Genomic DNA, 57671 nt, shown 5'->3' on the forward strand with positions numbered 1-57671 from the left:
CGCCGTTAAAGGCCACCGTGACCAGTTGGCTGTTCTGAGAGCTGTTAGAGGTCACCAGGAACTTGTATTTCGCGTTCTGGGTGGCGTTCACCTCGAAGCTGCGGGTGGTGCCGCTGGCTATGCTGCCCGCTGAGGTCGTTACGGTGCCGGGAATGTTGACCGTGCTGCTGCCTGCGCTGGTGGTCACACTCAGCGGCGTGGTCAGGCCTGACCCGTTGCCCGCCGCATCGACCGCCCGCACCTGAAAACTGTAGGCCGTGCTGGGGGCCAGGCCCGTCACCGTGAAACTGGTGCCTGTGGGGGTGCCCACCACGGTGCCACTGCGCAGGACCTCATAGCGGGCCACGCCGACGTTGTCGGTGGAGGCGCCCCAGGTCAGGCTGACCGACGAACTGGTCTTGGCCGGGCTGCTGAGGGTGCCAGGGGTCGTGGGCGCCGCCGTGTCTCCTCCACCACCGCCGCCGCACCGGGTGCCGAAGCCCGTGTTGGTCAGCCCTGTGCAGAACGCCGTACGGGTCTGGGTGTACTTATCCAGCTGGGCGTTGTTGTACCAGTCCTCGTCGTAGCGGAACCCGCCCTGGCTGTTGTCGGTGTCAGTCACGCTGTAGGTCTGGCCGTAATACCCGTCCCAGCCGTAGCGCAGGTCCGTGTTCATATACACGACGGCCTTCACCACACCCGACAGGTCCACGTTGCCTGCCACCCCCAGGTATTCGGGCAGTGGCCCGTTGTACGACACCAGCCGGAACAGGCGGTTGACCCAGAGGGTCATGTCGCTTTCCGACTCGGCGCCGCTGGCCTGTTGCCCGGCTGCAAAGTTCATGGGGGCTGTTTCGCTCAGAATCATGGGTTTGCCGTTGTCCTTGGCAAACTTCATCATGGCCAGCACGTTGGCGTCGAGGTCAAAGTTGGCCTTCACGGCGCTGCCGTTGCTGGCCCGCACGTAGTTGATGCACTGCTTGGCGGCCGTATCATAACTGCGGCCCACCTCGCCGTTGTAGATGGTGTTGTTCACGATGCTGGTGCCGTTGTTGGCCACGTAGCGGTTGTAGATGGGCAGGCAGAGTTCGTGGTTAAAGACGCTCAGGCCAATCCAGTCCACCCAGGCGGCGCCGGGATACATCTCGCGGAACACGCCGCGCACCGGATGGTAGATAAAGCCCACGTTGCCCCCTGTGACCTTGCCTGCCACGTAGCTGGCGATGCTGTTAAAGGCGCCCTTGTAAGCCAGGCATTTCAGGGCCGAACCGGTCGCTTGATAGTCCTCGCAGTGGTAAAAGGGGCTGACCTCGTAGTCCAGGCGCAGCAGAAATTTGGTGCCGGGCCGCGCGTTGATATAGGCAATCAAGGGGTCAAATTTGGCCAGCAGCCCTGCGTCGCGGTTGGCCAGGCTCTGCGTGACTCCGCGTGAGATGCTGGCCTTTAAGTTCTCGTCTCCACCGTTGTAGCCAGGCGGGTTGTCTTTCCAGCTTACGCCCACCTGCACGTATTTGCCGCCTCTGGTGGCCAGGAAATCGGCAAATTCGCGGTGGAGGTTCACCAGCGAGCCGCCAAGGTTGCCCTTGTTAAAGTCCGCCGAGCGCAGTTCGTAGTACACGCTGCCGCCCGCCGCTTCCTGTCCCACCTTCTGCCAGTCGGTGTAGGTGTTCTTGCTGGATTGCCCAATAAGCAGCAGGCGGCCAGACGCTGGCGCGCCCACACCCTGCCCCCGGAGCGCGGCCTGGGGTGAGGTGGACGGGGTCGGGGCTGGACCCGAGCAGGCCGCCAGCACCCCCAGCAGCCCAGCGGCCAGCCATATGTGAAGTCGCTTCATGGGTTCCCTTTGCGGCCACGCGAGTGGGGGCCTGCCCCGCCGCTGAGCAGGCCCGGTGAATGCGGAGGTTTTATACGGACTCCGATTGAATCGCTTGCAAAAGCGATTTAATCCGAGCGGAGCGAGGGGGAGAAAAACGGGTTCCGGGCGTGGAGCTGGCATATCGGCTCTTTTCCGATTTGTCGGCGGAACAGACGGAATCCGTATTAGGCTGCCTTTACCACGTCTGGGCGTCCACGCGACCGATGCTGACGGCGCCGCTGTCGGCCCGGATGCTGAGCGTCTTGTTGCCGCTGGTCACACCCTGGAAATACACCGTGTTGGTGCGCCCGGCGTCGATGGCCTGCTGCACGGTCTCGCCGTTAAAGGACACCGTTATGAGCTGGCTGTTCTGCGAACTGGTCGAGGTCACCAGGAACTTGTACTTGGCGTTCTGGGTGGCGTTCACGGCGAAACTGCGGGTGGTGCCGCTGGCAATGCTGCCTGCCGAGGTGGTTACAGTGCCGGGAATGGCCACCGAGCCGCTGGCCGCGCTGGTCGTCACGCTGATGGGCGCGTTGAAGGCCGAGGCGTTGCCAGCGGCGTCCACTGCGCGCACCTTGAAGCTGTACGCGGTGCTGGCGCTCAGGCCCGTGGCCGTAAAGCTGGTGCCCGTGCTGGTGCCGGCCAGGGCATTGTTGACGTGAATTTCGTAGCGGGCCACGCCGACGTTGTCGGTGGAGGCGCCCCAGGTCAGGTTGACCGACGAACTGGTCTTGGCTGGGCTGCTGAGGGTGCCGGGGGTCGTGGGCGCCGCCGTGTCTCCCCCACCACCTCCGCCCCCGGTGCCGCTGCCCACCACAAACTGGTACTGACCGTTGTTGATGCGGCTCAGCCAGTTGTTGCGCACAGTGGCGTTGACCCCCAGACGGCTGTTGCCCCACTCGCCCTCGGCGCAGCCGCCCTGAATAGCCCCTGACGGACTGAGGCTGCACTGCCAGTGGCTGTACGCCTCCCAGTCGTCGTTGATATAGGCCACCGCGCGGATATCGTTGCTGTTGGCCTCAATGAAGTTGAAGAAGGGAGCGTACCACTCGTTCCACACGGTCTGCCCGGTCAGCCCAGTGCGGGTGGGGCGGCCCACCTGCTCGAACTTCACCTGACCATCGGCGGCCAGGGTGTAACCGCGCGGAGTGGACTCGGCAATCATGATGGGCTTGCCTTTGCCCTTGAGGTAATTCACGACGTTCTGTACAGCGGTCAGGCCGTTGCTGCACGTCTGATTCTGGTCAAAGACAGAAATGCCCGTCCAGTCCACGTTGCTGCTGCCGGGCCACCACTGGTCGTAGTAGGCGGCCAGGTTGCCTCCCACTGGTCCCTGCCCGTTGCTGTTGCTGCCCGTGGGGCTGATGGGCTGACTGCCGGCCAGCACGCCGCCGTCGCACCACGCGGCCAGCTGCCACACCAGGGCGATGTTGCTGGCGCCCTGCCGCCCGATCTCGGCCTTGAACCAGCTCCAGACGGTCTTGTAGGCGTCGGGCCAGTACCCGTTCCAGGGGCCTTCCGCCTCGTAGCCCAGGCGCACGAAGACCGGGCGACCACTGTTTTTCAGGTCGGTGATGATGCTGCGCATGTTTTGCAGCAGCTGCGTGCCCACAGGGGCGCCGTCGATACTGTTCTGAATGTTGCCCTGCCACGGCTTGCTGGGGTCAATGGCCTTGGCAATGTCCGTGTCGTAGGCCTGCCCCATCCAGATGCCCACGGCCAGCGCCTGCTGGGCGTTCGTGTCGTTTTTGGCGACGGTCAGGTCCTGGTTGCCGTACCCGGAGGCGTACCACGCAGGCGTGTTGCCCCCCGTGAAGCCAGAGGTTTGGAGGGCCGGATTGACATACAGGGTCACCCCTGCGTATTTGCCGGGATAGGTCTGGCTGTAATTGGTGATGCCGTCGGTGGTCTGGCCAGACATCACCATGATGCCGTTGCCAGTAAATTTGCCAGTGACAGCCTGCGCCCGGAGTGCGGCGGAGGCGGACGGTTCGGGCACCTGGCCCTGAGGCGCCTGCGAGCAGGCCGAGAGGAGCAGGGTGGCGCTCAGCAGACGTAAAGCAGTAGGCAGACGGGACATAACCCTCCTGTGCAGCAGACAGAGGCTCAGGGCCGCTGGCGACACACAGGCGCGCCGCCTCTGACCCATCTAGAGACCGGAGGCACAGGCCAGCCCATGCCCAGTTAGTAATTGTTTCTAACGTTGGTCATCATGCTCAATCTCCTCTTCCCTGTCAAGCCTTGAGGCCACAGGAAAGGGCTTGTGAAATGAGTTTGTTGCAGAGGAATGAGTGGAGTGTCGGACGGACTCCCTCTTTCTAGTTAGTTACTCTGAATTACTAATAGAGTTTCTTCTTTTCAGTTAAGGTGCACCGGCTCAATCAGCGGAGCAGGCCACATCACATTCACCTGTGCCACTGATACGCCACAAGACGCCTCTGCAAATTGAGCTGGCTAGTGAGGCACACCTCTGAGCCCTATCGGGCTGGCCTCTCCCCTCTCTGCCTCAGGTTTCCTGTGGAATCAGCTCACGTCGCCCTGCCGCTCAAGTGCAACGCTCGGCTGTCAGGTGACAGCGCACACCGTCTGCTCTGATTGGCAGGCGGTGTGGTTATATCTTTTTGACAGCGCTGAACTTCCCCCCTTAAAGGAGTTTCAGTGGGGATACCCGTGTGGCCAGCACCGCCGGGGGCAGTGCGGCGGCAAGGCCAAAAGGAAGCAGCAGCAAGACCCGCGACACCAGGGGCCAGGTCAGCTGTGGCGGCGCCAGCGTGAAGCCCAGGTGGGTGCCCAGCACCTGCCCGCCCGTCAGGCTGAGGATGAGGGCCAGCCCGATGCCTAATCCCACCCCCAGCAGGACCGTTAACCCAGTTTCAAACAGCACCAGCAGGAAGACCACGCGCCGCCCCGTGCCCAGCACCCGCAGCAGCGCCACCGTGCGCTGACGTTCCACGCCAGACGTGTACACGCTGAGCCAGACGGTCAGGGCCGCAATGCCCAGCACCAGCAGGGCCAGCGCCGCGTAGGCCGCCTGCCCCTGAACCAGCATGTCGCGCGCTTGAGCAAACACCTGACCCGGAAAAACGGCCATCGCGTCCTGCCCGGCATTGATGCGCTGCGCCGCTACGTAGATGCCAGACAGCTGCTCTGCGGCATACAGCACGGCGGTGACCTCTCGTTCGCTGGAGGCCGCGCTGTGGACTTCCCAGACTGTTTCTATGGGGGTCAGCACCGCTCGGTCCACGGGCCCACCTGTGGGAGCCAGGATGCCCGTGACTGTATACGGTTCGTCATGGGCCTCGTCGTGCGCTTCTTCCTCCTCGGGCCCGGTCAGACCGTGTGTGCCGGTGAACGTGTCACCGACGCGCAGACCCGCCTCGCGCGCGGCGCGGGCGCCCAGCACGGCGTCATGTTCTTTCGCAAACAGGGTGCCCTGAGTCAACCTGAAATAGGGTGGGTCGGCCGGCCGCTTCCGTTGGTCAAAAAAGGCGGCGGAGGTGCCCACGATGGGAAAGCCCTGATAAGTGTCCCCCAGGGCAATCGGCACCGCGCGCCGGGTGCCAGGGGCGTCGCGCAGGGCCGTGTAGACCCGCTCTGGCATGTTGCCGGTCGGGGCATCCAGGTAAAAGAGGCTGCTCATCACCGCCTGGGTGCTGCTGCCGGGCGCCGCCACCAGGAGGTCGAAGACCTGGGCCGCGTCCTGCGCCCCGCGTTCGACCTGGCGGGTGACTAAGGGCACCACCAGCGCGGTGGCGGTGGCCAGCGCCACGGCCAGAACGGTGATGACCAGCGCCCCCCAGCGGGCGCGCACACTGCGCAGCACCGTCCACAGGGCCAGGTTCATGCGCCGCCCACCTGGGTCAGGTCAAGGCGCCCCGGCAGCAGCGCCGCCACCTGGGGGTCGTGGGTGACCAGAATCAAAGTGGCGCCCAGCTCTGCCGCTGTGCCCAGGAGCAGTGAGGCGGCGCTGGCGGCCCGGTCCCGGTCAAGGTGGGCGGTGGGTTCATCGGCCAGCAGTAGGCCCGGCCGGTGCGCCACGGCGCGCGCCAGGGCCACCCGTTGCCGCTCGCCCGTCGAGAGCTGATGGGGGCGGTGGTGCCGCCTGTGGCCCAGCCCCAGCTGAGTCAGCGCCTGTTCGGCCAGTGCCCCTGGCCGCTTCAGGCCGGTAACTCGCACCCCAAGTTCCACATTTTCCTGGGCGGTCAGGCCAGGCATCAGGTGAAAATCCTGAAAGACGTAGCCTACGGCGCGCCGCCGAAACTGGTCGCGGCGCGGCGCAGACGCGCGCGTCAGGTCAAAGTCGCCGTGCTGGACCTGCCCCGACAGGGGCGTCAGCAGACCGGCCAGCACATGCAGGAGGGTGGTCTTCCCTGTTCCACTGGGGCCGGTGACGGCCAACTGGGTGCCAGCCGGCAGGTGCAGGTCGGGGTAACGCAGCGTCACCTCGCGGCCGTGCTGAACGCAGAGCTCACTGACTGTCAGGGCCTGGGGCTGGTCCATCACGGCGCCGTCATCCGCTGGTGGTGACGCCATCGGCGTACAGGCGCACGAGGCTGACGAAACCGGTGTCCTCGTCTTTCTTGACCCCGATGTCCAGCCGGCCCGTGATCTGGAGTCCCCTGGTCGTCGGCTCCAGTTCGCGCCCCCTGGGCATGATGACCAGCACGATATCGGCGGGCCAGTCGGCGGCGGTGGTGCAAAACGGGCAGGTACTCATGGGCTGTTTGGTCAGCACGAAAAAATCGAGTCTGGGCTTGAGGGGCGGCGCCATATAGCCGCTCATCTGCACCTTCTGGCCCTGGAGGCCCTTGAGTTTGTCGCTGTATTCCGCGCCTCGCACGGTCACGCGGCCATACAGTTCACTGAATTTCAGCAGCGGGACACCCGAGCGCGCCCCAGCGCCGGGGGCCCACAGCAGCACAGGCACGGCCCCCAGCAGGCGGACAAAAGTACGGCGGTTCAAAGGTCACCTCGAATCAGAAGGAATGGACGTTGCCCCTCAATTCAGCACGGCTGAATCAGGGGCACGTCAGATGCGTGTGGGGCGCGGCCAGGTGTAGGCTGCGCCACCTGGGTCAGCGGGTGCGGGTGGCGTCCAGGCCCAGGGCGCGGGCCATGGAGAAAAAGAGGTCCGTCTGGTCCATCATCCCAAAGAAGTTCTCCGAGCCGGGGCCGAAGGCAAAGAGAGGCAGGGGGTCGGCCGTGTGGACGCCCTGGTTGGCGCTGGGTGGCAGGTTGCCGGTGCGGGTGACGGCGCCTTCCTGGCACAGTTTGGGGTTGGGCAGGAAACCGGCCGCCGCGCCGGTCTGGCCGTTGCTAACCGTGGGGTCCAGAAACACCCGGCGGCCCAGGTAGGTTTCACAGTAGTCGGGCACCGCCGCAAAGCCCACCGCGTAGGTGCGGCTGGTTTCGGGCAGGGGCAGTCCATTGGCATCCCGCTTGTCGCCGTAGGTGGGAAAGCCAGCTGCCTCGTAGACCCCGACGGCCTCGCGCTTGCCGGGTCCCTTGGCGGCGTCGTAGGTGCCGTAGACGCTGAGGGAATGGGCGTGGTCAGCCGTGACCAGCACCAGGGTATCGGGGTGGCTCTTGGCGTACGTCTTGGCCCACTCGACGGCCTTGTCCAGCTCCAGCACGTCCCAGATGGCCCGCTGCCAGTCCAGAGGATGCTCGTACTTGTCCACCATGCCGGCCTCGACCATCAGGAAAAAGCCGTTCGGGTTCTTTTCCAGGGTCTCGACGGCTTTCTTTGTGCTGTCCCACAGGTACGGCATGTCTTTAAAGTCACCCAGCGCCTCAGGCGTCTGGTACTGCGCGCGGTCCAGATAGCTGGGAATATTGTCGATGTTAAAGAGGCCAAACAGCTTGTTGCCGCCAGCGGCGTTCAGCTCGGTGCGGCTGCTGACAAAGGTGTAGCCCTGTTTCTGGCTGTCGGTAATCCAGTCGGTGGCGTCCTTGCGGCGGCTGCCGGGCGCTGTGCTGGGAATGAAGTCGCGGCTGCCGCCAATCAGCAGCACGTCGGGCTGCACGTCACCCTTAAAATACTGATCGGCAATGGCCTGGTAGTCCCCGCGGCGGCGGGTGTAAGAGGCGAAGGCGGCGGGCGTGGCGTCCACCCCGAATGCGCTCGACACGATGCCGATGCTCTTGCCCATGCTGCGCTTGACCATGGCGGTAATGGTCTCCACGCGGGGGTTGTCCAGCGAATCAGCGGTGTTGTCGGGGTAGACGTTCAGGGCGTTGACCTGAATCTTCTGGCCGGTGGCGATGCTGCTGGCCGTGTTGGCGCTGTCGGCCATCGCGCTGTCATAGGAACTGGTGGTGACGGTGGCCATACCGCTCAGGTCACTCATCATGGCGAGCTGGCCTGTGGCGTTGCCATTGGCCGGGTTGTAGGGATGGGCGACCAGGCGCGCCGCGTTCACGGTGTTCCAGCCCAGGCCATCCCCGATGAACAGGATGACGTTCTTGGCACGGGGGGCCACAACCGGCACTACGTACCAACGGGCGGTTTTGGTGACCTCACCGTTGGCATCGGTGTAGCGCACCTTCAGTTCGTGCAGGCCGGTCGGCAGACTCTGGCTGCGCAGCGTCCATTCGGCGCTGGTGGGCTTGCTGGTGGTGCGCACCAGGCCCTCGACGGGGCGGCCATCCAGGGTGACCGCCGCGTCCTTAAGCTCCTGCACATTCTCTGCTTCAATGCGCAGGTCAAAGCGCTGGCCGGGAACGAATTTGGCGCCGTCATACGGATAGATGCTGAGGCTAGCGGCCGAAGCCACAGTGCTGGCCAGAAGGGCAAGACCCAAAAGATATTTCATGACCTGTATTCGGACTCATGATTGTCATCCAGGTATCAGTCCAGATGACCTGAGCTCAAGGTCGGCTGATTCCTTTTCTCCCACCGTGAACGGTCTGCGTGTCACCGCGAGAGGCCAGCTGCTTCTTGGTCCTGCTTCGACCGGGCCTTTTATGCTGTGCGTGGCATGTCCACTTCTCCCCTGCCCCAGACCGATCTGCTGTGCGAGACGTATCACGCCGCGCTGGCCGCCACGGCGCCGGGCTTGCTACTGGCCCCATACCTGTCTGGCCGGTCACCTGACTTCATCCTCGCGGTGGGCAAGGCGGCGGCCCCGATGATGCGCGCCGCGCAGGAGGCTTTTCCCGCCGTTCCAGGGCTGCTCGTACTGCCAGATGGCGCGCCTTTGCCCCCACTCCCAGCGCAGGTAGAGGTGCGCCGGGCCGCGCATCCCCTCCCAGACGCACGCAGTGTCGCGGCGGCGCGGCTGGCCCAGGTCCGGCTGGGGGCGCTGACTGCTGACCAGGAAGTGCTGGCCCTCTTCTCTGGGGGTGCCAGCGCCCTGCTGTGCGCGCCGCGAGGGGTGACCCTGGCCCAGAAGGCCGCAGTCTGCACCGAGTTGATGCGGGCCGGCGCCGATATTCAGGCCCTGAACACGGTGCGGCGGCACCTATCCGACGTGAAGGGGGGCCGATTAGCAGCTGGCACCCGCGCCCGCGTGCGCGCGCTGCTGCTCAGTGATGTGGTGGGCGACGATCCCGCAATCATTGCCAGCGGGCCGGCAGTCCCTGACCCCACGACATATGCGGACGCCCTGGCCGTGCTGGACCGGTTTGCAGTGCCCGCCCCAGAGGTCAGAACCTATCTGCGGGCGGGCGCGCAGGGGCTGCATGAAGAGACGCCAAGTGTTTTGCCCAATGCCCACAGCACGGTGATTGGTAGGAACGGGACCCTCCTGCGGGCCGCGCAGGCTGCCCTGGAGTCGAAAGGGATACGGGCCATCATCCTGGGTGAGACCTTCACGGGTGAAGCGCGTGACCTGGCGGTCTGGCACGCCGCCGAAGTGCGCCGCGCCCAAGCCGAAGGAGTACCAGTGGCCCTCATCTCTGGTGGCGAGGCCACCGTGACCGTCCGGGGTGCTGGCCGCGGCGGCCGCAACACCGAATTTGCGTTGGCGCTGGCCCTGGCGCTGGGCGACGATCATGGCATATATGGCGTCTCAGCGGGCTCGGACGGGGTGGACGGCACTAGCGGTGGGGCGGGGGCCCTGCTGAGCCCGGACACCCTGCGCCGTGCCGCCACGCTGGGCCTGGACGCGCCGGGTGCCTTGGCGGCCAATGACTCAGGCAGTTTCTTTGCCGCCCTGGACGACCTGCTGGTCCCTGGCCCGACTGGGCAGAATCTCAACGACTTGCGCGTTTTGCTGGTGGAACCGGTCTAAAGTCGTCCCATTGCGGTGGGTAGGTAAAGGAGTGAGAGGCCAGCAGGTTGAAGAGCCGGGCTCAGTCTGGTCACCATCGGCCCATCATCCTGCCTTTCTTACATTGCTTCCAGACGGTGTTGCTGCCCCGGTCTCCTCCGGGTTGATGAAGGCAATTGCCGCACGTTGGGCTCCCTTCTGTCCGTCCATCCGTTTCGTGTCACAGCCTCACCTTTAGGAGACCCCTATGTCCTCTCTGCGCCCCTTCGTTCTGTCTCTCGCCGTGCTGACCACTGGCCTCATATCGGCCCAGACCTCTTCCGCTCCTCGCACCACCTCAGCACCGTCGCTCGCCACTCAACCCAGCACTCTAAGTGGCGACTGGACGGGCAAGCTGGACTGGATTGATATAGCGGCCACGTTCAAAGTGACGGGGGGGCAAGTGTCAGGAACATTCGTGATTGGTGGGCAAACTTATCCTGTGCAGGGCCGCTGGGACGCGGTTAAGGGCAGCCTCCTGTTTAGTGTGCAGCGAGCAGCGGGCAAAGCCAATGTGGCCCTGACGCTCAAGAATGGGCAACTGGTGGGCACATCGGTGCTGGGTGGGCAGTCTGACCCTGTGAAGTTGCAGCGGGTCGCCGCTGCGGTCAGCGCTCGGCCTACCCCTTATGTCCTGACAGGTGTCGTAAAGAACAGTGCGGGGCAGCCACTGGCCGGGGTCAAGGTTTTCGCCGACAACACGCTATACCACAACATGAATGCGCTGGCCACGACCGACGCGCAGGGCCACTACCGTCTTGAGCTGCCGCGCGAAGTCGGCACCTGGCGAGCAGGGGCCTATGTCCAGCGCCCCTACGGCGGCGGAATCTGGGAAAGCCGCCTGTATGCCGACAACGCTGCCGCCTTTTCTGGGGACCAGGGAGCTATTCGCAATTTCACCTGGCGTCTGACGGGTACGTCGGAAGAAGGACCTCTGGGCGGCACCGTCTGGGTTCATCCGGATTGGGCCGGTGTGGACTACGACACCAACGATGTCGAGCTGACACTGACACCAGTTGGACCGCTGCTGGACGGCAGTGTCGGTAAGGCAGTAACCTGGCGCCTGGGAGACGATTACACGCGTAAGGATGTCCCGGTGGGGACATATACCCTGACGGCCCGGCAGATCAGCTCCACCGGGCAGAAGCGGCCCATGCTTGTGAAATCGACCTACGACAGCAACAAAGGGCACTACGCGCCCTCAGTGACCGCTACTTTTCAGAACTCTGCTAAATACGGCATCCTGATGGAACTCGACATTGTGCTCAAATAAGCCAATGAGGTGAAGTGAAGCTGGAATGCACCTTGACCTTGCCTATTTTGGCCAGACAGCCCGAGGGAAGTCCATGCTTGTGGGTGGTGATGTTCAGAGCAGTGCGTTCAGAAGCCAAATTGCTTCAGGGCGTGTCATAGCCGATATTTCCTGGGACTCTGCGAAGAGTATCAGCGTTTTCATAGAAACACTCAGGTACGTCGAATGCGTTTCACCTCCGAACCCATGACAGTGGAAGGGGAGACCGATGCGGAAATCGGTCTGCCCTTTCATTGAGCGTATTTTGTGAGGCGTAGAGGTGATATAGCTGTCGCTATACGGAAATTTAAATTAGGGGCAACGCAGTCCTGCACGTTCTTTTGGCATCCTTTTGAAGTTGCTCGTCACGTGACGAGCAACTTTTTTTCAGCTCTTAAAACGCGCTGCAAGTGCAGTTGTGGCTCGGGACAGCAGGGTGACATCGGTGCCTACAGCCACGAACGAATAGCCCCATTCCAGGTAGGTGCGGGCCACCGCCTCATCAGTGGACAGGATGCCGGCTGCCTTGCCCGCAGCGCGAATCCGGCTTGCCGCATCACGAATGGCCCCTTGAACCTCTGGGTGGCCTGGCTGGCCCAATACCCCCATGCTGGCGGCCAGATCGGCGGGGCCGATAAAGACCCCGTCTACGCCGTCTACCGCCGCGATCTCGTCCAGAGCGGCCAATCCCGCGACTGATTCCACCTGTAGCAGCAGGCACACCTGCTCGTCTGCCGCCTGCAAATACGCTGCGTCACGGCCAAAGCCACTGGCGCGCGCCAGTGCGGCACCTACCCCCCGCACACCCTGCGGGGCATAGCGGGTGGCGGCCACCAGATCACGCGCCTGCTCGGCGGTCTCGACCATCGGAATCAGCAGGGTATGCGCGCCGATGTCCAGCAACTGCTTCATCAGGACAGCGCTGCCGACGGGCGGGCGCACCAGCGCCTGAACAGGGTAGGGGGCTATAGCCTGCAGCGCGGCCAGAGTGGACCGCACGTCATTGGGCGCGTGTTCGCCGTCTATCAGCAGCCAGTCGAACCCTGCGCCCGCGCATAACTCGGCGCTGTAAGGATCAGCCAGCGCCAGCCACAGGCCGATCAGGGGCTCGCCGCGTTTCAGGGCCGCTTTGAAGAGATTCTCAGCCACGGGCCACTCCACGCGCCTCGCCCGCAAAGCGGCAGGAGAAGGTGCCCAGCGGCCCATAATCGAAGGTGAAGACGTCCCCACTGGCAATGTCCACCGGACGGGTAAAGGAACCGGCCAGCACCAGTTCTCCGGCTTTCAGGCCCTCGCCGTGGGGGGCCAGGCGGCTGGCCAGCCAGGCGATGCCCGCCGCTGGATGACCCAGCACGCCTGCGGCCACCCCCGTCTCTTCAATCACCCCGTTGCGGATACACAGCGCCGCCGCCCAGCGCAGGTCCAGGTCGTCTGGTTTTATGGCGCGGCCCCCCACAATCACCCCCGCGTTGGCGGCGTTGTCACTGATGGTGTCGGTCACCCGGCGCGGCTTACCGGTGGCCCGGCTGATCCGCTCAATGCGGGCGTCAATAATCTCGGCGGCGGGGGTCACGTACTCGGTGGCCCGCAGGACATCAAACACGGTGACTTGCGGGCCTTGCAGGTCGGCTTTGAGAAGGAAAGCCAGTTCGACCTCCACCTTCGGGGCCACAAACCGCGACAGGGGAATGTCGCCATTGGGTTCAAAAAACATGTCGTCCAGCAGCGCGCCGTAATCCGGCTCGGTAATCTGCGAGGCCATCTGCATGGCGCGTGAGGTCAGGCCAATCTTATGGCCGGTCACGCACCGCCCGCCCGCTACCTTCTGCGCGACCCAGGCCCGCTGTACGGCGTAGGCGTCGGCAATGGTCATGCCGGGAAAACGCTCACTGAAAGGCGAGAGGGGCGTGCCGCTGGCCTCCGCCTCTTCAAGCTGGGCGGCGAGGGTCGTCAACTGATCGTCGGGAATACTACGGTGATCCTGGGTCATGGATATCCTTGTGGTGAGAAGGGAAGAGGGGCCGAGGAACTGTCCTGCCAAGTGTCCTGGCCCCTTTCTAAGCTGGTGGTATGCCTTCTGAACTGCGCCGAATCCGTCCTGGGTCGCCCGCCCGTCTCCTGCTGGCCGTGGTCAGTGCTGCCCTGCTGGGTGGAGCAGTAGGCGTTGGGCAGGCCCAGAGTGCCCCGGCGCCCACCCCGCGCGCCCAGAGTGTCAAGGCGACCACCACGCCAGGGACGGGGGCGACCTTTAGCGTGCAGGTGGTGCCGCTGCCGGCCGGGTTTCAGCACGCTTTTGCCCTGGCTTTGAACAACAAAGGGCACGTGCTGTTCGTGGCGCACAAGGGGACCGAGGCCCGCGCCAATGACAGCGACGTACTGCACCTGTGGACGGGCGGAACGCCAAAAGCGCTGGCACTGCCCAGAGGCTTCAAAACGGGCGAACTGGCTTCTTCGGTGGGCCGCTCCTGCCTGGCCGACGATGGGCGCATCGTCATGAATACCTTTTCGGAGCAGGCGGCGCTGCTCTACAGCGGTGGCCGCTTTACGCCCATCACCTTTCCTAACACTGACATTTTCATTCAGAACTGCGCGCCAGACCTGAGCGCTGTGGCCAGCGACCTGAACACGGGCCAGAGTTACCTGTGGCAGCCGGCAACGGGCGAGGTGCTGGAAGGCAACTTTGAAGGCGTGAACGACATCAACCGTGCCGGGCAATTTGTGGCTGACACCCATCTTCAGCGACCTGAAGTCACCTATAGTGTCAATCAGCAGCAGTGGCAGCCCAAATTCATCAATGACGCGGGCCTGATTCTGGGCGAAGACGTGGCCGGCGATGGCGCCAGCCTGTACCTCTGGCCCAAAGCCGATAAGCAGCCCAGCCAGGTGGCGCGCCCGGCCGGCACCGACGCGGTGTTTCCGCAGGACCTGAACGAGACGGGGCAAGCGCTCGTGGGCTACCTGAACGACCAGTTCATTTACACCCACGCCACCCGCACCTACCGGCCCATTCGCGTGGACGGCTGGACCCTTCAGGTGGTGCTGGCCCTGAACGAGCAGGGCTGGGTGCTGGCCCAGGCCACCCAGACAGGCCAGAAGGCCGTCAGAACCGTCCTCCTGAAGCCGAAATAACAGGCAGCGGGCGAGACGGACACCAGGGGCAAGCTTGCCCCTGGTGTCCGTCTCGCCGCGCCCAGTCCACATCCTCAGATAACGTGAACCGGGATTCCTGTCAGGTCGCCGTCTTTGGCGGGCACCACGCCGCCGTCAAAGGCTTCCAGGTCAGACGCTTCCTCGAACCAGCTGCGGGGGGTCTTGGCGCCCCACAGGGTCTGGCGGCGGGGATCGTCGCGTAGCCAGCGGATGGGTTCAAAGTCTGGGTCCACGGTGATGTAGTCACTCGTATACAGCTCGATGCGGTGGCCATCGGGGTCGCGGATGTACAGGAAAAAGGCGTTAGAGACGCCGTGCCGGCCGGGCCCCCGTTCAATGCGCTCGGGCTGACGCGCCCCGGCCAGAATGTCGCAGGTGCGGATGATGGCCGTGATGTCGGGCATCCAGTAGGCCCAGTGGTGTAGCCTCGGCCCGGCGCCGTTGGTCAGGGCCAGGTCGTGCACCCCGCCCCGGCGCTGAATCCAGGCGGCCCAGTAGCGTTCCTGCTCGTCCACGGTGTATTCGGAGAGACGGAAGCCCAGGGTGTCCATGTACCAGCGCATGGTGCGCTCGACATCGGGCACCATCACGTTCACGTGGTCCACGCGTTGCAGGCCCGGCCCCCGGTGCAGGTGGTAGTCCTGTAGCCGCCACGGGTGCTTGGTGCTCTGGTGGTAAAAGGCCACCGGGATGCCAAAGGGGTCTTGCATCCGCAGGAGGCGCGGGCGGTCCAACTCCTCTTCCCAGCGCCACTGCAGGCCTTCTCGCTCGGCCAGGGCCACCAGCGCGTCCAGGTCGGCCTCGCCGCCCACACGGTAGGCCAGGTGCCGCACGCGGGCGTGATCTTCCTGGACCAGCTTCAGGGTCCACTCGCGGTCCTCTACCCCCCGCAGGTAGAGGGCGCCGGCTTCCTCATGCAGTACGTGCATGCCGAGAAGATCCACGTAGAATTCGCGGCTGGCCTCCAGGTTTTTCACGGTCAGGACGGCGTGGGCAATCCGGATCACGTTTGGACGGATAGGGGAGAGGTCAGTCATCAGCGGCCACCCCCTCGGGCTGCGCGGCCTGATTCAGGAACGCCTGAATCCGCTCGACATAGGGCTGCTTGTTGTACACCTCGTACAGGGCCGAGTGCATCCGCACGGGGTCACCGAAGAAGAACTTCTCGTACAGGCTCTGGCGTCCGCCGAAGGAACTCATGGACATGTCCCAGGCAAGGCGGAAGAGCTTCAGGCGCTCGTCGGCGCTGGCAGCCCCGGCTTGCAGGTACTTCTGGATTTGCGGGCCCAGTGGCCCCTCGCGGTCGGCCTTGCTGGGCATCATGATGATGCCGCTGGCGCCCAGCAGTTGCAGCAGTTCGGGTAGGCGGGCGTACACGGCCGGGTAGTAGTTGCGCGCGGCGTCCAGTGGACCGCGGGCCGGGGTCATTACGCCGTTGGCGTTGGGCTGGGCACCCGCCACAGCGGCGACCTCCAGGGCCTTCATAATTTCCAGCATCACGATGATTTCTGCGACCTTGCTCTGCACGTGCTGAAATTGCCCGGAGCCAATCGCGTTCACGATGGCCTGCGCGGTCCCCAGGAAAGCTTCCGTCTTGGCCACTTTCAGATTCACGACCTGATAGGCCATGTGCAGCACGGCCTCGGTGCCGGCGTAGGCCTTGTTGGCCAGTTCCACGTCGTACAGCAGGAACACCCGCTCCCAGGGCACCAGCACATCGTCGAAAATCACGAAGGCGTCCTGCTCGTCAAAGCGGCTGCCCAGCGGGTGGTCTTCGGGGTCACGGCCGATATCGAACGGCTCGCGGCACTGGAACGACAGGCCCGGCGCGTTGCAGGGCAGCGCGAAGCCCATCGCGTAGCGGCTCTTGTCGGCGTTTTCCTTCAGCACGGTGGAGGGAAACACCAGAATCTCGTCGGCAATCGGCAGGGTGGCCATCATGCGGGCGCCGCGCACGATAACGCCTTCCTCGGTTTCTTCCACCACGCCCAGCGCGATGTAGGGGTCGGGCATCTCGCTGGCCTGCTTGGCGCGGTTGACCTGCGGATTGGTCAGCGCGTGCGTGAGGCACAGGTCGTTGTCACGCACAAACTCAAAGTAGCGGCGCATGTTGGCGGCAAAGTCCCGCTTCTCATCGCCTGCCACGCTGGCGCTGCACGCACTGAAATACTCAGCGCCCGTGCCGGCGGCCATGACGTTGGCATTCATGTAGTCCGGCGCGCGGCCCAGGAAGCCCAGGGCGTAATTGGCACGGACGCGGTGCGCCTCACCAATCCTGGCCAGGTCCTCTTTGGTGCGCGGCACCATAAAGGAGGTCGCATAGCGCTGGCCGTTCTCCTCAAAGGTGAGCAGGTCGCGCCACTGCGGCTGGTGTTGCAGGTCGTACAGGCCAGCCAGGCTGTGGGCCATGTTGCGGGTGGCGGGGTGGGTGGTGGGGTCGGTAACCCGTTCCCCGTCAATGTAAAGGGTCGGCGGATTGTCGCGCAGACGGTCCAGAAACTGCTGGCCAGTGATGGCGCCCATACGTGTTAGCCTTCCTTTCCGGCCAGGCCGGTGTAGTGTGAATCCACGAAAATGCCGCCCTGGCGCTGCTCGGTGATGTCGCTGTGGTCGTCGTGAAGGTGTTCAACTTCTGCCGCGTAGGCTTCGGCGTCGTCCTGCGGTGCGTAGCCCAGCACGTCCCAGCCTTCGGGGGTCATCCAGCGCCGCGTATTGCCGCTGATGCCCGCCACCACCAGGAAACCTACGTCCGGCGCGGTCACGGCGCGGGCAAACAGCTGCGCGGCGTCACGCGGCGAGAGCCAGGTGGACAGGTGCCGGGCATCTTTCGGCTGCGCCTGAAACGAGCAGATGCGCACACTCACAAATTCCAGGTTGTAACGGTCGAAATACATGCGGCCCAGCGCTTCACCAAACACTTTGCTGACGCCGTAGAAGGTGTCGGGCCGCACGGGCACCTCTGGCCCAATCGGCTCGCGGGGGTAAAAGCCCACCGTATGAATGCTGGAGGCAAAGGCCACCCGCCGCACGCCGGCCTGCCGCGCCGCTTCCAGCACATGGTAGGTGCCGTCCACGTTCACGTCGCGGATACGCTCGTAAGAGTGTTCGTTGGCAATGCCGCCCAGATGAATCACGGCGTCCACGCCCTGCATGGCCTTCAGCACCGCGTCAAAGTCAGTCAGGTCGGCGGGGGCCAGCTCCTCGCCTGCCCCAGCTTCACCGAGGTCGCGGTGATCCGAGAGGCGCAGGGTGTAGTCGCCCGCCGGCAGGAAGTCGCGCAGCTGCTCACGCAGGGCCGTGCCGACCTCTCCCGCCGCGCCAGTGATCAGGATGGTGGTCAAGCGTCCGCCTCCTCCTTGGTGATGGTCGGCGCCTTGCCGACGCCCAGCCGCGCCGTCTTGTGCGTGCCCAGCGAGACGGCAATATTTTTCGTTTCCATGTAGAACTCGAAGGAATAGTCGCCGCCGTCCCGACCGATGCCGCTGTTCTTGACGCCGCCAAACGGCGTGGGCAGGTGACGCACGTTTTCACTGTTCACCCAGACCATGCCCGCCTGCAGGCCCTGAGCAAAGCGGTGGGCGCGGGTCAGGTCATTGGTCCACAGGTAACCGGCCAGGCCATAGCGTACGTCGTTCGCCAGCGCCAGGGCTTCGGCCTCGTCGCTAAAAGGAATGGCGGTCAGGACCGGCCCAAAAATCTCTTCCTGGGCGATTTTCATCTCGTTGCGCGCACCCGTAAAGAGGGTGGGGGAGACGTAGTTTCCGGCCTCACCCAGGCGCTTTCCGCCCGCCGCAATAGTCGCGCCTTCCTGCTGAGCCGTGTCAAAGTACGACAGCACCTTGTCAAAGTGACGCGGGTGAACCAGCGGGCCTATCTCGGTTTCGGGGTCCAGGGGGTCGCCCACGCGAATGTTGCGCGCCCGCTCGGCAATGCGGGCGGTGAACTCGTCGTAAATCCCCTCCTGAATCAGGACGCGGCTGGAGCTTGTGCAGCGCTCGCCATTCAGGCTGTAGATCATGAACACCACAGCGTCCAGGGCCTTGTCGAGGTCGGCATCGTCGAACACCACGACCGGATTCTTGCCGCCCAGCTCAAAATGCACGCGCTTCAGGGTGTCCGCGCCCTGCCGCATGATGTGGCTGCCGGTGGTCGTCTCCCCCACAAAGGCAATCGCCTGAATCAGTGGATGTTCGGTCAGGGCCTTGCCTGCCCCTTCCCCGAAGCCGTGGACAAGGTTATGCACGCCCTTAGGCAGCCCCGCCTCGTCCATGATTTCGGCCAGCAGGGTCGCCGTCACCGGGCTCCACTCGGCTGGCTTGTGGACTACGGTGCAGCCGGCGGCCAGCGCCGGGGCGATTTTCCAGGTGGACAGCATGAACGGGGTGTTCCACGGGGTAATCACGCCCACTGGGCCAATCGGCTGGCGCAGGGTGTAATTGATAAAGCCAGGTGCAGGGAGGCTCTGGCCGTCTTGCGCCGACGGGGCGCGGTCGGCGTAGAAGCGGAAGTTCTCGGCGCCGCGCGTGGCCGCCGACTTCATGAAGCGGATGGCCTGCCCAGTGTCCATGCTTTCCAGCACAGCAATTTCCTGGGCACGCTGCTCGATCAGGTCTGCAATGCGGTGCAGGATTTTGCGGCGCTCGGCCCCACTCACTTCCTTCCAGGTCTGAAAGGCGTCGTGGGCGGCGCGGGCGGCGCGGTCAATGTCGGCGGCGTCTCCTTCAGCCACCGTGACCAGGCGCGTGTTGTCGGTCGGCGAGTGAGCGTCGAAGGTGCGCCCGCTCTGGGCCTCCACCCACTGCCCACCGATAAAGTGCCGCAGCCCGCCCGAGAGGCGCGAGTCCCGCAGCTGTCGGGCCAAGTCGTGGTTGGGATGGGTGGCTTCGGAAAGGGTCATCTGGACTCCTTAGAGGCTCTGCGCTGAAATCGTTTGAACAAACGGGTTCATCCAAGCAGAGCGAGAGGGAGAAAGCGGGTTCAGGGCGCGGAGTTGACCTGTCGGTTCTGTGCCGTTTGAGGAAACGAAGCAGACAGCGTCCGTCCGTCTCAGGGTTGGGGAAGGCTGAGGGAATAGGCGTGGAACAGCTCGGTCTGCACGACCTTGTCACCCTGGCGCACCGTCAGGCGCATCAGGGGCCGGGGGGAGAAGTCGCCGCGCGCCACGGTGTAGGTGTACCCGCCGGCCGTGAACTCGTAGCCCCAGCCGGTTTCGGTGCCAAAATCCACCGGGCGGCCCCCCGTGACGTAGACGCCCGGTGTGCCGTCGAAATTGCGGGTAGCGTAGGTCACGCGGTCGCCCTGCTGCCAGATGATGACGGCGCGGCGGTCGGTGGCGCCCAGAAACGCCGCCTGCGGCACATAGCGGCAGCGGTGAGTCACGTCCCCCAGCTTGAATTCATTGACGTGGGTCATGCGGTAAGCAGGGTCGCGCACGTTCTCGACGTTGCTGGTATGGAGGAAGCCCTCAACGGTCGTCCCACCACTTTTCCAGGACAGAGGGGTGTAGACCTGCCCAGCGCCGGGGTCGGGGTCGCCCACCGTCACCGGGAAGGCGCGCACAGGGCCCAGGCTTTTGGCCTGCTTGTCACGCACGGTCAGGGTGGCCTGTCCGCTCTGGAGGGTGGTCAGCGTGATCACCGCGTTCGGGGCTTCACACCACGCCAGCAGCGGCTGGGCAGCCTGGTCCCCGAGTTGCAGGGTGGACTTCATGTCGTAACCGGCCGCCGAGGCCAGGGCAAAGACGCTCAGGAGGGCAGTGCAGAAAATAGTCTTCATGCCCTGAGGCTGCGCCCCCCACATGAGGAGGCGTGCAGGAGGCGCTGACGCCCCGCACATGTTCAGCGCCCGTCCCACTCGCCTTCCTTGCTCTCCTGGCCCGTGATGGGGTCGGCGCCCTCATCCTCTTCCTGAATGTCGTTCTGCAAGATGCCCAGACCCTCAACTTCCAGTGTCATCACGTCGCTGGGGCGCACATGCGAAATGCCCTTGGGCGTGCCTGTCAGAATCACATCGTCTTTTTGCAGGGTCATGAAGCGGCTGATGTGCTCGATCAGTTCGGGAATCGAGAAAATCATGTCGCTGGTGCTGCCTTCCTGCCGCAGCTCGCCGTTCACGTGGGCGGTCAGGCGCAGGTTGTGGGGGTCGGCAATCTCGTCGGCGGTGACGTAATACGGCCCCAGCGGCCCGAAGGTGTCCCAGCCCTTGCCGCGCATGGGCGGCCGGAAGGTGTTGGTCACGTAGTCGCGCACCACCAGGTCGTTGCCGATGGTGTAGCCGCCCACGTAGTCCATCGCGTCTTTGGCTTTGACGCGGCGGACGTCGCGGCCGATGATCACGCCCAATTCCACCTCGTAGTGCATGAACTGGGCGCCACGCGGGTAGATCACGGTGCCGCCGTGGGGCAGCAAGGTGGTGTTGGGCTTCCAGAACAGTGCGGGTTCCTTGGGCTGGGTCAGTCCCAGTTCTCCGGCGTGGTCGTTGTAGTTCAGGGCCAGGGCAATGACCTTGGGCGGGTCCACAGGCAGACGAAACTGCACCTGTGCGGGGTCATGGGCCACGCCAGCGGCATCAATGAGCTGGCCTTCGTGCAGGTGACCGTTCAGGGCGCGGCCTCCGGCGATAAAACGGGCGTATTTCACGGGGAACTCCTGTGGGGAAAAGCGAGAGGATTCTTCCGTCAGCATAGGCGCGGCCTGGACGGCGGCAGGTGTCGGCTTCCACAGCGGCTCGGCGCCGGGGTGTAGATTGGCACAATGGCCCAGGAGCGAGACGACCCGGCCTCAGCCCTGCCAGGGTTGCTGGCGCATCCGGCCTTGGGTGCGGCCCTGACGGCGTTACAGGCGGCGGCGGTCTCTGCGCTTCCAGAGACAGCCTTGGTGGACCAGGCCGTCCACTGGACCGGCGGCTACGCCGAGATTCGTGCCAGCTGGGGCGATGTGGTGGCCAGTGCTGGGCGGGCCGCTGGACCCCTGACCACGCAGCGCCTCGAACACGCTGGGCGTCATGTGGGCACCCTGGTGACTGGCTTTCCGACCGACTGGGTGGGCCTACAGACGGTGCTGGCGGGCTACGCCCTGCTGGCCCGCTTACAGGCGGCCGCCGCGGGGGCGGCGCGTCGGCGGGTGGGCGAACGGGCGCTGGACGCCCTGCTGAGTGGCCAGGACGCTCGCCTCCCCGGTGATGGTCCCTTTGCTCTGGCCGCCGCTGTTTTTGCCGGGCCAGAGACAGCGGCGCTGAGCGCCCAGAAACGAGAACAGGCGCTGGACGTGCTGGCGGGGGCCGGCGAGGGATACTTTCAGGAGCGGCGTTTGCTGGGGCACTCGACCGTGCGTGGTGACCTGGCCGTGTGGCTGTGGCGCAGCCTGGACCTGAACCGCGAGACCCAGGAATTGCGCCTGGCCCTGGTGGCCTCTGCCGGCCGGAGTGTGCGTCTGGGGGTGAGTGCCCGCAGCGCCGAGGACGCGCGCAGCGCCGCTGTGGGCCGCGCGTTCAGGCAGGCTCGGCAGGCCCTGCGCTCGGTGGCGACTGGGGGCGGCGCCGCCCTGTTTCAGCAGATGGACCCCCTCTCGCACCTGCTAGACAGCGGCGCTCTGAGCACGGTGCGCGAGCAGGTGCAGCTTCAGCTGTCGGCCCTGGGTGACGGCGGCCGGGTTGAGGGCACCCTCCGGCGTTATTTGGCCTGCGGCGGTACCCTGACCACCCTGGCCCAGGAAACGGGCTTACACGTAAACACCGTCCGGGCTCGCCTCAAGCGTGCCGAGGAAGCCCTGGGGGCACCGCTGCATGACCCGGCCCTGCTGGCCCGCTTATACCTGGCTTTTGCCAGCACGGAAACGTCAGGGGATGAGCTGGAGTTGGGGTCGGGATAGAGTGCTGTACGCATAAAATCGGGTCCGTGTTAAGTTGCTCGTCACGTGACGAGCAACCCAGGAGATGGGACAATCCACCGGGCTTCGCGGCAGGTCGGGTCATAAAGCTGGTTCCGATGCCTAACCTGATCGGTTCTGGCAACTTAACCTCGGTGAGGCCAGCGAAGCAGGGCGGTGGATTGATGGCTTCGTCTGAGAGCGGCCGGGATGGTAGTCCGGGTGTGGCGGTGGATGTTCGAGACTCAGGCGTGTAGGGCGAGGAATTCTGCGTCGGTTTTCGTCGTTTGCAGCCGAGCTGAGCACGTTCCTGCTGCCGAGTCGGTCGATGGGCGTGCAGGGTCAGGTTGTTGCAGCGGGTGGTAGAGACAACCTGAACGTGCTCCACACCGTGGTGCACGGGCAGCTGACGCAGCGCCGCCCCGTCGCTCCACAGCTTGTCGGTGTGAATGGCCTCTGGAACGCGATACTCACCGAGCAGACGCATGAGAAATAACCTGGCTGCCTCGATATCTCGATGTTCCTGAATGAGGGAGTCGAGTATGGCCCCGTCTTCGTCGACCGCGCGCCACAACCACTGCTTGACCCCACCGACCTTGACTTAGACCTCGTCGAGATGCCAGCGGGGTTCCCGGTGACGCAGTGCTTCGGTGAGGAGCGGCGCGCACTTGATGGTCCACTGCCGGAGGGTTTCGTGACTGACCTGGATACCGCGCTCGTGGAGCAGTTCCTGCACGTCATGCTGGCTTAGGGGGAAACGGTGGTAGAGCCGCAGGGCGTAGCCGATGACGCTCAGAGGACAACAGTGGTGGGAGGGCTTTCGGTCACAGCTCACCAGCCTCCCGAGCTTAAGTTGCCAGAACCCTAAATACTCAATTTGCCAGAACTATCGGGACTGATCGGTCTTGTGAGGCCCGGCAGTCAAAGGAGCGCAAAGTGAGTCATTTTTGGACATGACGGTTCGTTCGCGGCAGGGTGTAAGGCACGACCTGGAATAGATCATGAGGCCTTTGCTGCTTGTGTCCCGAACATCGGCCCATCACCACCACTTAAGGGAAGCTTTAGCCTCGCCTCAACCTCGCAGACTTGCGGCATCAGACTGTTTTGTTGGTCGTTAGGCTCCTCAAGGTCTGCCTGAGACATGCATCGACGTTTTGACTGTCGGTGGCTGCCACTTTTGAAAGGTGGATTCATTTCTGTTGAGGTGCACTTATGAATGTAAAAAGTCACGCATCTGTTTTTCTTGCCGTTTCTCTTCTCGTCTCCTCGTGTGGACAACAGGTCTCGCCGGAGTCGAGCTCAGATCTCACTGCACAGAAGAACGACAAAGGCCCATCAAACACCAGCTGGCTTTCTTCTCAAATGACGGCTGCAGAGCGTCAAGCCCAGGATTTCGATAGTGCCCTTGCAAAACTTGCAGAGCAGTATCCAAACTTTGCAGGATATACGATGGACGAACAGGGTGCCGTCATCATGCGTCTGGTCAAACACAGTGGCGACCTGCCTGGCCAACGTGTCGGGCAAATTGCCAAGGCCCTCAAAGAACTGCTGGACTCACACAAACTTACGCCGACATTTTACACCGAAGACGGACGCGCGGTGAAGGTCAAGCGGGTTAAACCCGAATTCATTGAGGCGAAATACAATTTCCTTGGACTCTACAAGGGGAAGATCAAGGCAAGGAGCCAGTTGCTGGCCAAAGGATACGCCGTCTCCTCCTATATTCGCGACAGCGATGGCGTCTTGGTATTTACCGCAAGCGGGCCAGAGAAACTCGAAGCCTTGAAGCAGACGGTGGCCTCACTCGGCTATCCTAACGATATGGTTGAGTTTCAGGTCAGCGATCTGAAGCCGCAACTGGATGTCGAGAGTCGCTTCGATCCTCCCCTGGGCGGAGTGAGAATTAGAGATATCAACAATACGGTGTCGTCCGGCTGTACCCTCGGTACGAACGTCCGTTACACGGGTACGGCGAACGGGATCACCAATCCCCAGGGCTTCCTCACGAACAGGCACTGCACTCCCTTCCCAGGTCAGTACGACAACTATGCGTTTACTCAGGGGGGTGTTCGGATTGGCAAAGAGGCCGTCGATCCTCGTCTCATTCAGGCCGACACGCCCGGGTGCTCGGACGATGAGACGGGCGATACCGTCTCTTGCGTGCGATCTGACGTCATTTTCGCCACCTATGAAGTGGCCTCCAACATCGGCCGGATCGTTCGGCCGTTCGAGTCCAACGGTCAAAAGACCGTCGGGGGAACGTTTACAGCCCCAGACGCCTACACGGTCACAGCCGTGACCGGTATCCCGGCCGTTGGGTCGTTCTTGACCAAGGTGGGTGCAACGACGGGCTGGACCAAAGGAAGAGTGGTCGACACGTCCATTGACGTTACCATCACGTCTTTGGGAGGCCAGCGGTATACCGTGTTGGATGGTGTAGAGGTCAACAGCACCAGCGCGTATGTTATTTCTGCCGGTGGCGACAGTGGTTCTCCATGGTTCGTTCGGGATGGGCAGAACCCGTCCAACTACAATGTGCAACTGGCGGGGATTCACTTCGCCGGTGATGGTCAGTCTCGCGCCGTTTTCTCGCCCATTGAAAATATTCGCCAAGACTTCGTCGGTCTCGGAAGCCTCACCTTCTGCAATACCGTGGGACAACCTTGTAGCTAATCTTTAGAGATTTCAACGGTACGTGGTCAGTCATGACGACATCATGACTTCAGGGAGATTGATCAGGTGGCGGGGGCAGCGGCAAGCATCTCCAGAGCATCTTCCCCTAGCAGAGCAAGACCGAAGCGCCTGTTACTTTGAAGGAGTTTCAGATGACCCATAGACCTAGCGTGGCCTTCGCTCTTTCCAGCATGCTGGCTGTACAGATGGTGAGTGCTGGTGCAGCAACAGCCCAGGGCCCGGTGCAATTGTTTATTCCTGGCCGAATCGTCGTTCAAGGAACGTCTGCCCCTGTGTTGACGATCAAGGTCAAAGGACTGGAGAACTCCAGTCGAATCATTTACGTTGAGCCATGCCAGGTGCGCTTCACTGTCTTTGACCGAACCGGAACTGCACTGCTGATGTACCCGAATGCGAAGACTCTGTGCGCGCAGCGACAGATCGGGTTCAATACGGCGCGCGGCGTCTGGAGTGAACTTCCCCTGCCTCTTGCGGAGATCAGCAAGGCGAACCTCCAGCAGGGTCGATACATCATTCACGTTCACATGCGTGCGACGACGGAGCAAGGAAGCAAGCAGCGAGCGTTGCCCCTCCTGGTTTCGAACACAGCCACTTTGGAAGTCAAGTGACCACGAACGGTTCTGGCAACTTAACCTCGGTAAGGCCAGCGAAGCAGGGCTGCGGATTGACTGCTTCGTGTGAGAGCGGCAGAGATGGTAGTCCGGGTGTGGCGGTGGATGTTCGAGACTCGGGTGTGTAGGGCGAGGAATTCTTGCGTCGGTTTTCGTCGTTTGCAGCCGAGCTGAGCACGTTCCTGCTGCCGAGTCGGTCGATGGGCGTGCATGGTCAGGTTGTTGCAGCGGGCGGTGGAGACAGCCTGAACGTGCTCCACACCGTGGTGCACGAGCCGCAGGGCGTAGCCGATGACGCTCAGGGGAAAACGGTGGCGGGAGGGCTTTCGGTCAGTCACAGCTCACCAGCCTCCCGAGCTTAAGTTGCCACAACCGTTCGTCCTACAGCCTCTAGTGGAAGCTCAGGGCAGCGAGAGGGGAAAGGGACGGATGTTGCGATCTGGAAACGCAGCCAGTGCCTGCTCGGCTACGCTCTACTAAAGCGGAATGGGAGCGCCTATGGATAGCCAAAAAAGAACGGTGAATCGCTCTGGCGACCTGTTCCTCTCTCTTGAGTCTGCGCTGTGAAGGGTTGGTGCTGAGACGAGATGAAGTCCCCCGCCAGGGGTAAGCCCCTTCCCCCTCACCCAAATGTCATCATGGCCCTCAGGCATGACCGCCCCGCCATCCCCCTCTACGGCTTCTCTGGTCATGCTCCTGCTGACGTTGCGGCGTGCCCTGGGGCAGGCGGCCACCCCACAGGAGCGGCGGGGCGCCCTGAATGCCTTCTGTCAGGCGGCCGCTGACCTGGGCTATCAGGTTAGTGTGAGTGAAACGTCTTCCAGCGCCCAGGCCAGCGCCCCCATCCCTGATCTGCCGGGCAAGTGGCTGATGTTAAGTGACCCCACTGCCGCCACCAGTCCAGACACCATTGATGCACTGCTGCGCCTCACCCTCTGGCAGGCACCCGGACCACAACTTTGGCTGGAACAGCTTCAGCTGTACGCCGATGTGGCGGGCCTTCTGGAATCCATCAGCGACCCGGCCGAGCTGCTGGCGCAGGCGGCAGACGCCCTGGTGCAGCAATTTGCCGATTACTGCGTGATCTACCGCGCCGAGAACGGCGCGCCACTGCCGCTCTCGGTGGCGCACCCTGACCCAGAGCAGGCCGCCCGCCTGCACGCCTATTTGCTGCGGCGTCCGCTGGTCAGCACAGCGCCTGGTTCGGTGCGCGCCGTGATTCAGGACCGCTCGGACCACCGCCTGACGGACCTGACCTCAGAGCAGTTGCGTCTGGCGGCCCGCGATGACGAAGAATACGAATTTGTCCGCAGCCTCCACTTCCGCAGTGCCCTGCAGTTTGCGCTGGTCTACGGCGACGAGGTGTACGGTGCGCTCACCCTGGCACGCACAGAGCGCAACTTCACAGCGGCTGACCAGGCCCTGGGGCGCGAGGTGGCTGCCCGGCTGGCGGCGGCGCTGACGCAGGCCGAGCTGCACGCGCGGCTGCGGCGCAGTGAGGCCGAGCACCGCCTGATTTTCGAGAGCCTGAACGACGGCGTGCTGCTGACGACTAGCAGCGGCGAGATCAGCACCCTGAACGCCCGCGCCGCGCAGCTGCTGGGCCTGCCTGAAGACGCCGTTGGGTTCAAGTTGACCGAGGTGCCTGGGACTCTGCAGGGCGCCCACGGGCAGCCCATCCATCCGGCCCTGGTGCTTCAGGTGCTTAGTCAGCAGACGCCGGAGGCCACGCCCCTGTCGGGTCTGGCCCGATTGACCACGCCTGACGGTCAGGTGCGCTGGCTGCAGGTCAGGTTACGTGGCCTGCCCAGAGAGGGCGGCGCGGCACGGACGCTGATGACCCTGACCGACGTAACTGGGACCTATCAGCTTCAGGCCCAGCTGGAGCACCTCTCGCTGCATGACGCGGCCACCGGGCTGCCCAATCGCGCCCATTTTCTGAAACTGGCTGACCAGTGGGCGCAGTCGCCGGGGCGCACCCTCTGCGCGCTGCGGGTGCTCGATATGGCGCCGGTGCTGGCGCTCCACGGCGAGCAGGGGCTGCGGCAGTATCTGTATGCCCTGGCCAGCCGCCTGCTCACGGCCCTCCCGGAAGGCAGCGTGCTGGGCCGGGTCAGCGAGCATGTGCTGGCCTTCGTGACAGAACGGGGTGCGGGCTTGACTGAGTTGCTGGGCCAGCTTACGCAGACGCTGCCGGCTGGCGAGGTGGCGCTGCGCCCCCATCTGGCCGCTGGGCAGCGCCTCTGGAGTGACGACGCGCCAGTGGCCCTGGCCCTGGCCGACGCCGAGGCGGCCGCAGAGCAGGCGCAGCAGGTGGGTGGGCCGGCCGTCATCGTGGACCGGGGTCAGGCTGACCGCTACCAGGCCAGGGTGCGCCTGGGGCGGCGGCTGCGGGACGCTCTGGAGCGCCGCCAGCTGTCCGTGCATTACCAGCCGGTGCTGGACCTGAAGAGCGGCCTGCTGGTGGGCGCCGAGGCCCTGGCGCGCTGGACCGACGAGGAGCGCGGCCCCGTGTCGCCCGCCGAGTTCATTCCGCTGGCCGAGGCGCTGGGCTTAATGCCGTCGTTGACGCGGCTGGTGCTGCTGCGTGCCAATCGCCTGGCCAGCTGGGCCAGCGAGCAGCTGGGGCGGCCGCTGCGGGTGGCCGTCAATATCAGTGCTGGTGAACTGCACGCCCCGGAGTTTACCGTCCGCGCCGAGCGCTTTTTGGCGGCCTATCCCGTTGCCGCCTCCCAGCTGGAAATTGAGGTCACCGAGCAGACGCTGATTCAGGCCCTCCCGCGTGTGGGGGCCATGCTGCGCGCCCTTCAGGCTGGCGGCCTGAGCGTGGCGCTGGACGATTTTGGCACCGGGTTTTCCTCGCTGGCTGTGTTGCAGCAGCTGCCGGTCAATAAGCTCAAGCTGGACCGCAGCTTTGTGCAGGGGCTGGAAGACGACCCCCGGCAGCGTGTGCTGACCCAGGCCGTGATTGACCTGGCCGGGCAGCTGGACATCACCGTGGTGGCTGAAGGAGTGGAAACTGCCGGGCAACTGCAGCTGCTGCGCACCATGCGCTGCGATCAGGTGCAGGGGTTTTATCTGAGTCGGCCGCTGGACACCCAGACGTTTCAGGCGCGGCTGCACACCTGGCCGCAGACCATGCAGGCGCTGCTGGACCAGTCCTGAGGGCAGAGGCACCCTGGCGGCGTGCAGAGGAGGAGCAGGGCTGCGCAGCGAAACACTTCGCTGTTCAGAGACTGCTCCTGGCGTGGCTGCTGAGCTTTGCCCAGTCTCAGCAAGACGGGAGATCGCACTCCTCTTTCCACCCCGGCTTGAGGGCCCCAGCCGCAGCCCGTATGGTGCCTTATGCACAACCAACAGGAGAGCCGCTCCAGCGGCCGCCGTGGACATCTTTAATCCGGCCATCTTTCCCGTGCTGGCGGCCGACGGCCTGACCAACGGCGCGGTGTACGCGCTGCTGGCGCTGGCGCTGGTCCTGGTTTTCGCGGTCACGCGGGTCATCTTCATTCCGCAGGGCGAGTTCGTGGTGTTCGGCACCCTGACGCTGGCCGCCCTGCAACTGGGGCAGGTGCCGGGCACCCTCTGGCTCTTGCTGGTGCTGCTGGGGCTGGCGGCCCTGCTGGAAGCGGCCGGCCAGCTGCGCCGCCGCGAGACCGGGCGCGCTGGCCTGACCCTGCTGGGCGCGGTGGTCCTGGGTGGCCTGGTGTGGGCGGTCACCGGCTGGGCTGCACCCCTCAAATTGCCGCTGTGGGCGCAAGTGATGCTGAGTCTGGCACTGGTGGTGCCCCTGGGGCCGCTGCTTTACCGGGTGGTGTACCAGCCCCTCCAGAATGCCGCCGTGCTGGTGCTGCTGATCGCCTCGGTGGCGCTGCACCTACTGCTGACCGGCCTGGCGCTGCTGTTTTTTGGTCCCGAAGGGTCGCGTACCCCCGCTTTCATAGAGGGGCAGGCGGCGTTGGGGCAGGTCACGCTGTCACGTCAGAGCCTGCTGGTCATTCTGGTGTCGGCCGGCCTGATGCTGGGCCTGAGGGCCTTTTTCGGCACCATGCCGGGCAAGGCGCTGCGGGCCACAGCCGTCAACCGTCTGGGCGCGCGCCTGGTGGGCATCAGTCCGGCGGCGGCGGGCCGCCTGACCTTTACCCTGGCGGCCGCCATAGGTGCGCTGGGCGGCATGCTCATCGGCCCTTCGGTGGCCGTGACCTATGACAGCGGCTTCCTCATCGGGCTGAAAGGGTTTGTGGGCGCCATCATCGGCGGGCTGGTCAGCTACCCGCTGGCGGCGGCGGGCGCAGTTCTAGTGGGCCTGATTGAGAGCTTTGCCAGCTTCAGCCTGTCGGCCTGGAAGGAAGTGATCGTGTTTACGCTCATTCTGCCGGTCCTGCTGTGGCGCTCGCTGACTACTCGCCATCTTCCCGAGGACGAGGAATGACCGCCCGCACCGCTCTGCCTCTGCGAACCCTCCTGACGGCCCTGGCGGTGCTGGTGGCGCTCGTCCTGCCGCTGGTGCTGCCTGAATTTCAGGTCACGCTGCTCGTCAATATCCTGATTGCAGGCACCCTGGTCACTGGGCTGGTGCTGCTGACGGGCGTGGTGGGCCTGACCAGTTTCGGGCACGCGGCCTTTATGGGCGTCGGCGCCTACACCACTGCCCTGCTGACCACCCAGGCCGGCTGGAGTCCCTGGCTCTCTCTGCCCGCCGCCCTGGTGGTGACGGCCCTGACGGCGCTGGTACTGGGTCTGGTGACCCTGAGGATGCAGGGCCACTACCTGCCGCTGGCCACGATTGCCTGGGGCATCAGTCTGTATTTCGTCTTTGGGAATACACCGGCCCTGGGCGGTAACACCGGCCTGACCGACATTCCCGCCCTGAGCGTGCTGGGGACCCGGCTGACCTCGCCGCGCGCCTTTGCCTATCTGGCGCTGCTGTGCCTAGGCCTGAGTGCGCTGGGCGCGCAGTTTTTGCTGTCTAGTCGCACCGGGCGCGCGCTGCGGGCGCTGCGCACCGGCCCGCTGGTGGCCGAGGCGTTTGGCGCGAGTCCTTTTGCCCTGCGGGTGCAGGTGTTCGTGCTGTCGGCGGGGCTGGCGGGGCTGGCCGGCTGGCTGTATGCCCACAACCAGCGTTTTCTGAACCCCACGCCGTTCGGGCTGCAAGCCGGCATCGAATACCTGTTTATGGCGGTGGTGGGCGGCGTGGGGCACGTCTGGGGCGGCGTGCTGGGCGCCGGCCTGATTACGTCCCTGCGCGAGTGGCTGCGCGGCACGTTACCGGCGCTGCTGGGGCAGCAGGGCAGCTTTGAAATCGTGGTGTTTGGGGCCCTGGTGATTCTGACCCTGCAATTCGCGCGCCGGGGCCTGTGGCCGCTGGCGGAACGGCTGTTGTCCCCGGCCGCGCCGGCCCGTCTGCCGTCCCCCACGCCGCTGCCCCGGCGCGCGGTGCCAACCCCCGGCGCCCCGCTGCTGGAAGTTCAGGCAGTCTCCAAGCATTTCGGTGGGTTGCGGGCGGTGCAGGAGGTGAGTTTTCAGCTGCACGCCGGCGAGATTCTGGGTCTGATTGGCCCCAACGGCGCCGGCAAAAGCACCCTCTTTAACGTCATCACAGGGGTGAATCCGGCCAGCAGCGGGCGGGTGCAGTATGCCGGGAATGACATTACGCGGCTGGGTGCAGCCCAGGTTCACCGCCGGGGCCTGGGGCGTACCTTTCAGCATGTCAAACTGCTGCCCGAGCTGAGTCTGCTGGACAACGCCATGATGGGCGGCTACGCGCGTGGGCGCGCCGGCCTCCTGCGCAGTCTGCTGCACCTGGAGCGCCACGAGGAGGCCGCCCTGCGCGCCGAGGCCCAGGCGCAGCTGGACCGGGTGGGGCTGGGGGCCCAGGCCCTGACTCTGGCCGGCAGCCTGCCGCTGGGCCAGCAGCGCATTCTGGAGGTGGCGCGCGCCCTGGTGGCCGACCCCACCTTGCTGCTGCTGGATGAGCCGGCAGCGGGGCTGCGCTACGGCGAGAAGGCGGACCTTGCCGCGCTGCTGCGCCGCCTGCGCGGTGAGGGCCTGACGGTGCTGATCGTGGAGCACGACATGGAACTGGTGATGGGTCTCGTGGACCGCCTGGTGGTCATGGCCGGCGGCGAGAAACTGGCGGAGGGCACCCCAGAGGAGGTCAGGCGCGACCCCCAGGTGCGTGAAGCCTACCTGGGCGCCGACCCCGTGGCCCCCACCGGCGGCGCGGCGTGAGTGCTTCTGAGGTGCTGCTGGACGTACGTGATCTGCGGGCGCGCTACGGCCGGGTCGAGGCGCTGTCGGGGGTCAGCCTGCAGGTGCGGCCAGGCCAGATTGTCAGCGTCATTGGGGCCAACGGGGCGGGCAAGACGACCCTGCTCAATCGCCTGATGGGCGTCCTGCCGGGCAGCGGCCAGGTGACTTACGCGGGCGCGGCCCTGAACGACATGCCGCTGGAGGCGCGGGTGGCGCGCGGCATCAGCCTGGTGCCTGAGCGGCGAGACCTGTTTGCCAGCATGAGCGTGGCCGACAATCTGCAATTGGGCGCCTACACCCGGCGGCGCCAGACCTGGCGGCCTGATCTGGACCGGGTGTATACCCGTTTTCCCCGACTGGCCGAGCGCCGCGCCCAGCTGGCCGGCACCCTGTCGGGCGGCGAACAGCAGATGCTGGCCATTGGCCGCGCCCTGATGGCCCGGCCCCGCCTCCTGCTGCTGGACGAGCCGAGCCTGGGGCTGGCCCCGCTGATTGTGCGCGACATCCTGACCATCGTGACCGAGCTGCGAGCTGAGGGCGTTACCATCCTGCTGGTCGAGCAAAACGCCCGCGCTAGCCTGGCCATCAGTGACCACGGGTACGTGCTGGAAACTGGCCAGGTGACCCTGAGCGGCCCCGCCGCTGACCTGGCCCAGAACCCCGCTCTGACCGCCAGTTATCTGGGTGGGGCGTGATTGGGCTGATGGTGGGCGTGTCGCAGGAGGGCTGCAATAGGGTCAAGGAGACGGCGCTTGTTTCAAAGACCAGCCCAGCCGCCTGTGATGCTGTTCCAGAGGATGAACAGGGAAATGAGGCTGTCGCCCTGTACATATTCTCGGAGGGCCAGGAGCAGGATTACTCCGGCACTGGCCTACAACGTAGGTTCACTGCGGCGGCTTGACAGCGAAACTCAGCATGGTGGAGGAGCATACCCCTCCACTAGCTGAGGCGAACAAAGTGAGTGTCTGTCAGAAACAGCAGCGGAAGTAGAGCTGAAGGGCGTGATTGGCCCCTCAATGGAACTGGCAGCCGCCATCATACCGATCTCCAGTGGCTTTGAGGTCGTCCCCAAACTGCAACAAACGGACTCGCGGAGCAGAGCGAGGCAGCGTCACAGACAGCAGCAGAAGTGGACCTGCGGGCTGTGCGTTCTCCTTAGGACGCAACTGGCAGCCGCTGTCAGCTTCCTCCCCTCACGCCTGAAAAGACCCTCCTGCCGCCCTGCACTCTGCGGGGCGGCAGGAGTTGAATGTTTTCTGTCAGTGGTGGACTTCGTCTGACTTTGGTGGCAGGACCATCACCCACGCCTGGCGGTGCCCGAGCGGGCCGTGGCCCGCGCCCAGTCCCGGCGCGTCCCGCAGCGCCGCCTGAAGGTAGGCGTGCGCCTGAGCTGCCGCGTCCGGCAGAGGCAGTCCCAGTGCCAGCCCGGCCGTGATGGCGGCCGACAGGGTGCAGCCGGTGCCGTGGGTGTGCCGGGTGTGCCGGCGCCGCGTCCGGAAGGTCAGGTGCTGGCCGTCCACATGCAGGGTGTCCACCACGGTCTCGCCCGGCGCGTGCCCGCCCTTGAGCAGCAGGGGCAGGGTCTCGGAGGCACCCGCTTCCCGCAGCGCCGTCCATTCCGGCGCGTTGGGTGTCACCAGGGTCGCCAGAGGCAGCAGATCGCGCAGCAGGGCCTCCAGTGCGCCCGGCGCCAGCAGTGGGTCGCCGCCTTTGGCCAGCATCACCGGGTCCACGATCAGGGGCAAGTCCCGCTCCCTCAGGACACCAGCAACCGCGCTGACGGTGGCGGCGCTGCCCAGTGCGCCTGTCTTGACCGCCGCCACCGGAAAGTCATCCAGCACCGCTTCCAGCTGGGCCACCACCTGCTCGGGCGGCAGCGGCCACGCGCCGCGCACCCCGCAGGTGTTCTGGGCAGTGATCAGGGTCAGCACGCTGGTGCCGTACACCCCGTAGGCCTCGAAGGTCTTCAGGTCAGCCTGAATCCCGGCGCCGCCCCCCGAATCGGACCCGGCGATGGTCAGGGCCACCGGCACCGTCATGCGTAGGCCCCCGCCTGCACCAACGTCAGCACCTGCTGGGCGGTGACCGGGGCCAGCAGGGCGCCGTGCCGCCCGTGGCCTGTGGCCACCACCACGCCCGGCAACGTTGGATGCGGCCCGACCAGGGGTTGCCCGCTGGCAGTGACAGGCCGCAGGCCCACCAGGGGCGCCGCGCGGCCCATCGCGGCGCCCGGCACCAGCTGGCGGGCCACCCCGCGCAGCCAGCGGGCGGCGCGCTCATCTGGGGTGACGCGCCACGAGGCGCGCGAGGTTGCGCCCACGTAAACCCCATCCGGGCGGGTCAGGGCGTAGCGGGCAAACCCGCGTGCGGGCGGGCCGTACACCGCCCCGCAGTTCAGCGCAGAAGCCAGCCGTAGCGCCTGTCCCTGCACCGCGCGCACCCTCACCCCGAAGGCGGCGCTCCAGACTCCGGCGGCCAGCACCACGGTCGGCGCGGTCCAGTCGCCCTGGTCGGTCACGACTCTCACTCCACGTGGCCCTGGCGTCAGCGCCAGCACGCGCGCCGGAAGCACCGGCACGTGGCGGCGGGCCGCGCCGACCACCGACGGCGGGTGCAGGGAGCCTTCGCCAGGGGTGACCTGGGCCGGTCCTTCTGCCTGAAGGCGGCGTACCCCCTCACGGAAAAAGACCGGCTGGCCACTGACCGCTTCGAGGCGCTGCGCCAGGCGGGGCCAGCGTCGCAGACTTTCCTGGGCGCTGGCCCAGAGAGGACTCTGCCGCAGACCCTCACCGTCTGGCGTCAGCAGCCCGGCCGCCGCGCGCCACGCCGCCCCCGGTCGCCCGGCATCCAGCACCAGCACGTCGGCCCCGGCCTGACGCAGCGTAAAGGCGACCAGCGCGCCTATCAGCCCGCCGCCCACCACGATGACCTCAGGCGGCCCTGTTCGCGTGCCGGATGCAGAAGAAGCTGCGGGCATCAGAGCGGCACCTCCGGGTCAGGCAGGCGGGGCACGCCCTGCACCGGACTGCTGGGGCTGGCGTGGGTACGCGGCGCCATGCGTCCGGCCAGAAACGCCGCGCGCCCGGCCTGCACCCCCAGCGCAAAGGCGTGAGCCATGGCCACCGGGTCGCGGGCTTCGGCGATGGCGGTATTGACCAGCACCGCATCGGCCCCCAGTTCCAGCGCCTGTGCGGCGTCGCTGGGCACGCCCAGGCCGGCGTCCACCACCACGGGCACGCCGGCGCCGTCCAACACAGTCATCAGCAGGTCCGGGGTGCGCAGGCCCCGTCCCGTGCCAATCGGACTGGCCAGAGGCATCACCGCCGCGCAGCCCGCCGCTTCCAGGGCGCGCGCCAGGACAGCGTCAGGCTGCACGTAAGGCAGCACCACGAACCCGTCAGCCGCCAGTTCCTCGGCGGCGCGCAGGGTGCCCACCGGGTCCGGCAGCAGCCAGCGGGCATCAGGGATAACCTCCAACTTCACCCAGGGTGTCCCGGTGGCGGCGCGGGCCAGGCGGGCCACCCGCACGGCCTCGGCGGCGGTGCGGCAGCCCGCCGTGTTGGGCAGCAGTTGCAGGTGGTCCCAGTCCAGCGCGTCCAGCAGGCCGTCGTGGCCGGGGGCCCGCAATTCAACCCGCCGGATGGCCACCGTGACAATCTGGGTGCCGCTGGCCTCCAGGGCGCCGCGCATCACCTCAAAGTCTGTGAATTTTCCGGTGCCCAGCATCAGGCGCGAGGTGAAGGTGCGGCCGCCCAGCCTTAAGAGGTCCGGTGGCATCAGCCGCCACCCAGGATACGGACAATCTCGACGACATCCCCTTCGTGCAGGGCGCGGTCTGGAATCCGGGCACCGGGGTAAAAGTCGTCGTTGACGGCCACCGCCACGCGCGCCGGGTCAATGTTCAGGGCCCGCAGCAGCGCGGGCAGGTTCAGGCCAAGGGTCAGGGGATAGGGGTCGCCGTTTACCCGCATGGGGTCACCGCCGGGCGCCGCAGGGCCGCACGCAGGTCAGCCGCCGCCTGGGCGGGGTCGGGGGCGTCCAGCACCGCGCGCACCACCGCCACCCGGCGGGCCCCAGCCGTCAGCACGCCGGGCAGAGTACAGGCGTCAATGCCCCCGATGGCGTACCAGGGCACCTGGGGCCGCAGCGCCGCCACCTGCCGCAGGTACGCCAGGCCGGCCGCCGCGCGCCCTGGCTTGGTGGGTGTGGCGTACACCGGCCCGGCCGCGATGTAAGCGGGCGCCTGGGTCAGGGCGCGCCCGGCCTGCGCGGCCGTGTGGGTGCTCAGGCCGACCAGCAGCCCCGGCGCCAGCCCATGTGCCCAGGCGGGGGGCAAGTCGCCCTGGCCCAGATGCACGCCGTCGGCGCCGCAGGCCACCGCCACATCCACCCGGTCATTGATAAACAGCGGCACGCCGCGTGCCTGCGCCTGGTCGGCCAGCCGGGCGCCTAGGGCCATGTAGGGCCGGGCCTCCCAGTCCTTGCAGCGCAGTTGCAAGACCTCCACCCCGCCGTCCAGCGCGGCGGCCACCCGCGCCAGAAACTCGGCCTCGGGCTGGTCGGGGCGCGGCGTGGCCACCAGATAGAGGCGGCCCAGAGGACCGGTCCAGGGTTCGGGGGGCCGAAGGTTTGAGCCCGTGCCGGCCGCCAATTCTTCCGGTTCCTGCTGCCCCAGTGCCTCTGCGTTCCGGTCTCTCCTCTGTGGTTCAGTCATCGGCGCCCACCTCCACGTACAACTCGCTGCCGCGCGCCCGGAATTCCTGGGCTTTGGCTTCCAGGCCTGCCAGCACCTCCGGGGCGCGCAGGTCGTGACTGAGCTTCATAGAGCAGAACTGTGGCCCGCACATGGAGCAGAAGTGGGCCGTTTTGGCCGCGTCGGCGGGCAACGTTTCGTCGTGCAGTGCGCGGGCTTTTTGCGGGTCCAGGCCCAGGGCAAACTGGTCTTCCCAGCGGAACTCGAAGCGCGCCTTGCTCAGGGCGTTGTCGCGGGCCTGGGCGCCAGGGTGGCCTTTGGCAAGGTCGGCGGCGTGCGCGGCAATGCGGTAGGCGATGACCCCGTCGCGCACGTCCTGGCGGTCTGGCAGCCCCAGATGTTCTTTCGGGGTGACGTAACACAGCATGGCGGTGCCGTACCACGCGATCTGCGCCGCGCCGATGGCCGAGGTGATGTGGTCGTAGCCCGGCGCGATGTCGGTGGTCAGCGGCCCCAGGGTATAGAAGGGGGCCTCGTGGCAGACCTCCAACTGGCGGGTCATGTTCTCCCGAATCAGCTGCATGGGGACGTGGCCCGGCCCCTCAATCATGGTCTGCACACCACGTTTCCAGGCCACCTGTGTCAGCTCGCCCAGCGTGTCCAGTTCGGCAAACTGCGCGGCGTCGTTGGCGTCTTCCACACTGCCGGGGCGCAGGCCGTCGCCCAGACTGAAGGTGATGTCGTAGGCGGCCAGCAGCTCGCACATCTCGGCAAAATGGGTGTACAGGAAGTTTTCCTGATGATGGGCCAGACACCACTTGGCCAGGATGCTGCCCCCGCGCGAGACAATCCCGGTGCGGCGGCGCGCAGTTAGCGGCAGGTGTGCCAGCCGCACGCCTGCATGAACAGTCATGTAATCCACGCCCTGCTCGGCCTGCTCTATTAGGGTGTCGCGGTAAAGGTCCCAGGTCAGTTCCTCGGCTACGCCGCCCACCTTTTCAAGCGCCTGATAGATGGGCACGGTGCCCACTGGTACGGCGCTGCCGCGCAAAATCCACTCGCGGGTGGGGTGGATGTGGCGGCCAGTCGAGAGGTCCATCACCGTGTCGGCGCCCCAGCGGGTGGCCCAGATCATCTTGCCCACCTCTTCCTCTATGGAGCTGGTGACGATGCTGGTGCCCAGGTTGGCGTTCACCTTGACCCGGAAGTTGCGGCCGATGATGGTGGGTTCCAGTTCGGGGTGGTTGATGTTGGCGGGAATCACCGCCCGGCCCCGCGCCACCTCCGAGCGCACGAATTCCGGGGTGATCTCGCGCGGAATCCCGGCTCCAAACGCTTCTCCGGGGTGCTGGTGGGTCAGGTCAAAGCCTTCGTCTTGCCGCAGGCTCTCGCGCAGGGCCACAAATTCCATTTCCGGGGTAATTTCGCCCCGGCGCGCCGCCTGAAGCTGGGTGATGGCTGCGCCTGGCCGCGCCCGCCGGGGGGCCGGCACTGCCGGGAAGGGGAGGGGACCGCTGCGGTCCAGGTCGGGATGAGAGCGGCCAGGTTGTGCTGCCAGACGCGGGTCACGGGCCAGCCAGGGGCGCGCGTGGGTCAGGCCAGTGCGCAGGTCCACTGTGGCAGCGGCGTCAGTGTAGGGCCCGCTGGTGTCGGGCACCAGCAGCGGCGGATTGGGTCGCGTGCGGGTCAGTGCGCCGACCCGTTCCAGGGTAGGTGACTGGTGAATTCGCCGCGCTGGCACGCGCACGTCGGGGTGCAAACGGCCGCGCAGATATACCTTTTCGCTGCTGGGAAAGGGCGTGGTCAGGTCGGGGTCCAGGGCCAGGGGAGGTGGGGTGAGGTCGGGCCGCAGGGTGGTTGTCATTGGGGACTCCGGGGAAGGCGGCAATAAGAAAGTGCCGCCGGGCGCCTGTGGGCGAACGGTTAGGGATGAGGCTGGCATCAAGCCGCCTGCGTTAACCCGCTGACGCGGGTGACATGAAGTGCTTTAGGTCTACAAAACGACAACGCCCCCCTCACGCGTTCGGAGGGGGGCAAAACCACAACTGCGGCCTGGCACCCGTCACGCTCCCTCCGCTGGTGTGAACCAGATCAGGTTCCTAGGGTTAGGCCGCTGTGGCCCTCTCAGCCGTTCTGATGAGAACGGCACCCCTGGTGACTGCGGCGAGTCTACACGGTTTGGCAGGTGGTGGCGTGGGAACCAGCGTGCAGAGAGGGGCTGTCCTCTCGACTGGGTCCACAACGGGTGATGTTACAGCCGGCCTGCAAGCGTCCCTTGATGGCAACGCACATGGGCACTCAGCAGCGTGATTGTTCTGTGGTGGCCGTCCTGTTTGTCCTGCACGCCAGCATAGGCCGCTGAGTCGGCGCCTGGATTCGGGGGCTTGAGTTGCTCTGCCTAACTCCAGCCACAGTGTCGTCCAGGCGTTCTCTGGCGGCACTCGGGCGCGGCGTCTCGTAAGCACCAGAATCGCTGGCCGCTCTATCTCGACACTGGGCTGAGCGGATGGCGGTTCATGTCCTTATACAGCAGGTATTTGGTCCAGTCGCGGCCCAGCGCCCCGTACCACTGCGGGCAGTGGGCGCCCATCCAGATCACGTCACCTGTGACCACCGGGTAGTAGGTGTCCTGCAACTTGTACAGGCCTTCACCAGCCAGCATCAGCAGGCCGTGTTCCATGTAATGAATCTCGGTATAGGGCAGCGTGGCGCCGGGCGCAAAGCTCATGGTGCTGACCATGAAGTCAAAGCGCGGGTCGTCCGGCAGCAGTTTGCGGGCCAGCAGGCGCTCGTCGCCTTCAAAGGGCGTGCCGGGGGTGTCGCGCTCGTTGCCCCACCAGACCCCAGGCCCAGGGGGACTGGCCGCCGCCTCATACGGTTTTTCGTAGACGGCCACGCGGGCCGCCTCCAGGGCTGTCAGGGTGTGAGGCGTACCTGCTGGCACAAACAAGTAGTCAGCTTCGCGCAGGGTCCGGGTTTCGCCGTCCACCGTCGCGTCCACCGTCCCACTCAGGACAAAGGCGAAGCGCTGATGGCCGTGTGCCGACGCCTGTGCGGTCGCCCCGGCCGGCATCTCGGCTGTGAACTGCACGAAGCGCGCCCCCAGGCCTATGACCGGCGCGATGTGCAGCACCACCGCGCTGCCGGGCCACTCGGCCAGGGCGGTGCGCACAAAGGTCTCGGGGGTCAGGACCGCGTGAGAGGGCTGCAAAGCGGAACGGGTGACGCCCAGGTGCTTCATACGGTCTCCACGAGAATCAGTTCAGAGCAGCCGTGACGCCAGAGGGCCACAGCTGTTGGGCGTGAGGCGGATTGCCCCCTAGATGTCTGGGCTCTCCACGCACCAGATAAATGTCGTGTCATACCGACTCCGATTGAATCGTTGGCAAAAACGATGAAATCCGACCACGGGGAGGAAGGAGCAAAGCGGGTTCCGGGCGTGGAGTTGGCCAATCGGTTCTCTCCCGATTTGTGAACGAAACAGACGGAATCCGTGTCATACGTCTCCAGTGGGGGTGAGCAGGCGCCCGCGCACCTCACCATCAAAGTGCGCGCCGCCTGCCGTCCAGCGGTACACCGGCTGCCCACGCAGATAGGTGGCGTGAACGCGCCCCCGGAAGGGCTCTCCCCGGTACGGGTTGGCCTGGTGGCGGTCGTGCAGTTCGGTCAGTGCAAATGCCTCGTCCAGCTGCACCAGGGCAAAGTCGGCGTCGGCGCCCACGGTTAGCGCGCCCTTGCCCCGCAGGCCAAAACGCCGCGCCGGATTCAGGGCCGTCACCGCCGCAATCAGTTCCAGCGGCACGCCACGCGCCCAGTGACCGTTCAGGAGCACATTCAGCGTGGACTGCGCGCCGCTAATGCCGCCCCACAGCGCAAAAAAATCATCCCCGGTCTTCAGCTCGGGTGGGGCGGGCGAGTGGTCTGAGCCCACCGTGTCTAGCTGCCCGGCTTTGAGCGCCGTCCACAGCGCTTCGCGGGTGGCCGCGTCACGCAGGGGCGGGGCACACTTGAGCAGCGGCCCCGCGCGCTCGGCGTCCTCGGCTGTGAAGTGCAGGTAGTGGGGACAGGTCTCGGCGGTCACGTCCACGCCGCGCGCGCGCGCCTCGGCGGCCAGCACCACGGCCCGCGCGGTCGACAGATGAACGAGGTGCAGCGCCGCTCCCGTGTCCTCGGCGTACAGCAGCGCGCGCGACACGGCCTCGGCCTCCGTGATGGGGGGGCGAGAGGCGAGGTAGTCGCGCACCCCCTGCCCGCCAGCCTGCCGCGCGGCCTGGGTCAGCGAACGGGTAAAGGCGTCGCTCTCGGCGTGGGTGGCCACCACGCGGCCCAGCCGCCGCGCGGCCTGCATGCCGGCGTACAGGGTGGCGTCGTCGGCCGCCGGGAACTCGTCCAGGCCGCTGTGACTCATAAACGCCTTGAACCCGACCACGCCGCAGGCCGCCAGCTCATCCAGGTCGTCCAGATTCAGCGGGGTCAGGCCGCCCCACAGCCCAAAATCCAGACGCGAGTGGGCCTGTCCTGCCGCCCGCTTGGCCTCAAAGGCGGCGCGGTTCAGAACAGGCGGACTGGAATTAAGGGGCATGTCCAGCAGACTGGTCGCGCCGCCAGCGGCCAGCGCCCTGGTGCCTGTGTCGAAGCCCTCCCAGTGGGTGCGGCCCGGCTCGTTCAGATGAACGTGGGCGTCCACCACGCCAGGAAAGATGTGGAGCCCCGCCGCATCGATCTCCTGATGGGCGGGGGCGTAAATCTCCAGCGCCAGGGTGACAATCTGGCCGCCCTCCACGCCCAGGTCGGCGCGCAGCGGGCCAGCGGGCGTGACCAGCGTGCCGCCGCGCAGCAGCAGGTCCAGCGTCATGGCTGGCCCCCAGTGTGGGCGGCCAGCCCCTGCACAAAGCGCACGCCCACCCGCAGGGCGGCTTCTATGTCCTCTGGCATCACGGTTTCGTCGGGGTGGTGGCTCAGGGCGTTCGGTGAGCGCAGAAACAGCATGGCGGCCGGCATTCGTCCTGCCAGGATCATGGCGTCGTGGCCCGCGCCGCTGGGCAGATCAGGAACGCTCAGCCCTTCCTCGGCCGCCGCGCGGCGCAGCCGGGTCTGAAGCCCCCCGTCCATGGGCACCGCCGGCTGGGTCATCTTCTCGGTGACGGTCAGACTCACGCCGCGTTCCCTGGCCAAGCGGTGGGCGTCGGTCAGCAGGGCCGCCAGGGCTGCTTGGCGCACCTCGTCGCGTTCGTGGCGGATGTCGAGGGTGGCCTGCGCCGTCCCCGGAATCACGTTGATGGCTCCAGGCTGGGCGCTCAGCATCCCCACCGTGGCCACCAATCCCGGCGTGGTGCGCGCCCGGTCCTCGGCGGCGACCACAAACCGCGCGGCGGCGGCCAGCGCGTCGCGGCGGTGCGGCATGGGGGTGGTGCCGGCATGGGCCGCCTGCCCGGTCCACTCCAGCAGCAGGCGACTCTGCCCCGCAATGGCCGTGACAATGCCCAGGCTGGCCCCGGCTGCCTGCAGCACCGGCCCCTGCTCGATATGGAATTCTAGAAACCCCAGACTCTGGCCCGTGACGGCGGCCTCAGGCAACTCGGTGGGGTCCAGGCCGTAGATGCTCAGGGCTTCGGCCACGCTGATCCCCTGGGCGTCCGCGAGGGGCAGCAACTCGTCCAGGGTGCCCACCAGCGCCCGGCTGCCAATGAACGGCACGCCGTAGCGCACCCCTTCTTCCTCGCTGAAGGCCAGCAGTTCGAGTGCAAAGGGCAGCGGCGCGTCCCGCAGCGCCTCGGCGACAGCGAAGGCCAGCGTCACGCCCAGCACGCCGTCGTAAGCCCCTGCGTTGGGCACTGTGTCCACATGCGAGCCCAGGTAGAGGGTGGGGGCGTCAGGGCCTGGCCCCTCACGCCGGGCGCGCAGGTTGCCAGCGGCGTCGCCGCGCACATTCAGGCCCAAGGCCTGCGCCCAGGCGGTCAGGTACGCGGTCACGTCGCGGCTTGGGGGGCACAGGAAGGTGCGCGTAATCTCACCCGGCGTCTCGGTAAAGCGCGCCAGGTCGGCGCAGGCCAGGAGGGCGCGGCGGGCCAGGGCAGTCAGGTCAGCGGTCAAGGGCTTCCTCCGGTGGGTGGGGCGTCAATCCCAGGCGCTGCGCCTCCTGCGGAAAGTACGCGGGCGCGGTGGGGGAGAGAACGAGGTGGTCCAGCAGCCGGGCTTCTGGCGCGGTGTCTGGGCAGAGGCGGCGGCGTAGGGCCAGATAGGTCTCGGGCCTGAGGCGAGAGCCGTCTGCTAGCGGCGCCTGGGCCCCCACCCACTGCCACAGCAGGGCGCGGGCCAGTTCGGCGGTGGCGGTGTCTTCCAGGCGCCCGTGCCGGAGCACCACCCCGCGCCCCTCAAACCAGGCCCGGAACACGTCCAGCGCCAGGCCAGCGGTGTCCTGCACCTCGCTCAGCGGCAGGGGGCCAGGGTCGGGGAGAGCCAACAGGCGCTCAGGGGTCACCGACACGGCAGAAGCCGGGTCGGCGGGCTGAGCCAGTCCCTCACGCACGGCGCTCAGAAGTTCGGGCAGGCCCGCCCAGGCGGCCACGAACCCCTGTCGGGCTTCACGTGCTTTGTCCGCGCGTACCGAGCTCAGGGCCGGTGCCGGGTCGGCTGGGTCAGGCGCCAGCGCAGCGGTGCCGCCCACCGCCTGCGCCCCGCGCCGCCGACAGACCTCGGCCAACCCCTGCGCATAAGCCTCCAGGGCGTCGGCGTCCATGCCCAGCCGGGCGCGCGCGGGCAAAGGGCCCGCGCGGCCTGCCCCGACATGCTTGACCAGGCTGAACACATAGTCCCAGCGCCCCGCGTTTAGCCCATAGGCCCAGGTGCGCAGGGTGTGCAGCAGGGCGTCGGCATTCAGCAGCCCTGGCCAGGTTTCAATTTGCAGGCAGACCCGCAGGGTGCCGGACTTCAGGGCCAGGTGCGTTTCGCAGAGGCGCAGGGCGTCGGCCCAGACTTCGGCCTGGGCGACTGTTTCCAGCTTCGGCAGGTACAGGTGTGGCGCCCGGCCGGGCCGTGCGGTCAGCAGAGCGGCCAGGTCACACAGCGCTGCCCGCGCTGGCTGGCCGTTCCAGGTGAGCGCCGGTTCGCAGGCGTACAGGGGGCGGGGCCGCGCCAGCAGCGGCACGGGAGCCGCCAGTGCTGCTGGCAGGGCGCCATACGCCGCCGCCACGTTCGCGCGGGTAGGCGAGAAGGTGTCGTCGAAGTCCAGCACCACGGCGTCGGCTCCGGCCACTAGGGCCGCGTGCAGCGCGCCGAGGTCACTGGCCTCCACGATGAGTTCGGCGCGGCCAGGGCGCAGGTCGGGTGGTACGGGGGCCGCGCGGTAGTCGGGCGGGGCGGGTGCCAGGGCTTCTCCTTCGTCCAGCCCCGCCCAGCGGCCCGCCAGTTCAGCGTGCAGCCGCGCGGCCAGCGTTCGCGCCGCCCCCGGCAGCAGGCCGCTCAGGGCCGCCTCCTTCTGTTCATGCGCCGCAGCATACAGCGGCCTTCTGCCGCACTGTGGGGCGACAGCAAATCCTTCAACTGAATATGTGGCCGCCCAGCTCCGCCTACCCCGCGCCGCCCAGCTGCGCCGAGATGCGCCCGGCCGCCGCCTGCGCCGCTGCCAGAAAGCGCGGCACCTCGCCCGGCGTCAGGCGCGAGGTCGGGGCCGAGACACTCAGGGCCGCCGTCACCTGGGTCCCAGCGCTGCGTACCGGCACCGCCACGCAGCGCACGCCCAGTTCACGTTCTTGGTCGTCCAGGGCGTAGCCGTCGGCTCGCACCGCCGTCAGGGCCGCCAGCACCGCGTCCGGGCTGGTGAGTGTATGGGGTGTAAAAGCGGTCAGCTGGGTCTCGGCCAGGGCCAGGCGCGCTTCCTCGTCGGGGCGGCTGGCTAGGAGCACCTTCCCGACTCCGGACGCATGGAGCGGCGCCCCCGCGCCGGGCTGTGTGAACATCCGGACCAGTTGCGGTCCCTCCACTTGGTGCACGTAAGCGGCCGTCCAGCCGCCCCCCCCGGAAGGGCGCAGCACCGCTAGATTGGCGCTCTCGCCCAGCTCGGCCACCAGGGCGCGCATCTCGGGGTCGGCGGCGGCAATCAGGGCCTGCGCGGCGTCAAAGGCTGCCCCCACCTGAAAGGCCCGCAGGCCAATGCGGAACAGTCCCGAAGCCTCATCCCAGTCCACAAAGCCCTGCTGCCGTAAGGTTTCAAGGAGGCGGTACGCCGTGCTGACCGACAGGCCAGCGGCGCGCGCCACTGCGCTGAGGGGTGCCTGGCGCAGGCCAGCCAGCGCCCACAACACGCCCAGGCCCCGTTCCAGGGTACGGACGCTGCCCGGCGCCTCGGCGCCGCGTGTCCGCCCACTGCGGGGGCGCGCGGCCCCGTCGCCTGCCCCGCTCAGGCCAGCGCCTCGTAGCCGGGCAGGGTCAGAAAGTCCATCAGCGGCGACTGGGTGGCCGTGGTGCGGAACAGCCGCGCGGCGTCCTCAAAGGCGGCGCCCAGCTTCGCCACCTCGTCGTCGTACAGGGCGTCAAACAGCTCGGGCGTCAGGGGGCGGCCGTCGTCCAGCGTTACGCCGTGGTGGCGCCACTGCCACAGCTGCGCCCGCGAAATCTCGGCGGTGGCGGCGTCTTCCATCAGGTTGTGCAGCGGCACCGCCCCCGCTCCGCGCAGCCACGCGGCCAGGTACTGCACGCCCACATTCACGTTCAGACGCACACCTGCCTCGGTGACGGTGCCGTCCGGCGGTGTCAGGAGGTCGGCGGCCGTGACCGTCAGCTCCTGCTGCTTGCCGCTGTCAATCTGGTTGGGCGCCGGCATCAGGCGGTCAAAGACCTCGGTGGCCAGTTCCACCATGCCGGGGTGGGCCACCCAGGTGCCGTCGTGGCCGTTCAGGGCCTCGCGCTCCTTGTCCACGCGCACCTGCTCGAAGGCCGCGCGGTTTTTCTCCTCGTCGCCCTTGACCGGAATAAAGGCGCTCATCCCGCCAATAGCCGGGGCGCCGCGTTTGTGGCAGGTCTGAATGGCCAGCTTGGAGTAGGCCGTCATCATCGGCACTGCCATCGTGACCTTGGCGCGGTCGGGCAGCAGGCGGCCCCCATGCGCGCGCAGCTTCTTGATGTAGCTAAAGATGTAATCCCAGCGCCCACAGTTCAGGCCGGCCGAATGCTCGCGCAGCTCATACAGGATCTCGTCCATCTCGAAGGCCGCCAGAATGGTCTCAATCAGGACAGTGGCCTTGATGGTGCCGCGCGGTAGCCCCAGCGCCTCCTGCGCGTACAGGAACACGTCGTTCCACAGCCGCGCCTCGTGGTGAGATTCCAGCTTGGGCAGGTAGAAGTACGGTCCACTGCCGCGCGCCAGCAGTTCCCGCGCGTTGTGCCAGAAATACAGCCCGAAATCGAAGAAGGCCCCGTATACGGTCTCTTCGTCCACCTGCACATGCCTTTCCGGTAGATGCCAGCCGCGCGGGCGCACGAGCAGAACGGCCGTGCGGTCCTTCAGGCGGTAGCTTTTGCCGCCGGTGTCCAGGCTGATGGTGCGCCGCACGGCGTCGCGCAGGTTGACCTGCCCGCTAACCACGTTGTCCCAGGTGGGACTGCTGGCGTCCTCGAAATCGGCCATGAACATGCGCGCGCCGCTGTTCAGCGCATTGATAATCATCTTGCGGTCCACTGGCCCCGTGATTTCCACGCGGCGGTCATGCAGGTCAGCAGGCAGCGGCGCAATGCGCCAGTCGCCTGCCCGGATGGATGCCGTCTCGGGCAGAAAGTCAGGCAGTTCGCCGGCATCCAGTCGTGCCTGCCGCGCCTCGCGCTCGGCCATCAGGGCACGCCGCCGTCCCTCAAAGCGGCGGTGCAACTCGGCCACAAAAGCCAGCGCTTCAGGGGTCAACAGGTCACGCTGGGCGTCCGTCACAGGGGCGGTCATGGTCAGGCCGGGCGGCAGGGTCTGGGTCATCGGGCACTCCTGAAGGGCTGGAAGAAGGACTAGAATTTTCAACTGACGAACTTGATTTCTATTGTACGGAAAACTCAGGATGAGGAAATCCTGCCCCGTTCCTGTCTGGGGAACAGGTGGCAAGTCTTACTTGCAGGGCCGGAATCGGCAGCAGTAATGGCCCACAGAATTAAATGAGCAAAAAAGGAAAATCTAGTGAGCTAAATTTAAGTGATGAAATTTCATCTTCTCGCTTCCTGTTGTGTGGCTGCGGCATTCCTTGTGGGCTGCGATTCCACTACAACTCCGCAGCCTCCATCTGAGCCGACCTTGCCCACTCCTCCGTTGCCAGCGCCTCCCCTCACGGGCGACCTAATAGAAGGCCGTGTCAGCGGCGCTGCTTACCCATTGGCATCTGCCTATCTGTCCAATGCGGATAGACCCAGCAAGACGAATACGGGTAAGCTCACCAACCAGACCCAGCTGGAGATGAAGTTAGCCCTTGCGCCAGAAACTGCGGCTTTGTTTTCCCTAGTTCCACCTTCAGGAAACGCATGTGCTTTTACAGGCTCTGCGTCTGCCGTCCCCGATATCGCGTTTTATAGCCGTCTGGACGTAATGTCCCCCCATGGGGAGGGCTTGGGAAGCATCCAACAGAAGGTTCTCAAAGGCGGTACTTTGAAAGGCAGTTTGGTGGCCCGCGTCTATAGCACGGGGCCAGTAGAGGTCAAGGGCACCATTGCCTGCACGAACTCGCCTTTTGTCCTGAACTATGACTTGACACTGCAGCGCGGCTGGAACGCCGTGGAGTATACAAAGGTAGGAGACACCAATACTCTGGTCAAGCTGGACCCACAGGCTGCCACCGAACTCATCGCGTTGCCCGAGCCAGGATATCTGGGGATGATGCTCTCGCCAGAGCACATTCAGCTATCGCCAGACGGAACCGCAACGGTCCTGGCGACCATTCGGCAGCATGGTGGATATCACGGACCAGTCAGCCTCAGGACCAGTCGGGCCGATTTGACGGTGACACCAGCCACGCTGACTTTGCCGGCCCTGACCTCACTGCGCGCGCCAGCTGGCGTGCCTATTGCCACCGCTATGGGCCTTCAGCCGCAGCAAGTGGTGACCCGTCTGACATTCAAATACATGGGACCAGGTGCACAGAACCTCCCCTTTTTCCTGAATGCCACCGACGTTCGTGGTGAGTTTATCGGCGGCGGGCGAGGGACACTTACCTCCGTTCAGCCCGCTGTCAATCTGTCCCTGGAGCAGACGCATCTGGCGCATATGGGCGTTTACGTTTGTCAGGGCGAAACCCTGAATTTGAAGGTACAAGTTACGGGTCTGAACGGCTTTACTGGCGAGACGACAGTAGGGCTCACAGGTCTGCCTGCAGGGGTAACTGCGCCGGCTGTGCCTGTCACAGTCGTAGCCGGCCGAGCCGCCACAGCCAGTCTTGATCTCACTGTTGAATCTGGTGCAGCGCTGGTCGCCAGTCGGATACAGCTCATCTCGCCCGATCTAGCGGCGACTGACACGGACCTGCAACTGCCGTTCAGCACGTGTCCAGCCCGCACGCCCATCAGGGTGATTTCTACGTCTGGAATGACCCCCGCACTTGTGGTCGGCGGCGATGGCGTATGGATTCATGTTGGACATTCAGCTCAGCCCAACCCTCTGACCAATGTGCACGATCAGATTTACAAGTGGCACACGCCTGCAGGCGAAGGCATCACGGTGCTTGGCCCAGATATGTATAGGGCTATTCCGATGCCCGGTGGTGATGTCATTTTTGGCGGAGGCAATGCCGATGGTACGCGGTATCGGCTCACGTTAGCCGGTCAATACACGACGCTTCGGCCGCCCTATAGCTTCGCTGGGACTGGGGCAGCCGACGATAAGGGGCGCATTTGGTACGCTGCCCGGAGCGGCGAGCTGCGCCGCTGGGATCCTATATCTGGTCAGGACATAGTTATGGACACGAACCAGACGTACAACCGGGAATATGATTGGTTTTATGCCAGCCCAGACCACAAAACCATCTTGTATAAGAGAAGTAGTGCGTCAGCCAGCGGGGTGTATTTTTATACCATTCACACGGACACGGGGACGATTACCCCGAGGCCCCTCAGTGGACACCAGATACTGAGTGAGAAAGCTGCTATCAGCGACACAGGTACCATCTGGTTTGAAGGCTTTGGGGGCGGTGTTGCTCGTGTAGACCAAGACGCCACGGTGACTACCTATGAAAATCAGAGGTTCCTGGCTCTGAACCAGTCTGAGACAAATGGCGCCTGGATGTCTGACGGGAAGACAGTGACCTTGAGGGATGAGGCTGGACAGGTTGTGCAGTCCATACCTGTAGGCAGCGTATTTGACGCCGCCCCGCTCAAGAGCGGTGGGGTGGCTCTTCTGACTGCTGACCATATGGAAAAGCGGCAGTATTACATTTCGTTCCTAAGATGAGTATGCCAACTGCGCACCTGTCCTAAGGTGGGCTTTGGCTGTCACACTCACAGATCAGAACGCGACTGATTGGCTCATTCCATCCCAGAACCCGACTTTCTCTTATCCGTTCCACTCGGCTTGAACTGCTTGCAGAAGCGGTTCAAGCCGAATTCGTATAGATCGTTGCATAGTGTAGCCATCGGGGTGGGCTCAGAGGTGCCCAGTCTGCTGTCTATGCCTGCGGTTGCGGCATATAGTAGCGTCCAGTACGCATATATTCTGCCAACACACAGATTGAGACGACTGCTGCTGGTGGGAAGGACTGATCCCCCAGCCCTAAACGCTACCTGCCGAAGGCAGAAGGAGTGCAGAGGACTGCCCTCTCTCAGACCGGTGCCGGCTCTGCACTGCCCTGAAGAAAGGGCCGCAAGTAAAGGGCGGTGCGGCGGCCTTTGTGGGTCACGGTCTGCGTGAAGAGACTGTGCATGGCGGGCGTCGGCAGGTGCTGGTCTGGCCAGGTGCTGAGCAGCGCCCGGACCAGCGCCAGGTACGCGGCGGGGTCATCCCCCTGCGACCTGAGCCATGTTTCCACCCGCCGGACCGTTTCATGAAGCGGCAGCAGTGGAGTGGGAAACGCGCAGGCCACCATCAGTTCACGCACATCTCCGGTGACTGGGTCTATGCGCAGCCCGATGCCAGAGCGGCTCTTCCGGGCCAGCCCCGCCCGGATCAGCCCCGGAATTTCTGGTTTCAAGACCTCTGGTCTGGCGGGCAGGTCCGTCAGAGACAAAATGGTCTCGATCAGGGCGGGCCGCCAGCCGTGCAGTTCGTAATACAGCTTGCAAGCCACCTGATCTTGCCCGCCCAGGGCAAACCCTACCTCCTGGGGAAAGCCAGCCTGGTCGAGCAGGTCCAGCATGCGCCGTAGGCGGTTAGAGACTGCAAAGCCCGCAGCGTCCAGCGCGGCGTCAATTCTTGCTCGGCCCCCGCCCAGGGTCCGGTGCAGGGTATTCAGGTAGATTTTGAGGGCCGGCGCCTGCACAGTCTCGGCCGACGACAGTACCTGATTCACGCCGCCCCAGACGGTGAAGCGCGTTCCATCCGGCGCGGCATTCATAGGGTCAGTCAGGACCCGTAAGGCTGGCCAGAGGCGCGCCCAGCCTGCCTGAAAGCCGAGGTGCGCAGCCACGTCTTCCAGAATGCGCAGCCCGCTCTGGGTCCGGGCGGGCGGCGGCAGAAAGGGGTCACCGACCTCTGCGGCGTACCGCAGCGCCGCTGGCACCTGAGGGCCGGTGACGCAGGAGAACTCCAGCGGCAACCCTCCAGACAGCGCCGTGAGCTGCCGCGAGGGCCATAGGCCCGGAGGGTGCAGGCTCAGCCGGGTCAGGTGGGCAAAGAGGGTCTGGGCGTCCTGGGCCTGCGGCTGCGTCAGGCCGGCGGCCAGCGCCGCGCGGGTCACCACGTCGTGCAGGGGATGGGGTGGCGCCGCCGACGTTGTGGGGCTGCGGCGTGGGCGACTGCTCTCCATGCTGTCTGGGTCACCCAGCGCCAGCGCCCGCAAGACGCTCGCGGTGGTAAAGACGCGCCGGTCGTCGCGCGCTGTCAGCGTGAAGCCGACGCTGGCCGGGTGCGCGGGCGGCACACGCAGGATGGGGGCCCCCGGCCAGGCGCCGTCATCGGCTTGCCGGCTCAGCAGCTGCGCAGTGGTGGCTGCGGCCTGCGGCTGGCCCAGCGCCTGCTGGGCACGCAGCTGCCAGGCCAGGTCGAAGGCGTGCCCCGTTTGGGAAAGGGTGGGCGGCTCTGGCCGAGTGGGTCGCCCGGAGGCCGCCCAGACCTCCAGCGTTAGACCAGTGGGGTAGGCGGGGCCTGTCCACCAGAAGCCGGTCCACAGCCCTTCTGAGGTTTGCTGGGGCGCTAGCATAACGGTCCAGGCTCCGTGCAGCCCGGCGGTGGACAGGTCGCCCAGGTCATGCAGCGCGCGCAGGGCGGCGGCGGTGACATCTGGTGACGGCCGCGTCCAGGCGTGCGCTGGGTTTGGCCAGAGGTAGGTGCGGAACCCCTCCCCGTCCACCTCATGGGCGCGCAGAATGGCCAGGGCTCCTGCTGGAATGGGTTGACCCAGCCGCGCCAGCAGCGATAGGGCGTGCGCGGTGCTGTCTGCATCGGCACTCACAGCGGCGTTGTAACCCCAACCGCCGCGCGGGTGTTCGTGGGTCAGCAGCCACTGGGCGGCGTGCTGCGCCGCAGTCCGGGCCCTGTATCTCGGCTCTTTGGGCAGCCAGGGGCAGACCGACACCGCGTGAAGCGCCAGGCCCACATACGCCGTGACCCAGGCGTCCGAGGTGCCTACGGGCAGCCAGAAATCCGTCCAGCTGCCCGCCGGGTGCTGGGCACGCAGTAGGGAGGTTAGGCCCCGTTCCAGCGCTTGAACGCGCAGATTCACCCCTAAGCTAATCATTGGTGGTCGCGTTCGGAAATACGAAGAGGTTGGAGCCCTCGCCATCTTTGGGCTCGCTCCACTGGCCCTGATGATCGAAGTAGATGTTGCGCACCCGGTACTGAAAGCGGTTGACGCTTCCGCCTGCGTTTCCCACGATGTCGCGCAGGGTCTGGTTCATGTTTAGCGTCGCCTGTGCCGCCGCCGGGCTCAGCACCACCTGCTGGTCGGCAAACCCGGCGCTGTGAATCTGCACCTCCACGCGGTAGAGGGTCTGGTAGGCGTCGGGCAGCGGCGTGCGGGTCAGCAGGGGGCATTCCACCTGGAGCCGCCAGCTGATCGAGCCGCTGGGCGCGACCTCGTGAATGTGTTCCAGCACCTGCGCGGCGGGGGTCAGCAGTTCGTGCCCGGTCAATTCGACCTGAATGGCGTTCCAGAGTTCGCCCCCCAGGTCGGCCGTGGGTTTCACGTTCAGCGTCACGCCGCCGGTGGCGGGCAGGGTCAGCGGAAAGGTGGTGCCGTCCACCTGGGCCGCAAAGACTTCCAGGGGCGTCACCGAGTTCTCGTCGTATTGCAGCAGCCGCGCGGCGCAACCGCCCACGCGGGTGTCCACGCCCGCGCCGCTGCTGATTACGACCTGTCCCGGCGACAGCAGGTCGGTCGTGTTGCCTTCCGGCAGCGTCACGGTCAGGGGGAGGCTCGCCACGTCGGCCAGATTCAGGCGCAGCGGCACGTGAAAGACCTGCGGCTGCGGGGTCGGGTCGCCCGGCGCGGCCATGTTCAGGGTCACGTCCACCTGCCCGGTCAGGCCGATGGGCCCCACCAGCAGCTGCGCCAGCAGGCGGTAGAACTCTAGCGACAGGTCCACCACGATCTCGAAGCTGCCTTCCAGTCCGATCTCGATGTCCTGCGCGCCACCCAGCGCCCGCACCTGATCGGGAAAGGCGCCGCCCAGTTTCAGCACGGCTTTCTCGTAGCCGCCCATGACCACCGTGGCGAACGAGATGGCCCCGCCGCTGGTTTTGCGGAGGGTGTCGCGCAGCTTGACCAGACTGGCCGGGTCGTACCAGGGGGCGGCCCGCAGCAGCACCCGCACGCGAATTTCGTCTTCGGCATCGCGGTACAGTGCGGGAATGACGTGGGGGGCAGCCAGGTCCGGGTTGTAGGCCAGCCGGATCTCGTCGGGCAGGCGGTAAACCGTGTTGGGAAAACTGGCGGCCCGCACCAGCCCGAAGCCGATGTTCTGCCACGCCGCGCCCAACGAGGCGTCGCCCACCACCGCGCTGAAGACCGGGCGGTTGTGTTCCAGCGCCGGGTCGAAGAAAAAGGGCACTGTGCGGGTCAGGGTCACCTGCCGGAAGTTGCTCTGCGTCTGCCGCTGGCGCTGCCTGTCCAGCACGCCACTGATCAGGTCGGGATTGAAGCGGACATCAGCGATCAAGCCGTCCAGTTTCAGGCGCGGAGCATGGGCCACGGTGGTCAGGTGGATCAGCGGGGCGGTCAGGGCCACAGGGTCAGGGGAAGGCGGCGTCGGTGGCCCCTCAGGGCGCACCTGCATGGGCCGAATCAGGGCGGCGCTCCGCAGCAGGGACGCCCTCACGCCCAGCGACCCGACCCCGTCCGCCACAATCCGGTGGTCGCGGATGATGGGCGGCGGGCGGCGGGGCGGGTCGTCCACCACGATGGTTTCGTCCAGCCAGTAGCCATACGAGAAGTTCACGGTGACCGCCGCACCCGCACCCAGCTGACTCAGGGCGCGGTACATCGGGTCCACTTCCTCTGGGGTCAGTTCTACGCCCACGCGCAGGCGGAAATTGGGCGTGGCCGGGTTCTGCGGGTCGTCGGTGCCGACCAGTGTGGGACCGTCCAGCGGTCGGGTGCGCGCCTGCCCGCCTTCCTGCCAGGTCAGGGCCACGCTCTCCACCTTCACGGCCAGCGGTTCCGCCCCTGCCGGGAGCCCAGGCCGCGGCGCTTCTTCCAGTTCGAACTGAAGCCGCACGTGCCCGGCCGGGTCTTTCAGGAAGCGCACCTCTGGCCCCATCGGTTCCATGCTGCGCTGCGCCACCCGCAACTCTGGACGGTAGAGCCACTGGCCGCCGGTCGCCTGGGCGGCCACGCCATCGTTGACAGGCGCCTGCGCCGGGACAAAATGGGGGGCCTGCTCGTCTCCGGCCACCTGCATGAGGTACTGCATGCGGGCCATCGGCAGGCCTATGGCGATCTGCGGGCGCACCGACAGGCTGAGGGGCTGGAGGCTGCGGACGTCAATGGTGTTTTTGTCGGGCATAGGGCCTCACCTCCTTCAGGGCACGACGAGAATCGGGTCTTCGGTGGGCGTCCAGGTGACTTCATGGTTGTCGGCAGGGTTCACGCCCACGTAGCGCAGGCGGTAGCTGTAGGTGCGAAGTTGGGCGTTGCGCAGCAGCACCTTCCAGGTCTGGTCGGCCTGCATTTCGGGCCGGAAGGTGTAGTTGATCTGCTCGTCAATCTGGTTGGCGGCGTCCTGATAGCGCAGGTAGGCCAGCACCAGCTTGTATTTCGTCCAGTCGGTGGTGCTGGGGATCACACTCACTTCCAGGGCGTCCACTGCACCTTCGCCGCAGGCCAGCGAAGTGCCCAGTTCACCCTTCTTGCCGTTCTGGTCGCTGCGCGCGCCGTTCTTGTACAGAATGAGCACGTCGTACACGAAGTCGCGTTTGTTCGGGTCGCGCAGGCCCAGCGCCCAGGCACTCGGCTCGCCGTTTTTCGTAAATTCGGCGTGGTGCTCGGCGGAGAAGTCGTGCGCGGCGTCGCGGTAGCGGGCGTTGACCTCGATCTTTTCCACCACGCTGAAATCCGCCTGAGCCATGAAGCGGGTGGTCATGGTCTGCTCAAAGGGGTCGGTGATGCTCAGGTTCTCGGCCTGTCCACTCTGCTCCGGCAGGTCCATGCGCTGGCCGTCGGCCAGGATGAAACTCGCCTGATAGCGGTACGGGCCGGGGTCGCTGGCCGCCGCGCCACCCGGTTTGCCGGTGTAGGTAAAGAAGGTGGCCGCCGGCTTGTCCGGGCTGAGTTCAAAGGTCTGCTGGGCGCTGGGGCCGCTGTAGCCGGGGTATTTCATGGCGACCTGTACGGCCTTGACGTTGTCGGGCATGCGGCCCAGCAGCAGGTTGACTTTCACGAAGCCCAGGCGGCGGTACGAGATCACCAGTTGCCGCTCGTTGGTGTCGGTGGCGCCTGTGGCCGGGACGCGAATGGTTTCGCCCGTGTCCTTGTAACTGATCTCGCTCCAGTAGCGGTAGCGGTCTTTGGGCGCGCCGTCAGCGGCTTTCGCCATCACCTGCCGGAAACGTCCCGGCTGATCGGCAGTCTTGAACAGGAATTCCTTGGCCTTTTTGACGTGGATGCCGCGCACCTCGTCCTGCTGGTCGTAGTCCATAAAGACTTTCAGGGCGTACACAGGGTCGGCGGCAAAGTTCACGTTGGCGCTGACCGTCACGTCCAGTTCCTGAAAAAAGGTGTTGCTCAGGTCCAGGTAACTGGTCAGGGCCTTGACCTCATCGGGCGTGATGGCCTGCGAGAACTGCACGCTGGGGTTGGCGGCCTTTTCCACCAGTTGCGAGCGCGTGATTTCCATGTGAATGCGCCCGGTGTTCTCGGTGTTGACTGGAATGGCTGCCGCCGGGTTCTCGACCTCTTTGGCCACCTCCTGCAGGGCGGGCTGAAAAAAGGTGGGCAGCACGTTAGTCTGGAAAATCTCGAAAGCCATCTTTTCGAGGTCGTCTTTCTGGGCGTTCTGCTCGGCGCCCGGCAGGCTGGAATCATCCACCGTAATCGTGAGGTTGTGAAAGGTGTCGCGGAATTTGGTGATGCTGCTCAGCTCGTCCCACTCGTGAACATACGAGCGCGAGTAGTAGGTGATGCCGAAGATGCTCCGCGAGTGGTGGCTCTCGTAGCGCTTGTGGATGTAATTCTTGACCTCCTTGTAGAACTCGCCCCGGTCACCGTCAATTACGATCTTGATGGCTGGAATGCGCGCCGCGAACTTCAACTGGTATTGCACGCCCGCCAGCACATTCCCTTTTTCCAGCGCCTGCCGGAAGAGTTCGGCGCCGTCCTGGTTCAGATCGGCTGAGAAGCTGGCGAGGTTGCTGTCAATCAGCGACGGCTCTTTCGAGCCTGCCGTGTAAATGACCATGCTGGGCGTGACGGCCGTGAACTGCACGGTGCCGGACAGCCAGATCGGTGGGTAGCCCAGTTCTGGCTCAGTCTGCGCGAACGGCAGATTCAGGAACCACCAGCCCCGGCGCTGCTCGTCGGCCAGTTTGTCTTTCAGGTGGGCGCGAATCTTGTCTTCCTGCTCTTGGCTGACCCCGGCGCGGGTGGTGACTTGCAGGTAACCGCGCTCCACCTCCAGATCGCCGGAGGCCACGCGGTCCAGGTCGCGGGCGTACAGGATGAAGGTAAAAATGGGCCGATTCTCGTCGTCGCGGGCAATCGAGGCGCGCTCGGACACCATATAGAACTTATGGCGCTTCTCGTCGTCACGGTAAATCTGCACGTTGGGCACGTCGGGGACGGTAAAGGAGTTGAACAGGGTCAGCATGTGGGGCTCCTTGGGGTGAAAGAGGGTGTAAGTGCCAGGGAAAGGCTGGACAATGGAAGGGATGAACGCCCGAATAAAAATGGTTGATTGCGCCGGGGTGAGGGATGAACGGGAGTTCTGGGTGGCCTACGCGCGCGGTGTCCAGGTGGATCAACCGGGGTTCGGGCGAAATCTGGATGCCTTTCGAGACGCCCTATGGGGCGGCCCCGGCTGGCCTGAGGCGGATGAGGTCCGCTTTATTCACTCCTGCGGTGTCGCGTCCCTTCAGAACGGGACATTCATAGCAATGCTCAGGAAGATCGCTCTGGAAGTCGGCACGGTGCGGCTCACTTTTGATTCGGATTCCGAACCGCCTGTGACCTCTTAAAACGACGTGACCTGAAGGGCGCCTTGAAGTTCAGATGGGGATACGCTCAGCGGCCCTTCCAGGCAGAGGGAAGTGGAAAGCGTGCGGGTGGTCCGGGCGGTGAAGGAGACAGAGAAGGTACGGAGCGGCTCTGCGGACGTGCTGGCCTTGTGGCTCACCTCGGTCTGGGCGGCGGGAGTGGTCACTTCGTAGCGCAGACGGGCGTCCGGCAGGCCCTTTGCCCACGCGCGTTGCAAGTCGGTGGCCTGCTGCGGCGTCAGGGTGGCGCTCAGCACGCATTCGTTGGCGGCCATCAGTGAGGGGTGTCCAGTCAAAGTCAGGCCTGGCAGCAGATCGGCATGAACCTGCCCGGTCAGCCACTCGGGGCTGAGGAGGGTTACGCGCACCGGTGGAGCCTCTCTGGGCTGATGGCGGTTGAGAGATTCTTCCAGCGCAGCGGTGAGGGTCTGGCGTTCGCTGCCCGTCAAGGCGAGGGTGAGGGTCAGCTGAACCTGGCCGCCCAGCAACTGGAGGTCCGGGCCGCTGCCCCGCCCGTAGGCCAGCAGGCTCAGGGCCGGGGTGCCGTTGTCGTTCCGGGCGACACGCGGCGCGTCTGGAATGGCGTAGAAGCGCGTGGGGTCGGCGTGGTCGGCATAGACCTGCACACCGGGGACATCTGGCACGCGCAAAAGGTTGTTCTGATCCAGCATGACGGCCTCCCTCTTACGGCGCGAAGGAACCAGCCCCGGCCTGCTGCATGAACAGCCGCAGCAGCTGGGTGCCCCATTCCTGGCGGGAATCGGCGTCCATGACCTCGTCGTAGATGATCTGTTCCTGGGCGCTGAGGGTCGTGGCGGGCAGCGGCAGGCGCAGGCGCACGATGCCCAGCGGCGGAGGCGGCCCTGGCGCCTGGAACGGCAGGCTGAACCAGGCGGTCAGCCCCGCCTGTACGTCGGGCGCGGACTGCTGGAGATGCACGCCCCACAGGGCCTCGCGGTAACGGGCGATGGCCCCGGCGCCGTCCATATACGCCACCGAATGTTCCAGATCGGTGTACAGGCTGCGGCGCATGGCGTTGGCCGACCCGATGATGGCCCAGGCGTCGTCCACGATGGTGGATTTGGTGTGGATGGTCTTGGTGAGGTGGCTGAAGACCCCCACGCGGGCCGACTGCGCGGCACTGAGCCCGGCCAGAAGGTGGGTGTTCACCGCCACGCGAAAGAACTTGGCCGTGTCGTTGTTGGGGTCGTCGTTGGGGTCGAACAGC

General features: G+C 65.6%; 44 protein-coding genes, 2 pseudogenes and 1 riboswitch (2 of these 47 cut by a window edge). Of the genes and pseudogenes, 13 read left to right on the plus strand and 33 right to left on the minus strand.

The features are described 5' to 3' along the window. From GO986_RS22560 to GO986_RS06530, 6 genes are all read right to left on the minus strand, one after another. On the minus strand, positions 1-1813 hold the 5' portion of the coding sequence (locus tag GO986_RS22560) for a fibronectin type III domain-containing protein (RefSeq protein ID WP_198170449.1). Its footprint begins 140 nt before the window's first position; 1813 of the gene's 1953 nt are visible here — the first part of the coding sequence; its start codon is at positions 1811-1813; its stop codon lies beyond the left edge, outside the window. 217 nt (positions 1814-2030) lie between these two features. Then, positions 2031-3917, minus strand: coding sequence for a fibronectin type III domain-containing protein (locus tag GO986_RS06510; RefSeq protein ID WP_157458471.1), 1887 nt, complete (start codon positions 3915-3917; stop codon positions 2031-2033). A gap of 564 nt (positions 3918-4481) precedes the next feature. Continuing rightward, entirely contained in the window at positions 4482-5681 is a 1200-nt protein-coding gene (locus GO986_RS06515) for an FtsX-like permease family protein (RefSeq protein ID WP_157458472.1), read from the minus strand. Continuing rightward, positions 5678-6337 carry an ABC transporter ATP-binding protein gene (locus GO986_RS06520; protein ID WP_157458531.1) on the minus strand — a complete coding sequence of 220 codons (660 nt, stop codon included), beginning with the start codon at positions 6335-6337 and terminating at the stop codon, positions 5678-5680. The genes GO986_RS06515 and GO986_RS06520 overlap by 4 nt, the downstream gene beginning before the upstream one ends. A gap of 10 nt (positions 6338-6347) precedes the next feature. Beyond that, a complete protein-coding gene (locus tag GO986_RS06525) occupies positions 6348-6800 on the minus strand; it encodes a hypothetical protein (RefSeq protein ID WP_157458473.1) in 453 nt (150 codons plus the stop codon). A 112-nt stretch (positions 6801-6912) separates the two neighbouring features. After that, complete coding sequence (locus GO986_RS06530) at positions 6913-8652, minus strand: alkaline phosphatase (RefSeq protein WP_157458474.1); 1740 nt, start codon at positions 8650-8652, stop codon at positions 6913-6915. Between the two features lie 165 nt (positions 8653-8817). Between GO986_RS06530 and GO986_RS06535 the strand changes: the two genes are divergently transcribed. Both GO986_RS06535 and GO986_RS06540 read left to right on the plus strand, forming a co-directional pair. Then, positions 8818-10071 (plus strand): glycerate kinase type-2 family protein, encoded by a 1254-nt coding sequence (locus tag GO986_RS06535; protein WP_157458475.1) that lies wholly within the window; start codon positions 8818-8820, stop codon positions 10069-10071. 226 nt (positions 10072-10297) lie between these two features. Then, on the plus strand, positions 10298-11362 hold the full coding sequence (locus GO986_RS06540; RefSeq protein WP_157458476.1) for a carboxypeptidase-like regulatory domain-containing protein: 1065 nt from the start codon (positions 10298-10300) through the stop codon (positions 11360-11362). Positions 11363-11767: 405 nt separating this feature from the next. Here GO986_RS06540 and hpaI read toward each other — a convergent pair whose 3' ends face one another. Beyond that, positions 11768-12529, minus strand: coding sequence for a 4-hydroxy-2-oxoheptanedioate aldolase (hpaI, locus tag GO986_RS06545; RefSeq protein WP_369409202.1), 762 nt, complete (start codon positions 12527-12529; stop codon positions 11768-11770). Beyond that, positions 12522-13370: a 2-oxo-hept-4-ene-1,7-dioate hydratase gene (gene hpaH, locus GO986_RS06550; RefSeq protein WP_157458478.1), complete on the minus strand. Its 849-nt coding sequence runs from the start codon at positions 13368-13370 to the stop codon at positions 12522-12524. The genes hpaI and hpaH overlap by 8 nt, the downstream gene beginning before the upstream one ends. An 80-nt stretch (positions 13371-13450) precedes the next feature. On the opposite strand from hpaH, the gene GO986_RS06555 reads away from it, so the two are divergent. Continuing rightward, positions 13451-14509: a hypothetical protein gene (locus tag GO986_RS06555; protein WP_157458479.1), complete on the plus strand. Its 1059-nt coding sequence runs from the start codon at positions 13451-13453 to the stop codon at positions 14507-14509. A 74-nt stretch (positions 14510-14583) separates the two neighbouring features. On the opposite strand, the gene hpaD is transcribed toward GO986_RS06555, so the two are convergent. The 6 genes from hpaD to GO986_RS06585 all read right to left on the minus strand — a co-directional run bounded on the left by hpaD (position 14584) and on the right by GO986_RS06585 (position 21168). Beyond that, the gene (gene hpaD, locus GO986_RS06560; protein ID WP_157458480.1) at positions 14584-15567 is read right to left on the minus strand and encodes a 3,4-dihydroxyphenylacetate 2,3-dioxygenase; all 984 of its coding nucleotides are present in this window, start codon (positions 15565-15567) and stop codon (positions 14584-14586) included. After that, positions 15560-17053, minus strand: coding sequence for a 4-hydroxyphenylacetate 3-monooxygenase, oxygenase component (gene hpaB, locus GO986_RS06565; protein WP_157458481.1), 1494 nt, complete (start codon positions 17051-17053; stop codon positions 15560-15562). Before hpaB ends, hpaD begins: the two co-directional genes overlap by 8 nt. Before the next feature lie 5 nt (positions 17054-17058). Beyond that, complete coding sequence (locus GO986_RS06570) at positions 17059-17871, minus strand: NAD-dependent epimerase/dehydratase family protein (RefSeq protein ID WP_157458482.1); 813 nt, start codon at positions 17869-17871, stop codon at positions 17059-17061. Further along, the gene (gene hpaE, locus GO986_RS06575; protein WP_157458483.1) at positions 17868-19427 is read right to left on the minus strand and encodes a 5-carboxymethyl-2-hydroxymuconate semialdehyde dehydrogenase; all 1560 of its coding nucleotides are present in this window, start codon (positions 19425-19427) and stop codon (positions 17868-17870) included. Before hpaE ends, GO986_RS06570 begins: the two co-directional genes overlap by 4 nt. Before the next feature lie 149 nt (positions 19428-19576). Further along, on the minus strand, positions 19577-20305 hold the full coding sequence (locus GO986_RS06580) for a hypothetical protein (RefSeq protein ID WP_157458484.1): 729 nt from the start codon (positions 20303-20305) through the stop codon (positions 19577-19579). A gap of 62 nt (positions 20306-20367) precedes the next feature. Continuing rightward, positions 20368-21168 (minus strand): fumarylacetoacetate hydrolase family protein, encoded by an 801-nt coding sequence (locus GO986_RS06585; protein ID WP_369409203.1) that lies wholly within the window; start codon positions 21166-21168, stop codon positions 20368-20370. A 114-nt stretch (positions 21169-21282) separates the two neighbouring features. On the opposite strand from GO986_RS06585, the gene GO986_RS23360 reads away from it, so the two are divergent. After that, positions 21283-22398, plus strand: coding sequence for a helix-turn-helix domain-containing protein (locus tag GO986_RS23360; protein WP_157458486.1), 1116 nt, complete (start codon positions 21283-21285; stop codon positions 22396-22398). A gap of 143 nt (positions 22399-22541) precedes the next feature. Here the strand turns inward: GO986_RS23360 and GO986_RS06595 are convergent. Beyond that, positions 22542-23230 (minus strand): annotated as a pseudogene (locus tag GO986_RS06595) (IS6 family transposase). 377 nt (positions 23231-23607) lie between these two features. On the opposite strand from GO986_RS06595, the gene GO986_RS06600 reads away from it, so the two are divergent. Next, positions 23608-25068, plus strand: coding sequence for a chymotrypsin family serine protease (locus tag GO986_RS06600; protein WP_157458487.1), 1461 nt, complete (start codon positions 23608-23610; stop codon positions 25066-25068). A 152-nt stretch (positions 25069-25220) separates the two neighbouring features. Beyond that, the gene (locus tag GO986_RS06605; RefSeq protein ID WP_157458488.1) at positions 25221-25697 is read left to right on the plus strand and encodes a hypothetical protein; all 477 of its coding nucleotides are present in this window, start codon (positions 25221-25223) and stop codon (positions 25695-25697) included. A gap of 20 nt (positions 25698-25717) precedes the next feature. Here the strand turns inward: GO986_RS06605 and GO986_RS06610 are convergent. Beyond that, positions 25718-25957 (minus strand): annotated as a pseudogene (locus tag GO986_RS06610) (IS6 family transposase); the annotation flags it as partial. Between the two features lie 394 nt (positions 25958-26351). Between GO986_RS06610 and GO986_RS06615 the strand changes: the two are divergent. The 4 genes from GO986_RS06615 to GO986_RS06630 all read left to right on the plus strand — a co-directional run bounded on the left by GO986_RS06615 (position 26352) and on the right by GO986_RS06630 (position 32644). Beyond that, on the plus strand, positions 26352-28865 hold the full coding sequence (locus GO986_RS06615) for a putative bifunctional diguanylate cyclase/phosphodiesterase (protein WP_198170452.1): 2514 nt from the start codon (positions 26352-26354) through the stop codon (positions 28863-28865). A gap of 217 nt (positions 28866-29082) precedes the next feature. Beyond that, a complete protein-coding gene (locus GO986_RS06620) occupies positions 29083-30129 on the plus strand; it encodes a branched-chain amino acid ABC transporter permease (RefSeq protein ID WP_369409204.1) in 1047 nt (348 codons plus the stop codon). Further along, positions 30126-31928, plus strand: coding sequence for a branched-chain amino acid ABC transporter ATP-binding protein/permease (locus GO986_RS06625; RefSeq protein WP_157458490.1), 1803 nt, complete (start codon positions 30126-30128; stop codon positions 31926-31928). The genes GO986_RS06620 and GO986_RS06625 overlap by 4 nt, the downstream gene beginning before the upstream one ends. Further along, positions 31925-32644 (plus strand): ABC transporter ATP-binding protein, encoded by a 720-nt coding sequence (locus GO986_RS06630; RefSeq protein ID WP_369409205.1) that lies wholly within the window; start codon positions 31925-31927, stop codon positions 32642-32644. Before GO986_RS06625 ends, GO986_RS06630 begins: the two co-directional genes overlap by 4 nt. A gap of 564 nt (positions 32645-33208) precedes the next feature. Here the strand turns inward: GO986_RS06630 and GO986_RS06635 are convergent. From GO986_RS06635 to GO986_RS06680, 10 genes are all read right to left on the minus strand, one after another. Continuing rightward, positions 33209-33988 carry a hydroxymethylpyrimidine/phosphomethylpyrimidine kinase family protein gene (locus GO986_RS06635; protein ID WP_157458491.1) on the minus strand — a complete coding sequence of 260 codons (780 nt, stop codon included), beginning with the start codon at positions 33986-33988 and terminating at the stop codon, positions 33209-33211. Beyond that, a complete protein-coding gene (locus GO986_RS06640) occupies positions 33985-34926 on the minus strand; it encodes an NAD(P)/FAD-dependent oxidoreductase (RefSeq protein WP_157458492.1) in 942 nt (313 codons plus the stop codon). Before GO986_RS06640 ends, GO986_RS06635 begins: the two co-directional genes overlap by 4 nt. Beyond that, entirely contained in the window at positions 34926-35726 is an 801-nt protein-coding gene (locus GO986_RS06645; protein ID WP_157458493.1) for a thiazole synthase, read from the minus strand. The genes GO986_RS06640 and GO986_RS06645 overlap by 1 nt, the downstream gene beginning before the upstream one ends. After that, a complete protein-coding gene (gene thiS / locus GO986_RS06650; RefSeq protein WP_157458494.1) occupies positions 35726-35920 on the minus strand; it encodes a sulfur carrier protein ThiS in 195 nt (64 codons plus the stop codon). The genes GO986_RS06645 and thiS overlap by 1 nt, the downstream gene beginning before the upstream one ends. Further along, complete coding sequence (gene thiE, locus GO986_RS06655) at positions 35911-36663, minus strand: thiamine phosphate synthase (protein WP_157458495.1); 753 nt, start codon at positions 36661-36663, stop codon at positions 35911-35913. Before thiE ends, thiS begins: the two co-directional genes overlap by 10 nt. Then, complete coding sequence (gene thiC, locus GO986_RS06660) at positions 36656-38506, minus strand: phosphomethylpyrimidine synthase ThiC (RefSeq protein ID WP_157458496.1); 1851 nt, start codon at positions 38504-38506, stop codon at positions 36656-36658. The genes thiE and thiC overlap by 8 nt, the downstream gene beginning before the upstream one ends. 186 nt (positions 38507-38692) lie before the next feature. Next, a riboswitch (TPP riboswitch) is annotated at positions 38693-38805 on the minus strand. A gap of 319 nt (positions 38806-39124) precedes the next feature. Then, entirely contained in the window at positions 39125-39883 is a 759-nt protein-coding gene (gene allE / locus GO986_RS06665; RefSeq protein ID WP_157458497.1) for a (S)-ureidoglycine aminohydrolase, read from the minus strand. A 255-nt stretch (positions 39884-40138) separates the two neighbouring features. After that, positions 40139-41497, minus strand: a complete 1359-nt coding sequence (locus GO986_RS06670) for an allantoinase (protein ID WP_157458498.1) — start codon at positions 41495-41497, stop codon at positions 40139-40141. After that, positions 41494-42735, minus strand: a complete 1242-nt coding sequence (locus tag GO986_RS06675) for an allantoate amidohydrolase (RefSeq protein ID WP_157458499.1) — start codon at positions 42733-42735, stop codon at positions 41494-41496. The genes GO986_RS06670 and GO986_RS06675 overlap by 4 nt, the downstream gene beginning before the upstream one ends. Further along, complete coding sequence (locus GO986_RS06680) at positions 42725-43936, minus strand: aldolase/citrate lyase/malate synthase family protein (protein ID WP_369409206.1); 1212 nt, start codon at positions 43934-43936, stop codon at positions 42725-42727. The genes GO986_RS06675 and GO986_RS06680 overlap by 11 nt, the downstream gene beginning before the upstream one ends. On the opposite strand from GO986_RS06680, the gene GO986_RS23380 reads away from it, so the two are divergent. Beyond that, complete coding sequence (locus tag GO986_RS23380; protein WP_369409207.1) at positions 43907-44188, plus strand: hypothetical protein; 282 nt, start codon at positions 43907-43909, stop codon at positions 44186-44188. The two genes, GO986_RS06680 and GO986_RS23380, sit on opposite strands and share 30 nt — an antisense overlap. A gap of 22 nt (positions 44189-44210) precedes the next feature. Here the strand turns inward: GO986_RS23380 and GO986_RS06685 are convergent, their stop codons facing one another. Next, positions 44211-45044, minus strand: coding sequence for an IclR family transcriptional regulator (locus tag GO986_RS06685; protein ID WP_157458501.1), 834 nt, complete (start codon positions 45042-45044; stop codon positions 44211-44213). Then, on the minus strand, positions 45041-46603 hold the full coding sequence (gene aceB, locus GO986_RS06690; protein ID WP_157458502.1) for a malate synthase A: 1563 nt from the start codon (positions 46601-46603) through the stop codon (positions 45041-45043). The genes GO986_RS06685 and aceB overlap by 4 nt, the downstream gene beginning before the upstream one ends. Positions 46604-47221: 618 nt before the next feature. Here aceB and GO986_RS06695 point away from each other — a divergent pair. Then, positions 47222-49054 carry a hypothetical protein gene (locus GO986_RS06695; protein WP_157458503.1) on the plus strand — a complete coding sequence of 611 codons (1833 nt, stop codon included), beginning with the start codon at positions 47222-47224 and terminating at the stop codon, positions 49052-49054. A 367-nt stretch (positions 49055-49421) separates the two neighbouring features. Here GO986_RS06695 and GO986_RS06700 read toward each other — a convergent pair whose 3' ends face one another. From GO986_RS06700 to GO986_RS06710, 3 genes are read right to left on the minus strand one after another with little or no spacing between them, the layout of a single operon-like run. Continuing rightward, positions 49422-51479, minus strand: coding sequence for a hypothetical protein (locus GO986_RS06700; protein WP_157458504.1), 2058 nt, complete (start codon positions 51477-51479; stop codon positions 49422-49424). A 7-nt stretch (positions 51480-51486) separates the two neighbouring features. Next, the gene (locus GO986_RS06705; RefSeq protein WP_157458505.1) at positions 51487-53760 is read right to left on the minus strand and encodes a hypothetical protein; all 2274 of its coding nucleotides are present in this window, start codon (positions 53758-53760) and stop codon (positions 51487-51489) included. Positions 53761-53775: 15 nt separating this feature from the next. Continuing rightward, positions 53776-56058, minus strand: a complete 2283-nt coding sequence (locus tag GO986_RS06710; RefSeq protein WP_157458506.1) for a hypothetical protein — start codon at positions 56056-56058, stop codon at positions 53776-53778. A gap of 61 nt (positions 56059-56119) precedes the next feature. On the opposite strand from GO986_RS06710, the gene GO986_RS06715 reads away from it, so the two are divergent. Next, positions 56120-56425, plus strand: coding sequence for a barstar family protein (locus tag GO986_RS06715; protein ID WP_198170454.1), 306 nt, complete (start codon positions 56120-56122; stop codon positions 56423-56425). Here GO986_RS06715 and GO986_RS06720 read toward each other — a convergent pair. After that, positions 56422-57114, minus strand: a complete 693-nt coding sequence (locus GO986_RS06720; RefSeq protein ID WP_157458508.1) for a hypothetical protein — start codon at positions 57112-57114, stop codon at positions 56422-56424. The two genes, GO986_RS06715 and GO986_RS06720, sit on opposite strands and share 4 nt — an antisense overlap. A 13-nt stretch (positions 57115-57127) precedes the next feature. Next, a protein-coding gene (locus GO986_RS06725; RefSeq protein WP_157458509.1) for a phospholipase D-like domain-containing protein crosses the window boundary here: on the minus strand, positions 57128-57671 show its end. 1007 nt of this gene lie beyond the right edge of the window; the window shows 544 of its 1551 coding nt (coding positions 1008-1551); the start codon falls outside the window, past its right edge; it ends in the stop codon at positions 57128-57130.

Origin of the sequence: Deinococcus arboris (assembly GCF_009755355.1) — a bacterium.
Lineage (GTDB): Bacteria > Deinococcota > Deinococci > Deinococcales > Deinococcaceae > Deinococcus > Deinococcus betulae.

Coding starts and splice junctions, on each gene's coding strand:
- aceB (WP_157458502.1), bottom strand. CDS start 46,603: ATGACCCAGACCCTGCCGCCCGGCCTGACCATGACCGCCCCTGTGACG.
- GO986_RS06520 (WP_157458531.1), bottom strand. CDS start 6,337: ATGGACCAGCCCCAGGCCCTGACAGTCAGTGAGCTCTGCGTTCAGCAC.
- GO986_RS06515 (WP_157458472.1), bottom strand. CDS start 5,681: ATGAACCTGGCCCTGTGGACGGTGCTGCGCAGTGTGCGCGCCCGCTGG.
- hpaE (WP_157458483.1), bottom strand. CDS start 19,427: ATGACCCTTTCCGAAGCCACCCATCCCAACCACGACTTGGCCCGACAG.
- GO986_RS06535 (WP_157458475.1), top strand. CDS start 8,818: ATGTCCACTTCTCCCCTGCCCCAGACCGATCTGCTGTGCGAGACGTAT.
- GO986_RS06540 (WP_157458476.1), top strand. CDS start 10,298: ATGTCCTCTCTGCGCCCCTTCGTTCTGTCTCTCGCCGTGCTGACCACT.
- GO986_RS06530 (WP_157458474.1), bottom strand. CDS start 8,652: ATGAAATATCTTTTGGGTCTTGCCCTTCTGGCCAGCACTGTGGCTTCG.
- GO986_RS06635 (WP_157458491.1), bottom strand. CDS start 33,988: ATGACGGTGCCGGTGGCCCTGACCATCGCCGGGTCCGATTCGGGGGGC.
- GO986_RS06645 (WP_157458493.1), bottom strand. CDS start 35,726: ATGCCACCGGACCTCTTAAGGCTGGGCGGCCGCACCTTCACCTCGCGC.
- GO986_RS06615 (WP_198170452.1), top strand. CDS start 26,352: ATGACCGCCCCGCCATCCCCCTCTACGGCTTCTCTGGTCATGCTCCTG.
- thiE (WP_157458495.1), bottom strand. CDS start 36,663: ATGACTGAACCACAGAGGAGAGACCGGAACGCAGAGGCACTGGGGCAG.
- GO986_RS23360 (WP_157458486.1), top strand. CDS start 21,283: ATGGCCCAGGAGCGAGACGACCCGGCCTCAGCCCTGCCAGGGTTGCTG.
- GO986_RS06555 (WP_157458479.1), top strand. CDS start 13,451: ATGCCTTCTGAACTGCGCCGAATCCGTCCTGGGTCGCCCGCCCGTCTC.
- GO986_RS06720 (WP_157458508.1), bottom strand. CDS start 57,114: ATGCTGGATCAGAACAACCTTTTGCGCGTGCCAGATGTCCCCGGTGTG.
- GO986_RS06625 (WP_157458490.1), top strand. CDS start 30,126: ATGACCGCCCGCACCGCTCTGCCTCTGCGAACCCTCCTGACGGCCCTG.
- GO986_RS06715 (WP_198170454.1), top strand. CDS start 56,120: ATGAACGCCCGAATAAAAATGGTTGATTGCGCCGGGGTGAGGGATGAA.
- GO986_RS06705 (WP_157458505.1), bottom strand. CDS start 53,760: ATGCCCGACAAAAACACCATTGACGTCCGCAGCCTCCAGCCCCTCAGC.
- GO986_RS06510 (WP_157458471.1), bottom strand. CDS start 3,917: ATGTCCCGTCTGCCTACTGCTTTACGTCTGCTGAGCGCCACCCTGCTC.
- hpaD (WP_157458480.1), bottom strand. CDS start 15,567: ATGACTGACCTCTCCCCTATCCGTCCAAACGTGATCCGGATTGCCCAC.
- GO986_RS06640 (WP_157458492.1), bottom strand. CDS start 34,926: ATGCCCGCAGCTTCTTCTGCATCCGGCACGCGAACAGGGCCGCCTGAG.
- allE (WP_157458497.1), bottom strand. CDS start 39,883: ATGAAGCACCTGGGCGTCACCCGTTCCGCTTTGCAGCCCTCTCACGCG.
- GO986_RS06580 (WP_157458484.1), bottom strand. CDS start 20,305: ATGAAGACTATTTTCTGCACTGCCCTCCTGAGCGTCTTTGCCCTGGCC.
- hpaB (WP_157458481.1), bottom strand. CDS start 17,053: ATGGGCGCCATCACTGGCCAGCAGTTTCTGGACCGTCTGCGCGACAAT.
- thiC (WP_157458496.1), bottom strand. CDS start 38,506: ATGACAACCACCCTGCGGCCCGACCTCACCCCACCTCCCCTGGCCCTG.
- GO986_RS06600 (WP_157458487.1), top strand. CDS start 23,608: ATGAATGTAAAAAGTCACGCATCTGTTTTTCTTGCCGTTTCTCTTCTC.
- GO986_RS06710 (WP_157458506.1), bottom strand. CDS start 56,058: ATGCTGACCCTGTTCAACTCCTTTACCGTCCCCGACGTGCCCAACGTG.
- hpaH (WP_157458478.1), bottom strand. CDS start 13,370: ATGACCCAGGATCACCGTAGTATTCCCGACGATCAGTTGACGACCCTC.
- GO986_RS06670 (WP_157458498.1), bottom strand. CDS start 41,497: ATGACGCTGGACCTGCTGCTGCGCGGCGGCACGCTGGTCACGCCCGCT.
- thiS (WP_157458494.1), bottom strand. CDS start 35,920: ATGCGGGTAAACGGCGACCCCTATCCCCTGACCCTTGGCCTGAACCTG.
- GO986_RS06605 (WP_157458488.1), top strand. CDS start 25,221: ATGACCCATAGACCTAGCGTGGCCTTCGCTCTTTCCAGCATGCTGGCT.